At 72.0% G+C, this 56,776-nt stretch carries 52 protein-coding genes, 3 tRNA genes and 1 pseudogene (2 of these 56 cut by a window edge); 33 read left to right on the plus strand and 23 right to left on the minus strand.

All coding sequences use genetic code 11. The features are described from left to right. From OG520_RS25840 to OG520_RS25855, 4 genes are all read left to right on the plus strand, one after another. Nucleotides 1-962: the 3' portion of a sodium:solute symporter gene (locus OG520_RS25840; RefSeq protein ID WP_266418776.1), read on the plus strand. 574 nt of this gene lie to the left of the window's left edge; the window shows 962 of its 1,536 coding nt (coding positions 575-1,536); its start codon lies off the left edge, out of view; the stop codon is at nucleotides 960-962. A 150-nt stretch (nucleotides 963-1,112) separates the two neighbouring features. Then, entirely contained in the window at nucleotides 1,113-1,445 is a 333-nt protein-coding gene (locus OG520_RS25845; RefSeq protein ID WP_266418778.1) for a DUF6412 domain-containing protein, read from the plus strand. Nucleotides 1,446-1,569: 124 nt separating this feature from the next. Continuing rightward, nucleotides 1,570-2,340: a YidC/Oxa1 family membrane protein insertase gene (locus tag OG520_RS25850; protein WP_406014771.1), complete on the plus strand. Its 771-nt coding sequence runs from the start codon at nucleotides 1,570-1,572 to the stop codon at nucleotides 2,338-2,340. A 136-nt stretch (nucleotides 2,341-2,476) separates the two neighbouring features. After that, nucleotides 2,477-3,337: a fumarylacetoacetate hydrolase family protein gene (locus tag OG520_RS25855; RefSeq protein WP_406014772.1), complete on the plus strand. Its 861-nt coding sequence runs from the start codon at nucleotides 2,477-2,479 to the stop codon at nucleotides 3,335-3,337. Nucleotides 3,338-3,419: 82 nt separating this feature from the next. Here the strand turns inward: OG520_RS25855 and OG520_RS25860 are convergent, their stop codons facing one another. Together OG520_RS25860 and OG520_RS25865 are read right to left on the minus strand one after the other, a co-directional pair. Further along, the gene (locus OG520_RS25860) at nucleotides 3,420-3,899 is read right to left on the minus strand and encodes a heme-degrading domain-containing protein (protein WP_406014773.1); all 480 of its coding nucleotides are present in this window, start codon (nucleotides 3,897-3,899) and stop codon (nucleotides 3,420-3,422) included. Further along, on the minus strand, nucleotides 3,896-5,071 hold the full coding sequence (locus OG520_RS25865; protein ID WP_406014774.1) for a Gfo/Idh/MocA family oxidoreductase: 1,176 nt from the start codon (nucleotides 5,069-5,071) through the stop codon (nucleotides 3,896-3,898). The genes OG520_RS25860 and OG520_RS25865 overlap by 4 nt, the downstream gene beginning before the upstream one ends. A 56-nt stretch (nucleotides 5,072-5,127) precedes the next feature. Between OG520_RS25865 and OG520_RS25870 the strand changes: the two genes are divergently transcribed. From OG520_RS25870 to OG520_RS25930, 13 genes are all read left to right on the plus strand, one after another. Further along, nucleotides 5,128-6,243 carry an ROK family protein gene (locus tag OG520_RS25870; RefSeq protein WP_406014775.1) on the plus strand — a complete coding sequence of 372 codons (1,116 nt, stop codon included), beginning with the start codon at nucleotides 5,128-5,130 and terminating at the stop codon, nucleotides 6,241-6,243. A 213-nt stretch (nucleotides 6,244-6,456) separates the two neighbouring features. Next, complete coding sequence (locus OG520_RS25875) at nucleotides 6,457-7,875, plus strand: hypothetical protein (protein WP_406014776.1); 1,419 nt, start codon at nucleotides 6,457-6,459, stop codon at nucleotides 7,873-7,875. A gap of 72 nt (nucleotides 7,876-7,947) precedes the next feature. Then, a complete protein-coding gene (locus tag OG520_RS25880; RefSeq protein WP_399329604.1) occupies nucleotides 7,948-8,718 on the plus strand; it encodes a GntR family transcriptional regulator in 771 nt (256 codons plus the stop codon). Nucleotides 8,719-8,862: 144 nt separating this feature from the next. Then, nucleotides 8,863-9,987 carry a TIGR03364 family FAD-dependent oxidoreductase gene (locus OG520_RS25885; protein WP_406014777.1) on the plus strand — a complete coding sequence of 375 codons (1,125 nt, stop codon included), beginning with the start codon at nucleotides 8,863-8,865 and terminating at the stop codon, nucleotides 9,985-9,987. Continuing rightward, nucleotides 9,984-10,691 (plus strand): phosphonatase-like hydrolase, encoded by a 708-nt coding sequence (locus OG520_RS25890; RefSeq protein ID WP_406014778.1) that lies wholly within the window; start codon nucleotides 9,984-9,986, stop codon nucleotides 10,689-10,691. The genes OG520_RS25885 and OG520_RS25890 overlap by 4 nt, the downstream gene beginning before the upstream one ends. Next, a complete protein-coding gene (locus OG520_RS25895; protein ID WP_406014779.1) occupies nucleotides 10,688-11,788 on the plus strand; it encodes an ABC transporter ATP-binding protein in 1,101 nt (366 codons plus the stop codon). Before OG520_RS25890 ends, OG520_RS25895 begins: the two co-directional genes overlap by 4 nt. Continuing rightward, on the plus strand, nucleotides 11,781-12,740 hold the full coding sequence (locus tag OG520_RS25900) for a 2-aminoethylphosphonate ABC transporter permease subunit (protein WP_406014780.1): 960 nt from the start codon (nucleotides 11,781-11,783) through the stop codon (nucleotides 12,738-12,740). Before OG520_RS25895 ends, OG520_RS25900 begins: the two co-directional genes overlap by 8 nt. Next, nucleotides 12,727-13,524, plus strand: coding sequence for an ABC transporter permease (locus OG520_RS25905; RefSeq protein WP_399329599.1), 798 nt, complete (start codon nucleotides 12,727-12,729; stop codon nucleotides 13,522-13,524). The genes OG520_RS25900 and OG520_RS25905 overlap by 14 nt, the downstream gene beginning before the upstream one ends. 64 nt (nucleotides 13,525-13,588) lie before the next feature. Beyond that, the gene (locus tag OG520_RS25910; protein ID WP_406014781.1) at nucleotides 13,589-14,650 is read left to right on the plus strand and encodes a 2-aminoethylphosphonate ABC transporter substrate-binding protein; all 1,062 of its coding nucleotides are present in this window, start codon (nucleotides 13,589-13,591) and stop codon (nucleotides 14,648-14,650) included. A 143-nt stretch (nucleotides 14,651-14,793) separates the two neighbouring features. Next, nucleotides 14,794-15,081 (plus strand): hypothetical protein, encoded by a 288-nt coding sequence (locus tag OG520_RS25915; RefSeq protein WP_406014782.1) that lies wholly within the window; start codon nucleotides 14,794-14,796, stop codon nucleotides 15,079-15,081. Between the two features lie 110 nt (nucleotides 15,082-15,191). After that, a complete protein-coding gene (locus tag OG520_RS25920; RefSeq protein WP_266418810.1) occupies nucleotides 15,192-15,980 on the plus strand; it encodes an HAD-IIA family hydrolase in 789 nt (262 codons plus the stop codon). Nucleotides 15,981-16,107: 127 nt separating this feature from the next. After that, nucleotides 16,108-16,668, plus strand: coding sequence for a hypothetical protein (locus tag OG520_RS25925; protein ID WP_406014783.1), 561 nt, complete (start codon nucleotides 16,108-16,110; stop codon nucleotides 16,666-16,668). A 1-nt stretch (nucleotide 16,669) separates the two neighbouring features. Further along, nucleotides 16,670-17,350, plus strand: coding sequence for a class F sortase (locus tag OG520_RS25930; protein ID WP_399329595.1), 681 nt, complete (start codon nucleotides 16,670-16,672; stop codon nucleotides 17,348-17,350). A gap of 463 nt (nucleotides 17,351-17,813) precedes the next feature. Here OG520_RS25930 and OG520_RS25935 read toward each other — a convergent pair. Both OG520_RS25935 and OG520_RS25940 read right to left on the minus strand, forming a co-directional pair. Next, nucleotides 17,814-18,185: pseudogene (locus tag OG520_RS25935) on the minus strand (galactose oxidase early set domain-containing protein); the annotation flags it as partial. A 361-nt stretch (nucleotides 18,186-18,546) separates the two neighbouring features. Further along, nucleotides 18,547-18,620: transfer RNA gene (locus OG520_RS25940), tRNA-Lys, on the minus strand. A 183-nt stretch (nucleotides 18,621-18,803) separates the two neighbouring features. Here OG520_RS25940 and OG520_RS25945 point away from each other — a divergent pair. The 4 genes from OG520_RS25945 (at nucleotide 18,804) to OG520_RS25960 (ending at nucleotide 24,272) form a co-directional block, all read left to right on the plus strand. Beyond that, complete coding sequence (locus OG520_RS25945) at nucleotides 18,804-20,147, plus strand: peptidoglycan-binding protein (RefSeq protein WP_406014784.1); 1,344 nt, start codon at nucleotides 18,804-18,806, stop codon at nucleotides 20,145-20,147. 23 nt (nucleotides 20,148-20,170) lie between these two features. Then, entirely contained in the window at nucleotides 20,171-21,745 is a 1,575-nt protein-coding gene (locus tag OG520_RS25950) for an SPFH domain-containing protein (protein ID WP_406014785.1), read from the plus strand. Nucleotides 21,746-21,903: 158 nt separating this feature from the next. Beyond that, complete coding sequence (locus tag OG520_RS25955; protein WP_406014786.1) at nucleotides 21,904-22,494, plus strand: lytic polysaccharide monooxygenase; 591 nt, start codon at nucleotides 21,904-21,906, stop codon at nucleotides 22,492-22,494. A gap of 26 nt (nucleotides 22,495-22,520) precedes the next feature. Continuing rightward, nucleotides 22,521-24,272 carry an AMP-binding protein gene (locus tag OG520_RS25960; protein WP_406014787.1) on the plus strand — a complete coding sequence of 584 codons (1,752 nt, stop codon included), beginning with the start codon at nucleotides 22,521-22,523 and terminating at the stop codon, nucleotides 24,270-24,272. Here OG520_RS25960 and OG520_RS25965 read toward each other — a convergent pair. The 8 genes from OG520_RS25965 to OG520_RS26000 all read right to left on the minus strand — a co-directional run bounded on the left by OG520_RS25965 (nucleotide 24,269) and on the right by OG520_RS26000 (nucleotide 31,352). Beyond that, on the minus strand, nucleotides 24,269-25,792 hold the full coding sequence (locus OG520_RS25965) for an MFS transporter (RefSeq protein ID WP_406014788.1): 1,524 nt from the start codon (nucleotides 25,790-25,792) through the stop codon (nucleotides 24,269-24,271). The genes OG520_RS25960 and OG520_RS25965 overlap by 4 nt on opposite strands. Nucleotides 25,793-25,923: 131 nt before the next feature. After that, a tRNA-Lys gene (locus OG520_RS25970) sits at nucleotides 25,924-25,997 on the minus strand. Between the two features lie 63 nt (nucleotides 25,998-26,060). Continuing rightward, complete coding sequence (locus OG520_RS25975; RefSeq protein WP_406014789.1) at nucleotides 26,061-26,819, minus strand: IclR family transcriptional regulator C-terminal domain-containing protein; 759 nt, start codon at nucleotides 26,817-26,819, stop codon at nucleotides 26,061-26,063. A gap of 166 nt (nucleotides 26,820-26,985) precedes the next feature. Beyond that, nucleotides 26,986-27,846, minus strand: coding sequence for an ectoine/hydroxyectoine ABC transporter ATP-binding protein EhuA (ehuA, locus tag OG520_RS25980; RefSeq protein ID WP_406014790.1), 861 nt, complete (start codon nucleotides 27,844-27,846; stop codon nucleotides 26,986-26,988). Further along, nucleotides 27,836-28,477, minus strand: coding sequence for an ectoine/hydroxyectoine ABC transporter permease subunit EhuD (gene ehuD / locus OG520_RS25985; protein WP_406014791.1), 642 nt, complete (start codon nucleotides 28,475-28,477; stop codon nucleotides 27,836-27,838). Before ehuD ends, ehuA begins: the two co-directional genes overlap by 11 nt. Then, a complete protein-coding gene (ehuC, locus tag OG520_RS25990) occupies nucleotides 28,474-29,214 on the minus strand; it encodes an ectoine/hydroxyectoine ABC transporter permease subunit EhuC (RefSeq protein WP_406014792.1) in 741 nt (246 codons plus the stop codon). Before ehuC ends, ehuD begins: the two co-directional genes overlap by 4 nt. A 19-nt stretch (nucleotides 29,215-29,233) precedes the next feature. Then, nucleotides 29,234-30,136 (minus strand): ectoine/hydroxyectoine ABC transporter substrate-binding protein EhuB, encoded by a 903-nt coding sequence (gene ehuB, locus OG520_RS25995; protein ID WP_399329585.1) that lies wholly within the window; start codon nucleotides 30,134-30,136, stop codon nucleotides 29,234-29,236. 256 nt (nucleotides 30,137-30,392) lie between these two features. Then, a complete protein-coding gene (locus OG520_RS26000; RefSeq protein WP_406014793.1) occupies nucleotides 30,393-31,352 on the minus strand; it encodes a D-2-hydroxyacid dehydrogenase in 960 nt (319 codons plus the stop codon). Between the two features lie 185 nt (nucleotides 31,353-31,537). Between OG520_RS26000 and OG520_RS26005 the strand changes: the two genes are divergently transcribed. Together OG520_RS26005 and OG520_RS26010 are read left to right on the plus strand one after the other, a co-directional pair. Continuing rightward, a complete protein-coding gene (locus OG520_RS26005; RefSeq protein WP_399329583.1) occupies nucleotides 31,538-32,332 on the plus strand; it encodes a decarboxylase in 795 nt (264 codons plus the stop codon). A gap of 118 nt (nucleotides 32,333-32,450) precedes the next feature. Further along, entirely contained in the window at nucleotides 32,451-33,548 is a 1,098-nt protein-coding gene (locus OG520_RS26010) for an LLM class flavin-dependent oxidoreductase (RefSeq protein ID WP_406014794.1), read from the plus strand. Between the two features lie 28 nt (nucleotides 33,549-33,576). Here OG520_RS26010 and OG520_RS26015 read toward each other — a convergent pair whose 3' ends face one another. Then, nucleotides 33,577-35,445: a putative bifunctional diguanylate cyclase/phosphodiesterase gene (locus tag OG520_RS26015; protein ID WP_406014795.1), complete on the minus strand. Its 1,869-nt coding sequence runs from the start codon at nucleotides 35,443-35,445 to the stop codon at nucleotides 33,577-33,579. Between the two features lie 409 nt (nucleotides 35,446-35,854). Here OG520_RS26015 and OG520_RS26020 point away from each other — a divergent pair, with 409 nt between their 5' ends. After that, a complete protein-coding gene (locus OG520_RS26020; protein ID WP_406014796.1) occupies nucleotides 35,855-37,069 on the plus strand; it encodes a M6 family metalloprotease domain-containing protein in 1,215 nt (404 codons plus the stop codon). Nucleotides 37,070-37,138: 69 nt separating this feature from the next. Here the strand turns inward: OG520_RS26020 and OG520_RS26025 are convergent. The 7 genes from OG520_RS26025 to OG520_RS26055 all read right to left on the minus strand — a co-directional run bounded on the left by OG520_RS26025 (nucleotide 37,139) and on the right by OG520_RS26055 (nucleotide 43,590). Next, nucleotides 37,139-37,212: transfer RNA gene (locus OG520_RS26025), tRNA-Lys, on the minus strand. Then, a complete protein-coding gene (locus tag OG520_RS26030) occupies nucleotides 37,203-37,910 on the minus strand; it encodes a hypothetical protein (RefSeq protein WP_406014797.1) in 708 nt (235 codons plus the stop codon). The genes OG520_RS26025 and OG520_RS26030 overlap by 10 nt, the downstream gene beginning before the upstream one ends. Before the next feature lie 244 nt (nucleotides 37,911-38,154). After that, entirely contained in the window at nucleotides 38,155-38,496 is a 342-nt protein-coding gene (locus OG520_RS26035) for a hypothetical protein (protein ID WP_406014798.1), read from the minus strand. 100 nt (nucleotides 38,497-38,596) lie between these two features. Then, nucleotides 38,597-39,931 (minus strand): AAA domain-containing protein, encoded by a 1,335-nt coding sequence (locus OG520_RS26040; RefSeq protein WP_406014799.1) that lies wholly within the window; start codon nucleotides 39,929-39,931, stop codon nucleotides 38,597-38,599. Next, nucleotides 39,928-41,535, minus strand: coding sequence for a hypothetical protein (locus OG520_RS26045; RefSeq protein ID WP_406014800.1), 1,608 nt, complete (start codon nucleotides 41,533-41,535; stop codon nucleotides 39,928-39,930). Before OG520_RS26045 ends, OG520_RS26040 begins: the two co-directional genes overlap by 4 nt. After that, nucleotides 41,526-42,713, minus strand: coding sequence for a hypothetical protein (locus OG520_RS26050; RefSeq protein WP_406014801.1), 1,188 nt, complete (start codon nucleotides 42,711-42,713; stop codon nucleotides 41,526-41,528). The genes OG520_RS26045 and OG520_RS26050 overlap by 10 nt, the downstream gene beginning before the upstream one ends. Beyond that, complete coding sequence (locus tag OG520_RS26055) at nucleotides 42,598-43,590, minus strand: phosphatase PAP2 family protein (RefSeq protein ID WP_399329573.1); 993 nt, start codon at nucleotides 43,588-43,590, stop codon at nucleotides 42,598-42,600. Before OG520_RS26055 ends, OG520_RS26050 begins: the two co-directional genes overlap by 116 nt. 244 nt (nucleotides 43,591-43,834) lie before the next feature. Between OG520_RS26055 and OG520_RS26060 the strand changes: the two genes are divergently transcribed. Further along, nucleotides 43,835-44,431, plus strand: a complete 597-nt coding sequence (locus OG520_RS26060) for a histidine phosphatase family protein (RefSeq protein ID WP_385324097.1) — start codon at nucleotides 43,835-43,837, stop codon at nucleotides 44,429-44,431. 58 nt (nucleotides 44,432-44,489) lie between these two features. Here the strand turns inward: OG520_RS26060 and OG520_RS26065 are convergent, their stop codons facing one another. Beyond that, a complete protein-coding gene (locus OG520_RS26065; protein WP_406014802.1) occupies nucleotides 44,490-45,848 on the minus strand; it encodes a tetratricopeptide repeat protein in 1,359 nt (452 codons plus the stop codon). 242 nt (nucleotides 45,849-46,090) lie between these two features. Here OG520_RS26065 and OG520_RS26070 point away from each other — a divergent pair, with 242 nt between their 5' ends. Next, on the plus strand, nucleotides 46,091-46,537 hold the full coding sequence (locus OG520_RS26070; RefSeq protein ID WP_406014803.1) for a hypothetical protein: 447 nt from the start codon (nucleotides 46,091-46,093) through the stop codon (nucleotides 46,535-46,537). 109 nt (nucleotides 46,538-46,646) lie between these two features. Further along, entirely contained in the window at nucleotides 46,647-47,606 is a 960-nt protein-coding gene (locus OG520_RS26075) for a spermidine synthase (RefSeq protein WP_406014804.1), read from the plus strand. Nucleotides 47,607-47,620: 14 nt separating this feature from the next. Here the strand turns inward: OG520_RS26075 and OG520_RS26080 are convergent, their stop codons facing one another. Both OG520_RS26080 and leuA read right to left on the minus strand, forming a co-directional pair. Next, nucleotides 47,621-47,803: a hypothetical protein gene (locus OG520_RS26080; RefSeq protein ID WP_406014805.1), complete on the minus strand. Its 183-nt coding sequence runs from the start codon at nucleotides 47,801-47,803 to the stop codon at nucleotides 47,621-47,623. Nucleotides 47,804-48,097: 294 nt separating this feature from the next. Beyond that, entirely contained in the window at nucleotides 48,098-49,906 is a 1,809-nt protein-coding gene (gene leuA / locus OG520_RS26085; RefSeq protein ID WP_406014806.1) for a 2-isopropylmalate synthase, read from the minus strand. A gap of 145 nt (nucleotides 49,907-50,051) precedes the next feature. Between leuA and OG520_RS26090 the strand changes: the two genes are divergently transcribed. The 6 genes from OG520_RS26090 to OG520_RS26115 form a co-directional block, all read left to right on the plus strand. Further along, nucleotides 50,052-50,753: a FadR/GntR family transcriptional regulator gene (locus tag OG520_RS26090; RefSeq protein ID WP_406014807.1), complete on the plus strand. Its 702-nt coding sequence runs from the start codon at nucleotides 50,052-50,054 to the stop codon at nucleotides 50,751-50,753. Between the two features lie 601 nt (nucleotides 50,754-51,354). Further along, nucleotides 51,355-52,686, plus strand: a complete 1,332-nt coding sequence (locus OG520_RS26095; protein ID WP_406014808.1) for an extracellular solute-binding protein — start codon at nucleotides 51,355-51,357, stop codon at nucleotides 52,684-52,686. Between the two features lie 168 nt (nucleotides 52,687-52,854). Beyond that, nucleotides 52,855-53,853 (plus strand): carbohydrate ABC transporter permease, encoded by a 999-nt coding sequence (locus OG520_RS26100; RefSeq protein WP_399329567.1) that lies wholly within the window; start codon nucleotides 52,855-52,857, stop codon nucleotides 53,851-53,853. Between the two features lie 15 nt (nucleotides 53,854-53,868). Further along, nucleotides 53,869-54,786 (plus strand): carbohydrate ABC transporter permease, encoded by a 918-nt coding sequence (locus tag OG520_RS26105; RefSeq protein WP_406014809.1) that lies wholly within the window; start codon nucleotides 53,869-53,871, stop codon nucleotides 54,784-54,786. An 85-nt stretch (nucleotides 54,787-54,871) separates the two neighbouring features. Continuing rightward, complete coding sequence (locus OG520_RS26110) at nucleotides 54,872-56,347, plus strand: GH1 family beta-glucosidase (RefSeq protein ID WP_406014810.1); 1,476 nt, start codon at nucleotides 54,872-54,874, stop codon at nucleotides 56,345-56,347. 112 nt (nucleotides 56,348-56,459) lie between these two features. After that, a protein-coding gene (locus OG520_RS26115) for a LacI family DNA-binding transcriptional regulator (protein ID WP_399329564.1) crosses the window boundary here: on the plus strand, nucleotides 56,460-56,776 show its start. The gene runs 715 nt beyond the window's last position; 317 of the gene's 1,032 nt are visible here — the first part of the coding sequence; the start codon lies at nucleotides 56,460-56,462; its stop codon lies beyond the right edge, outside the window.

Below are 56,776 nucleotides of genomic sequence, written 5' to 3' on the forward strand. Positions count from 1 at the left end.
TGCTCAAGGACGTCCTGGTGATCGCCACGCTCGGCTTCCTGGCCTTCTACGTGCCGATGCACTACTTCGACGGATACGGGCCCTTCCTCGACCGGCTCGTCACCGAGAAGAGCGAGTGGCTGACCTTCCCCGGGCACGGGGACAGCGGGCTCGGACAGGCCTGGTTCATCACCACCTCGTTCCTCAACTCGCTCACCGTGGTGATCTTCCCGACGACCGTCGCGGGCTACCTCGGCGCGAAGAACGCCGACGTGCTGCGCCGCAACGCGATGCTGCTGCCCGCCTACAACGTGCTGCTCTTCGTGCCGATGCTGCTCGGCATGGCGGCCCTCTTCGTCGTGCCGGGACTCGTCGGTGCCGAGTCCAACCTGGCGCTCTTCCAGCTCGTCGTGGACTCGCTGCCCGCCTGGGCGGTCGGCGTCATCGGTGTGGCGGCGGCGCTGTCCTCGATCGTGCCGATGGCCGTCTTCATGCTGGTCATCGGCACGATGTGGGGGCGCAGCGTGCTCTCGCTCGTACCGCGTCTGGAGCGGCGGCAGAAGGGCGCGGCGCAGGTGGTCGTCGTGATCGCGGGGAGCCTGGCGCTGCTGCTCACGTACACCGCTCCCAACACCCTGGTGCGGCTCTCCCTCATTTCGTACGAGGGAATGGCGCAGCTGCTCCCCATGGTGCTGCTGGGGCTGATGTGGCGGCGGCTGACCCTGCTCGGGGCGATGAGCGGTCTCGTCGTCGGCGTGGGCGTGGTGTGCGGGTTCGTGTTCACGGAGAACGATCCGGTGTGGGGGGTGAACGCGGGCATCGTGGCGCTCGGCGCCAACCTCCTCGTCGCGCTCGCCGTGACGTACGCGGGGCCGCGCGAGCGCGACGACCGGCCGGACGACGAGGTGCTCGCGCGGGACGAGATCCGGCCCCCGGAACAGCAGGCGGAACCCGACGGCGTTCCCTCGGGAACGGGCCACTGACCGACGCCGGGCGGGCCGGCGCGCCGGACCCATCGTGTATAACGGCTGGAGAGCATCAGGCGCGCGCGTGTGCGAACGAACACGGGCGTACGAGCCCGGCCGACCGGCCGGACGGCCGACTGGCCGCGAAGGGGAAGAGGGGAGGGGCCGATGAACGGCGACACGAGCCGTCTGCGCAATGGCCTCGCCCGGCTGCTCCGCCCCGCCGGACTGCTGCTCTTCCTCATCACCGAAGTCCTCCTCGCCGAGGGCGGCAGCCTGTCCGCCGCGGTCGCGCTCGCCGCGACCGCCGCCGCGGGCTCCGCACTCGCCGTCGCCTCGCTCATCAGCGCCCGCTGCGCCGCCCCGGTGCCCCGCACCCGGGTCCGCACCGCCATCCGCGACCGGGAGAAACGCACCGCGTTCCTGCCGCAGCGGGACCCTGACGCCAAGGGGCGCAGACGCCCCCGAGCCCCCGGCCGCGCCCTTCCGACGGCCGCGTAGGGGCTCGCAGCAGCAACCACCCCAGCAGGTGCCCCCGTAGGCGCGCCATGGGCGCCCCGCGCGGTTCGTCATGCCGAGTCCGTTCTTCCTCCCGGCACGACGAGACCCCTCGGAGGGCTCACCCATGTCCGTCTTCATGTCCGCATTCGCCGGCCTGGTAGGCGCGCTGGCAGACGCGCTGCACCCGCTCTTCCAGACCGCGTCCACCGCCGCCGCCATCGTGCTGTTCACCGCACTCGTACGGCTCGCCGTGCACCCCCTGTCGCGGGCCGCGGCGCGGGGGCAGAAGGCCCGCACCCGGCTCCAGCCGCAGATCGCCGAACTGCGCAAGAAGCACGGCAAGAACCCCGAGCGCATGCAGAAGGCGCTCATGGAACTGCACAAGGAGGAGAAGGTCTCGCCGCTCTCCGGCTGCCTGCCAAGCCTGTTGCAGATGCCCGCCTTCTTCCTGCTCTACCACCTCTTCTCCAGCCAGAAGATCGGCGGCGACCCCAACGAGCTGCTCGGCCACCAGCTCTTCGGCGCCCCGCTCGGCGAGCGCTGGCAGGACGCGCTCGCGCACGGCGGGCTGTTCGGCGCGCAGGGCATGGTCTATCTCGGCCTGTTCGCGATCGTCGCCGTCGTGGCCACGTTCAACTTCCGGCGTACGAAGCGGCAGATGGCCGCCAACCCCGTCACCCCGGCCGCCGGCCCCGACGGACAGCCGGTGCCCGGCATGGGCGCGATGACGAAGCTGATGCCGCTGATGTCCTTCGCCACCCTCTTCACCGTGTCCGTCGTACCGCTCGCAGCCGCGCTGTACGTCGTCACGAGCACCACCTGGACCGCGATCGAGCGGGCCGCCCTCTACCGCGACATGCCGGCCGCCGGAACCGCCATGGCCACCGCGGCGTGACCGGGGCGGCGAGTGCGCCGGTCCAGTGTGTGAACAGGGTCTTGCGGAGTGATCGGACGTCTTGGACGATCGGACAAGCCTGCGATGGCCGCCACCCATCCGACGGGCCCGATCTCGACCAAGGGGAGACAGACCGTTGAAGCTGCTTCGTGTGGGTACGGCAGGCGCGGAACGACCGGCGCTGCTGGATGAGGACGGAACCCTGCGCGAACTGTCGGGAGTCGTCACCGACATCGACAGCGCCCTGCTCGCCGACGAGCCGGCGCTCGCCCGGGTACGGGCCGCCGCGGCCGCGCCCGGCGAGCTGCCCGAGCTCGACGCCGAGGGGCTGCGGGTCGGGCCGCCGCTCGCCCGGATCGGCAAGATCGTGTGCATCGGGCTGAACTACCACGACCACGCCACCGAGACCGGTGCGGCGATCCCCACCGAGCCGATCCTGTTCTTCAAGGCGCCGGACACCGTCGTCGGGCCCGACGACACGGTGCTGGTGCCGCGCGGCAGCGTCAAGACCGACTGGGAGGTCGAGCTCGCGGTCGTCATCGGGCGCACCGCCCGCTACCTGGAATCCGCCGAGGAGGGGCTGGCGCACGTCGCCGGATACGCGACCGCGCACGACGTCTCCGAGCGCGAGTTCCAGATCGAGCGCGGGGGCACCTGGGACAAGGGCAAGAACTGCGAGACGTTCAACCCGCTGGGGCCGTGGCTGGTGACGGCGGACGAGATCGCCGACCCGCAGGCGCTGCCGCTGAAGCTCTGGGTCAACGGTGAGCTGAAGCAGGACGGCACGACGGCCGACCAGATCTTCCCGGTGGGCGAGGTGGTCCGGTACCTGAGCCACTTCATGACGCTGTACCCGGGCGATGTGATCAACACCGGGACGCCGGCCGGGGTCGCCCTCGGCCAACCCGAGCCCAAGCCGTATCTGCGGGCCGGGGACGTCGTGGAGCTGGAGATCGCCGGGCTGGGGCGGCAGCGGCAGGAGCTCAAGGACGCGTAGCGCGGTGGGCGGGGGCGGGGGCGGGGCGGTCGCCGGGTGGGTCCGGCAGCCGCGCCGCCCCCGTCCCTCGACGCGTCCTTTCCTACGCGTCGAGCGTCGTCGCGAACTGCTCCAGCGCCTCGACCACCATGGCGTGGTCCTCCGCCTGGGGCAGGCCCGAGACCGTGACCGAGCCGATCACGCCCGCGCCCTCGACCGCGATGGGGAACGAGCCGCCGTGCGCGGCATAGACGCTCGGGTTCAGCCGGGAGGAGTCGTCGAAGGTCGTCCCCTTCGCCCGGAACCGCGTTCCGACCAGGTACGAACTCTCGCCGTACCGTTCCACGACCTTGCGCTTGCGGTCGATCCAGGCGTCGTTGTCCGCGCTCGACCCCGGCAGCGCGGCATGGAACATCTGCTGTGCGCCGCGGCGGATGTCGATCGCGACCGGGGCGTGCCGTCTCCGGGCCATCGAGACGAGCAGGTCGCCGAGCGCGTACGCGTCGGCGTAGCTGAAATGCGGCAGCGTCAGTCGGCGCTCCTGGGCGATGAGCTCGGAGATGGTCGGAGCGTCGGGGCTCATACGGGCTGCTCCTCTGTATCGGCGGAGGCGGAAGCTGCACTGGTGGAAGCCGCGCCGACGGAGGCGGAGAGCTTCACGGTGACGCCCTCGCGGGCCGACCGGCGGGCCGCTTCCAGAACATCCAGCGCCGCCGCGGCCTGCAGGGCGTTCACCGGATTCTCGCCCTTTCCGCGCAGCGCGTCGGTGACCGCCGCGTAGTACGCGGGATAGTCGCCCGGCAGCGTGCGGACCGGGGTGCCGCCGCCGGTCAGCGGGGACTCGCCCGAACCGATCCGGCCCCACAGCTCCTCGGGCTCCTCGCCCCACGGCCGGTCCGCCGTCGGACGCACGCCCGCGCGCAGCTCGGCCTCCTGCGGATCGAGCCCGTACTTCACATAGCCGGCCCTCCGGCCGAGCACCCGGAACCGCGGGCCGAGCTGGGCCGTCGTGGCGCTGACGTACAGATGCGAGCGGACCCCGTTCACATGGGTGATCGCGAGGAACGTGTCGTCGTCGGCGGCGGCGCCGGGGCGGCGTACGTCGGACTCCGCGTACACCAGCGCCGCCGGCCCGAACAGGGTGAGCGCCTGGTCGACGACATGGCTGCCCAGGTCGTACAGCAGCCCGCCGATCTCCTGCGGGTCGCCCGACTCGCGCCAGCCGCCCTTCGGCTGCGGGCGCCACCGCTCGAAGCGGGACTCGAAGCGCTGTACCTCGCCCAGTTCGCCGTCCGCGACCAGACGGGCCAGGGTGCGGAAGTCGTTGTCCCAGCGGCGGTTCTGGAAGACCGAGAGCAGCAGCCCGCGCTCCTCGGCCAGGGCCGCGAGCCCACGCGCCTCGGCCGCCGTACCGGCGATCGGCTTGTCCACGACGACCGGCAGACCGGCCTCCAGCGCGGCGGTCGCGATCGGGACATGGGTCTTGTTCGGCGAGGCGATCACGATCAGATCGAGTGCGTCCGCGCGCTCCCACAGCTCCTGCGGCGACGCGGCGAACCGTACGCCGGGGAACTCGGCGCGCGCCTGCGCCCGCCGCTCCTCGTCCGAGGTGACGACCGTGTCGAGGACGAGGCCCTCGGTCGCGGCGATCAGCGGGGCGTGGAAGACGGAACCCGCCAGGCCGTAGCCGACGAGTCCGACGCGCAGGGGGGTGTCGGACGGTCCGGGCGTCTCGTGAGTCGCGTTGCCAGTCATGCCTGCCACTTAAGCAACGCTGTTGCCATAGTGCAAGCGACAGGGACAATGGGGTGGTGAACAGGAGCAATAGCGGCGCGAACCTGCCGACGCTGCGCAGCCACAACGCCGCGCTGGTGCTGGATCTGCTGCGGGTGGCGGGCGCGCGCGGCATCAGCAGGCTCGAACTCGCCGAGCGCACGGGGCTCACGCCCCAGGCCGTCAGCAAGATCACCGCCCGGCTGCGGGCCGGGGGCCTGGCCGCCGAGGCGGGTCACCGGGCGTCCACCGGAGGCAAGCCGCGCACCGTGCTGCGGCTGGTGCCGGACGCCGGGTACGCGATCGGCCTGCACCTGGACCGCGACGAACTGACGGCGGTGCTCGCCGACCTGTCCGGCACGGTCGCCGCGAGCCGCACCGCCCCGCTGGACCTCGGCGCCCCGGCGGACCAGGTGCTCGCGGCGGCGACGGACGCGGTGACGGCGGTACGGGGCGGGGGCACGGGACCGGGGGACCGGCAGGTGCTCGGGGTCGGCGTCGCGGTGCCGGGCCCGCTCGACCACCGGGGCGGGGTGCTGCACCGCGTCACCGGGTTTCCGCAGTGGGACGGCTATCCGTTGCGGGACGCGCTCGCCGTACGGACCGGGCTGCCCGCCGTCGTCGACAAGGACACCAACGCCGCCGCCCTCGGGCTCGCCCTGCGGGCGCCGGGCGGCGGCGACTTCGCGTATCTGCACCTCGGGACCGGGCTCGGCGCCGGGCTGGTCCTCGGCGGGGCGCTGCATCGCGGGGCCCGTACCGCGGCCGGTGAGTTCGGGCACCAGACCGTCCAGCTGGACGGGCCGGTCTGCGGCTGCGGCGGGCGCGGCTGCATCGAGGCGCTCTGCCTGGCCGCGGTCGCCCGGGGCGATGTGGCGGAGGCCGCCCGGGTGCTGGGGACCGGCGCCGCCAACCTCGTAGGGCTGCTCGACATCGACCGGGTGGTGCTCGGCGGACGTACGGTGGCCGCCGATCCCGACGCCTACGTACGGGGCGTCCGCGCCGTGATCGACGCGCGCGCCGGGCTGGGCGGTATCGACGCGCCGGTGCCGGTCGTCGCCGCCGGGGGAGGGGACCGGCCGGTCGCGGAGGGAGCCGCCCAGCTGGTCCTGGCCCCCCTGTTCGGGCGGGCCGGCGGCGCGGACGGGGCGTGAGCGGCGGGCGGGGCCGACCGGCGAGACGAGCGGCGGCGCGGGCGCGGGCGGCTGGGCCGATCGGGCGGATTCCGGTGGCCGGCCGGGCGGCCCGTCGGCATGTCGGCGCCGGCCGCCTCGCGCGTGCGTGGCAGCGTCGCGGCCCAGAACCGGTGAACTCCGGCGCTCGGGGTGAGCCGACCGTTTCGCGAGCAGCGAAGGATGATCCCCCCGATGTCCCCCGCCCCCACCCCCGCCCCGACCCCCGCCCCGTCCGGCACGCCTTCCGGGCCCGCCGCACCGGACGGCTCCGCGACCGGCTCCGCGACCGGTTCCGCGACCGGTTCCGCGACCGGTTCCGCGGACGGCTCCGCGCCGGGCCGAGTACTCGGTTCGATGCCCGGCCGCGTCGCCGATCCCGTCCCCACCGCATTGCCCGGCCGCGCCACCGCCCCCGGGCCCACCGCAATGCCCAGGACCGCGTCGGCCCTGGCGTCCTTCCCCACCGCCAGCCCCACGTCCGTCCCCGTGACCACGGCCGCGTCCATCCCCGTGTTCGCCGCCCCGGCGTGTCCGCCCTCGCCCTCGCCCTCGCCCCCGCCGCCCCCCGGGCGGACCCGGCACGGATTCGCGCTCGGGCTGGTCGCGGCGAGCGTCGTCCTCGGCGGCACGGCCGTCGCGCCCGCCTCCGCCGCGTCCTCGGCCACCCCGGTCTCGTCGCCCGACTCCACCACCGCCGACCAGCAGCCCACCTGCGGTGATCCGGCGGCGAAGGACTTCCCCATCAGCACCCGCATCCACGGCGGCCCGGACACGTACGCGTCCGGCGGCGGCTACGGAACCTGGTACCTGGACCTGACCAACACCACCACCGAGTCGTGCCGGGCCATCCACCCGGTGCTCGTCCTCACCGACGAGGACCGGAAGCTGACCTCCGACCAGATCCAGCTGAAGTTCTCCGAGCAGGCCCGCCCCGGCACGGAGCACCGCGTCACCTGGGAGACCACCGACCGGGACGAGCACATCGGCGTCTTCGGCGGCGTGGGCGGCGACTCCTTCGGCGGTTTCACCGTCCCGGCGGGCCGCACCATCACCATCCAGGTCAGGATGGCGTTCACCTCCGACACCCGTCCGGGCCGGATCACCGTCAACGCCGCCGTCGTCCAGCGGCAGCGCGTGGTGAGCGGCACGGCCGGCAAGGCGGGCAAGGACGACGGGGCTTGGGTCGGCGAGTCCGAGGACTACCCCTTCACCGTCGTCGACGACAGCGACGGAGGCGAGACCACCGAGACCGGTGAGACCTCCGAGCCCTCCGAGACCGGTGAGACGGCCGAGACCGGTGAGACGGCCGAGACCGGTGAGACGGCCGAGACCGGTGAGGTCGGCGGCACCGGGGACACCCCGCGCGAGGGCCTGCCGGACGGAACCCGGCCCAGCACCGGCACCACCGACGGCACCGGCACCACCGGCACCACCGACGGCACCCGGCGGTCGGCCGAGCCCGGCCGGACCCCGGCGGAGAGCGGTCGCCCGGAACTGGCCGCGACCGGCGCGGGCATCATCCCGGCGCCCGGCCTCACCGTCACCGGGCTCCTGATCGGCGGCGGGGCGATGGTGGTCCGGGCCCGACGGCTGCGCCGAGCCCAACCCTGAACCGGACCCCGAACCGCCTGTTCCGCGCCTGGACGTTCACAGATGTTCATGTCCGTCTGCCACCATCGGGCCGTGGACTACCCGCACGACCAGGCACCTGGCGCACCCATCCGTTCCGGCATCCCGGAGCACGGCCGTATTCCCAAGTACTACGCCGTCAAGGCTCATGTCTCCGTCCTCATAGCGGAGTTGGGCGAGGGCGGCATGCTGCCCACCGAACGCGATCTCGCCGAACGCTACGAGGTCTCGCGCGAGACGGTGCGCCAGGCGCTGCGTGAACTCCTGCTGGAGGGAAGGCTCGCCCGCCAGGGGCGCGGCACCGTCGTGGCGGGCCCCAAGCTGGAACAGCCGCTCTCGCTGGCGAGTTACACGGAAGGCGTACGCCGCCAGGGCCGTACGCCGGGCCGCCACCTCATCGGCCTGGAGCGCTTCCCCTGCCCCGACGCGCTCGCCGTCGACATCGGGGTGGAGCGCGGCGAGCCGGTATGGCACCTGGAGCGGGTGCTGCTCGCCGACGACGACCGGGTCGGCCTGGAGAGCACCTACGTCTCCGTCGCCCGGGTACCGGATCTGGACACGGAGTTCGACCCCGACTCGTCCTTCTACGCCTACCTCCGCGACCGGCTCGGGATCCCCTTCGGTGATGCCGACGAGCGGATCGAGACGGTGCTCGCGACGCCGCGCGAGGCGCTGCTCATCGGTACGCCGCCCGCGCTGCCCATGCTGCTGATCCACCGCATCTCGCGCGACACGGCCGGGAAGCCGCTGGAGCGCGTACGGACCCTCTACCGCGGCGACCGGTTCTCCTTCACCGCGCACCTGGGCCCGCAGGACGGCCACTGAACGACCACCCCGGGGCCGCCTCCGGAGATCGACTCATCATGATAACGAGAACGTAACGGGTCTAGGCCAAACTTGGGGCCCAGTTCACCCTCCCGTTGCCGTAGGGATCCGTACGGGCCACCCGCTCCGAGGAGCGTAGCCGTCGTGAGAGTCATCGTCGTAGGAGCCGGCGTGGTGGGAACCATGCACGCCTGGCACGCAGTGAACCGCGGCCACGAGGTCGTACAGATCGAGCGCGAGAGCGAGGCGCGCGGGGCATCGCTCCGCAATTTCGGACAGATATGGGTCAGCGGCCGGGCCGGTGGTGAGGAGCTGGAGACCGCGCTGCGCGCCCGTGAGCTGTGGGAGGGCATCGGGGCGCAGGTCCCCGGCCTCGGCTTCCGGGCCTGCGGCTCGCTCACCCCGCTCCGTACCGGGCGGGAGATCGCCGTCGTCGAAGCGGCCGTCGCCCGCCCCGACGCGGCGGCCCGCGGCTACAAGCTGCTCACGGCCGACGAGGCCCGCGCGATCAACCCCGCGCTGCGCGGGGACTTCGCCGCCGCCCTGTGGTGCGAGCGGGACGCCGCGGTCGAGCCGCGCACCGCGCAACTCGCCCTGAAGCGGGAGCTGTTGAAGTCCGGCCGGTACACCTTCCTCGGTGGGCGCGAGGTCCGCGAAGTGGTGGGCGCCGCCTCCGTCCGCGACGACCACGGCGACGTGCACACCGGCGACGCCGTGATCCTGGCCACCGGCGCCTGGCTCGGCGGCCTCGTCCGCGAACTGGCCGGCCCCGATCTGCCGGTGCGCCGCGTCCGCCTCCAGATGATGCAGACCGACCCGCTCGGCGAGCCGCTCACCACCTCCGTCGCCGACGCGGACAGCTTCCGTTACTACCCGGCGTACCGGAGCGAGGCGCTGGACGCCCTCAACGCCGAGCAGGCCCAGGCGCCCACCGCCGCGGCGCACAAGATGCAGCTGCTGATGGTGCAGCGCCGTGACGGCGGACTGACCATCGGCGACACCCACGAGTACGAACACCCCTTCTCCTTCGACACCGTCGAGGAGCCGTACGAGCACCTCACCGAGGTCGTCGAGTCCTTCCTCGGCCGCCCGCTGCCGAGGATCCGCCACCGGTGGGCCGGGGTCTACGCCCAGTGCACCGACACCAGCCGGGTCGTCCACCGCCAGCAGGTACGGGACGGCGTCTGGCTGGTCACCGGACCGGGCGGCCGGGGCATGACCTGCTCGCCCGCCATTGCCGAAACGACCGCCGACGAACTGGGCTGGTGAAGAAGTTGACCACGCAGAACCCCCACAACCTGATCGTCCTCGACATGGCCGGCACCACCGTCGCCGACGGCGGCCTCGTCGAGCAGGCCTTCTCCGCCGCCGCCGGACGCCTCGGCGTCGAGCCCGGCTCCGCCGACCACGCCGAAAAGCTCGACTACGTGCGCGCCACCATGGGCGAGTCCAAGATCTCCGTCTTCCGGCACCTCTTCGGCGACGAGGACCGGGCCCAGCAGGCCAACACCGCCTTCGAGGAGGCGTACGGGGAACTGGTCGACGGCGGTCGCATCGCGCCGATCCCCGGCGCCCGCGAAGCCATCGAGCGGCTCAAGGGCGAGGGCCGGAGCGTGGTCCTGTCCACCGGCTTCGCCCGCACCACCCAGGACGCCATCCTGGCCGCGCTCGGCTGGCAGGACCTGGTCGCCCTGACCCTCTGCCCGGCCGACGCGGGCGGGCGCGGCCGCCCCTACCCGGACATGGTCCTCGCCGCGTTCCTGCGCACCGGCGCCGTCGACGGCGTCCAGCAGATCGTGGTCGCGGGCGACACCTCGTACGACATGCTCAGCGGCGTGCGCTCCGGGGCCGGGATCGTCGCAGGGGTGCTCACCGGAGCCCACGGCAAGGACCAGCTGACCCGCAACGGCGCCACGCACGTGCTCGGCTCGGTCGCCGAGCTCCCGGACCTGATCGCGCGGGCCGAGGCATGACGGGCGGAGAGCGGTCCGTCCGCAGCGGAATCAGGTTCGACCAGGTCAGCGTCGAATACGGCGGCAAAACCGTCCTCGACCGGCTCGATCTGACCGTCGAACCCGGCGAGGTCATGGCCCTGCTCGGCCCCTCCGGGTCCGGCAAGACCACCGCCCTGCGCGCCGTCGCCGGATTCGTCCGGCCCGCCTCGGGCCGGGTGTACCTCGGCGACCGCGACGTCACCGGGCTGCCGCCGCACAAGCGCGGCATCGGCATGGTCGTCCAGCAGTACGCCCTCTTCCCGCACATGCGGGTCCAGGACAACGTCGCCTTCGGGCTCAAGGCCCGCAAGGTCGCGAAGGACGGGATCCCGGAGCGGGTCGCCGAGGCCCTCGAAATGGTCGGCATGGCCGCCTACGCCAAGCGCTACCCGCGCGAACTCTCCGGCGGCCAGCAGCAGCGCGTCGCCATCGCCCGCGCGCTCGCCATCCGGCCCGGCGTCCTGCTGCTCGACGAACCGCTCTCCGCCCTCGACGCCCAGCTGCGCTCCGGAATGCTCGCCGAACTGGCGCGGCTGCACCGCGAGTTGCCGGACGTCTCCATCCTGTACGTCACCCACGACCAGGTCGAGGCACTCACCCTCGCCGACCGGATCGCGGTCATGGACCGGGCAAGGCTCCAGGACTGCGGCACCCCGCAGGACCTGTACCGCCGCCCGCGTACCGAGTTCACCGCCTCGTTCGTCGGCAACGCGAACCTGCTGCCGGTCACCGTCGCCGACGGTGCCGACACCGTCGACTTCGCCGGACGCGCGCTCGACGTACCGACCGGCGAGGTGTCCCGCGGGGTCACCGCCACCCTGTGCGTCCGGCCCCACCTGGTCGGGCTCGGCGACGGGCCCAACGCGCTGAGCGGCACGATCGCCGAGGTGCAGTGGCGGGGCTCCACGCACCGGCTGTACGTCGACGTCGCCGGCCACCGGGTCAAGGCGGACCTGCGGGAGCTGCGCGAGACGCCGACGCTCGGCGACCGGGTCACGCTGCACTTCGCGGCCGAGGACGCGGTGCTGCTGCCCGCGGGCGCGGCGCCGGGAGCCGGGGGAGGGGCCGATGGCTAGCGCCGCACACCCCGCCACGCCCGGCATCACGGCGACGAAGACGCCCCGCCGGCGCAGCGGCGACAGTGCAACCGGCCCGTCCGGGGCGACGCCCCCGGCGACCGGTCCGCAGGCCCCGGCCCGCGAGGCCCGCCGCGTGCCCCGCTTCGTCTGGGCGCTGCCGCCCGTCGCCGTCCTCGCGCTCGTCTTCCTCTACCCGCTGGCCCTCGTCGTCCAGCAGTCCGTCAGCCCGGACGAGGGCGGCACCTCGATCGCCCCGTACGGCGACGTGTTCGCCTCCGAGTCGTTCCGCTCGGCCCTGACCACCACCATCTGGCTGGCGGTCGGCTCCACGGTCGGATGTCTGGTGCTGGGCTTCGTCCTGGCCATGATCATCGCGTTCGTGCCGTTCCCGGGCGGCCGGGCGGTCGCCAAGTTCATCGACGTCTTCCTCTCCTTCCCGTCGTTCCTGATCACGCTCGCCCTGCTGTTCATCTACGGCAACGTCGGCATGGCCAACGGCGTCTGGACGGACCTGACCGGGGCGGCCAACGGCCCGTTCGACTTCCTCACCACCCCGTGGGGCGTGCTGCTCGCCGAGATCACCTACTTCACCCCGTTCGTGATGCGCCCGCTGCTCGCCGCGTTCTCGCAGCTCGACAGCGCGCAGCTGGAGGTGGCGTCCTCGCTGGGCGCGAAGCCGGCCCGGATCGTGCGGCAGGTGATCCTCCCCGAGGCGCTTCCCGCGCTCGCCGCGGGCGGCAGCCTCGTCCTGGTGATGTGTCTCAACGAGTTCGGCATCGTGCTCTTCACCGGCGCGAAGGGCGTCACGACCCTGCCGATGCTCGTCTACAGCAAGGCGATCCTGGAGTCCGACTACCCGGCGGCCTGTGTCGTCGCCGTCGTCAACATCGCGATCTCCGTCGGTCTCTACAGCCTGTATCGGATGGTGAGCCGCCGTGTTGGTGCATAGCCGTACCGGGAAATGGGCCACCTGGGCCGTGTTCTTCGTGCTCTTCGTCCCGCTGTTCGCGGTGCCGCTGCTGGTCATCCTCGCCGCGTCGTTCACCACCAACTGGTCCGGCGCCTTCCCCTCCGGACCGACCACCAAGCACTACGTGGCGGCGACCGGCGGCGACTCCCTCCAGGCGCTGACCACCAGCCTGATCACGGCCGTCAGCGCCAGCCTGCTCGCCCTGACCATCGGCTCCTGGGCCGCGCTCGCCGCCGCCTCGATGCGCAGGCGCGGCAGGAGGTTCCTCGACGCGCTGTTCATGCTGCCGGTCGCCGTGCCGTCCGTCGTCGTCGGCCTCGCCGTGCTCGTCGCGTTCAGCAAACCGCCGATGCTGCTGAACGGGACCCGCTGGATCGTGATCCTGGCGCACACCATTCTTGTCACGGCGTTCGCCTATTCGTCGGTTTCGGCGGCAATAGTGCGTCTCGACCCGATGTACGAGCAGGCGGCGGCCAGTCTGGGCGCCCGCCCCGGTTACGTCCTGTGGCGCATCAAGCTGCCGCTCCTGCTGCCGTCCCTCACGGCGGCCGCAGGGCTCTGCTTCGCGCTGTCCATGGGCGAGTTGAGCGCCACGATGATGCTCTACCCGCCGGACTGGACTCCGCTCCCGGTGCAGATCTTCGCGGCCACCGACCGTGGCTCGCTCTTCACCGGAGCGGCCGTCGCCGTGGTCCTGATGGGAACGACGCTGCTCGTACTGCTCGGCGTCTCCCGGATCCGCACCAGGGCCTCGTACCGCTGATCCGCCGACACCCCCGTACCGACTCCGGCCGGCTTCCGGCCGACATCCAGGAGATACGACTGCCATGCGCAAGAACCACCTCAAGCCCATAGCCGCCGTCACCGGCTGCCTCGCCCTCGCCGCCACCCTCTCCGCCTGCGGCGGCTCCTCGGCCGCCTCCGACGAGAAGGTCGTCACCGTCTACAGCGCCGACGGCCTCAAGGGCGAGAACGGCGACGGCTGGTACGACAAGGTGTTCAAGGACTTCGAGAAGAAGACCGGCATCAAGGTCAAGTACGTGGAGGGCGGCTCCGGCGAGATGGTGCAGCGCGCCGTCCGCGAGAAGTCCAACACCCAGGCGGACGTGATGGTCACCCTGCCGCCGTTCATCCAGCAGGCCGACAGCAAGGGCCTCCTCGCCGCGTACGCGCCGGCCGGCTCCGACCAGGTCGACGGCGCCGACAAGGCGTCCGACTCCAAGTGGACCTCGGTCGTCAACAACTACTTCGGCTTCATCTACAACAAGAAGGAACTGAAGTCGGCGCCCACCACCTGGGAGGAGCTGCTGGACGGGAAGTTCAAGAACAAGATCCAGTACTCCACCCCCGGAGTCGCCGGTGACGGCACGGCCGTGCTCATCAAGGCCATGCACGACTTCGGCGGCAAGGAGCCGGCGATGGCGTACCTGAAGAAGCTCCAGGCCAACAACGTCGGCCCGTCCGCCTCCACCGGCAAGCTGGCCCCCAAGGTCGACAAGGGCGAGCTGCTCGCCGCCAACGGCGACGTCCAGATGAACTTCGCGCAGTCCAAGGACATGCCGAACCTCGGCATCTGGTTCCCCGCGAAGCAGGGCGGCAAGTCCACCACCTTCGCCCTGCCGTACGCGGCCGGCCTGGTGAACAAGGCCCCGCACAGCGACAACGGCAAGAAGCTGCTCGACTTCATGCTCTCCGAGCAGGCCCAGAAGGACGTCAGCGCGGTCGGCGGCGGCTTCTCCGCCCGCAAGGACGTCGAGGCCACCGACGCCAACGCCATCGAGCTCGCCAAGCTGATGGACGGTGTGGAGGTCTTCGAGCCCGACTGGTCGGACATCGGCACCAACCTGGACACCTACGTCGAAGCCTGGAAGTCGGCCACCGGCAGCTGACCGTTGCCGGAGGATTCACGGCAGGGGTATGGACCTCCGGCGGATCATCGCGAAATGATAACGGGTCTAGTCCCGCGTTCAACTCCCCTTCGACTGGTGGGGAGTTGAACGCGTCCCCCCCACCGCTTCGACCGGAGGGCCCCGTGACCACAGGCATGTCCCGCCGCGCTCTCCTCATGAGCGCCGCCGCCCTCGCCGCCGCCGCAGGACCGCTCGCCACCACCACCGCCCGAGCCGCGGCCCGTACCCCGAAGGTCCTGGTCATCGGCCTGGACGGCGCCCTGCTGAACCGGAGCAAGGACGCGGACGCACCCCATCTCGACGCGCCGATGGCCGCCGGACTCACCTCGGTCAGCCCCCTCCGCTTCCGGTACACCGGCGGCAACAACTGGTTCTGGGCGATCGACGGAGTGACACTCACGCCCGCGTGATCCGGCCGTTCCTGCCCGTCGAACGGACGGCCTAAAATCGGGGGCGTCGGCGCTGCACAACGCGGTGCCGCCGGCGTCCCCGCACACGGCGTACGGCAGGAGTCCCACACATGGCAGAGCGCAAGCCGATCTCATCCTGGCTCACCGACATGGACGGAGTCCTGATCCACGAGGGAACGCCGATCCCCGGGGCGGACGCCTTCATCAAGCGGTTGCGGGAATCGGGGCTGCCCTTCCTGGTCCTCACCAACAACTCCATCTACACCGCCCGCGACCTGCACGCCCGGCTGAACCGCATGGGCCTGGACGTGCCCGTGGAGAACATCTGGACCTCCGCCCTGGCCACCGCCCAGTTCCTGGACGACCAGCGGCCCGGCGGCACGGCGTACGTCATCGGCGAGGCCGGCCTCACCACCGCCCTGCACGACATCGGCTACGTCCTCACCGACCACGAACCCGACTACGTGGTCCTCGGTGAGACCCGCACGTACAGCTTCGAGGCGCTCACCAAGGCGATCCGGCTGATCAACGGCGGCGCCCGCTTCATCTGCACCAACCCCGACGAGACCGGCCCGTCCGCCGAGGGCCCGCTGCCCGCCACCGGGTCCGTCGCCGCCCTCATCACCAAGGCCACCGGCAAGGCCCCGTACTTCGCGGGCAAGCCCAACCCGCTGATGATGCGCACCGGGCTCAACGCGATCGGCGCCCACTCCGAGTCCAGCGCCATGATCGGCGACCGGATGGACACCGATGTGCTGGCCGGACTGGAGGCGGGGATGCAGACCTTCCTGGTCCTCACCGGTCTCACCACGGTGGCCGACATCGACAAGTACCCCTTCCGGCCGTCCACGGTCGTCGACTCGATCGCCGATCTGGTCGATCTCGTCGACGCGGGCTGAGCCCGGCGGAACACGGCCACCGGAGAGCGGGGGACGGCTCCGGGCGGGTGCCCGCGGGGCCGTACCCCGCGCTCCTGCGGATGCGAAAACCCTCCGGAGGCGTGAACCTGCACTGAGGAGGTTCACGATGCGTTCCATACACCTCACATTCTGTGCCGTCGCGGTCGTCGCGGCGACCCTGGTGCCGGCTTCCGCCGCACTGGCCGACTCCGGATCCGGCTCCGCCCAGGAGAAGGACCGCGCCTCACTGACGGCCACCCCGTCCTCCACCGTGCCGGGCGGCGAAGTGGATCTGCGGCTGGAGGGCTGCAAGGCCCGCGAGGCCACGGGCCGATCCGATGTCTTCGTCTCCGAGGCGCGCTTCTCGCCCGCCGCGGACGGGGGCCTCTTCGCCGAGGCCCGGATCAGCTCGGACGCCTCCCCGGGCGACCACGACATCCGGGTCGACTGCAAGGACGACAAGGACGCCGGGGCCACCGGCACGGTCACCGTCGTGGACCGCGGCCGGGCCACCCCGCTCGCCCCGGTCGCCGCGGGCGGCGGCGGCACCGCCCTGTTCGCCGGCCGAGACGCCCGGCAGGAAGGCCCCGGCACCGTGCACGCGGTGATCGGACTGGTCCTGGCAGCCGTCGCGGCGGTCGCCGTCGCGTTCCGCAGCGCGCGCCGCCGCCGGCCGGCCACGGACTGACATGTCCGCCCCGGACCGCCCGGCGGATCACGGCAGGCTGCTCGCCGGAGTGGTCTGGGCCGTCCTGCTGCTGGGCCTGTGGCTCTGGGGCCGCGGCATCACCGACGGCTCCGGCGCCAGCTCCGCCCCGACCACCGGCGATGTCGCCGCGGTGGGGCGCCCCCTCGGCGTACCGCTGCCCCCGCCGCACGCCCCGATCGCGGGTGCCGTGCCGGAGCGGGTCGAGATCCCGTCGATCGGTGTCGAGGCACCCGTGGTCGCCCGCGGCCTGGACAAGGACGGGGCGATCGAACCGCCCTCGTTCGACACGCCGCAGACCGTCGGCTGGTACGGCGACGGCACCAAGCCCGGCGCGAAGGGGCCGGCCCTCTTCGTCGGCCATGTCGACACCGAGACCAGACAGGCCGTCTTCTACGGGCTGAGCGCGGCCCGCCCCGGCGCCAAGGTCGAGATCACCCGAGCGGACGGCACCGTCGCCGAATTCACCATCGACGACGTCCAGGTCTTCACCCGGGCGCGCTTCGACGCCGACAAGGCGTACGGCCCGCGCAAGGACGGGCGGGCGGAGCTCCGCCTGATCACCTGCGGCGGCACCTACGACCGACCATCGCATTCGTACGACGCGAATGTGGTCGTCTCCGCCTACCTGACCGGCGAGAAGTCCGCAGGTGACCACGCCTGAGCTGTCAGGACGGAACGGATGCGGCAGCGCACCGACGTCAGCACCGAGGGGAGCGGACGTACGGCACTCACGACGGCCGGCTGAGGGTTCGGACGGTTACGGGGCCGACGGGCGCGGCGCGGACGGGTACAAGGCGGACAGGCACGGGGCGGTCGGTCGTGGTGGCCGCGGCGGGGGCGGTGCTGCTCCTCGCGGGATGCACTTCCGGTCCGAGCTCCGGTCCCGACCCGCGCCCCGGCGGTGGCAAGGACGCGGCCGGCAACCCGTACTGGGCCGACCCGGACGGCAACGCGGCCAGGCAGGTCGCCGCGTACACCCGCGACGGCGACGCGAGGAGCGCCGCCCTGATCCGGAAGATCGCCCGGCAGCCGGTCGGCCAAGGGATCGGCTCGGACACCCCCGAGGCCCAGGTGAGGGGCTTCACGGAGGCGGCCCGGAAAGCGGGCCGGGAAGCGCTGCTGGTGTACCAACCCGACGGCACCAGCGCCCGGTTGCCCGGCACCGTGACCGTGATCCCGCCCGCCGGACAGGCCCTAGCCCGCCGGCCGCTCCAGCCCCAGTGCCACCGATCGCTGGTCGGTGTCCGTGACATGGGTGACCGCACTGGGCCGGATCAGCTTCGCCGAGGTGATCGCCGTCCCCCGCGCCGTCGTGAAACTGCCCGTACCGCCGCGCCGGATGCTCTTCGGCCTCGCCGTCAGCACAGGCTGTGAACTCCGGTACAGATAGGGCGGGGTGTAGATCTCGATGCGCTGCTCGAAGACGCCCGGCCGGGTGTTCGCCCGGTCCGCGCAGAGCGGGTCCGAGCCGAAGATATGACGCGGCCGTCCGGTAACGGCTCCCCAACTGCGCGGCTCATCGGCCTGGTTGGAGCCGATGACCACTGGACAGGTTGTCCGACCCCGGTCCCGACCGGAGGTGAAAAGAGTGGGTTGCCAGTCGTACGTACGATGTGTGGCGACCTTGTGGAGGGGGCGTATGGGGACACCCTTCGTGCCGCTGGGTAACCGCGTGGTGACTGTGTGCCAGTTGTGCGATGGCTGTGCGCCGCCTGCGCGGGTAGTGGTTCAAGGTGGCGCCGTGGAGGGCGTCGGGGCGGGGGCCCGGCGCGAGGCTTCGGTGCGGGGGCTTCTGCGTGGGAGGTTCATGAACGAGCAAAGCCCCCTCACGCGTGGTGAGGGGGCTTTGACTCTGCGTGCGCCGCCAGGGACTCGAACCCCGGACCCGCTGATTAAGAGTCAGCTGCTCTAACCAACTGAGCTAGCGGCGCCTGCTGACCCGGAGAACTCTACCCGAAGGCGGGGGGTGCTCCTGACCATTTACCGTCCATCGCGGCCTGTCGGATGGTCGTTTTTTCTCTTCTGTCCGTCAAAATGCGATATGTCAGGAGAGTTGAGACACTGGCGCCCGTGCAGATGCGTCCAAAATCTTGACGAGTGCGGAGGGGAATCGCATGACTGTGCCGGCTTTCGAGGAGTACGTGCCCGCCATCGACTGCACCTGTGCGGGGTGCGCCGCGCAGCGGCGGGCCGCCGCCAGCGCGCTGCCCATGCGGTACGGAGGTCATCCGGCCGCGCACGGCGCACGCCGCGCCCTGGTGCTGGCCACCGCGGCCGGAGTGGTGCTGAGCTCCGGCGTCGCCGAGGCGGCGAGCGCGACGGGCACGACGGGCACGACGGGCGACCGGGCGGCGGAGGCGGCCGGAGCCGCCCGGACGGACCCGGACGGGGACAGCCCGCAGGGCGGGCCCGGACCGCTGAGCGGCGGCGGCGCCTCGGGACCGCCCTCGTCCACGACGACCACGCCCAAGCTGCGCAAGAGCAGCCGGGCCGACATCATCAACCGCGCGAAGAAGTGGGTGTCCGCGGAAGTTCCGTACAGCATGCTCAAGTACTGGAACGACGGCTACCGGCAGGACTGCTCCGGCTTCGTGTCGATGGCCTGGGACCTGCCCGGCAACGAGTGGACCGGCAGCCTCGCCGCGTTCGGGACGCGGATCGCGCGGGAGGAGCTGCAGCCCGGCGACATCCTGCTCTTCCACAACCCGGCCAACCCCTCGAAGGGCTCGCACGTCACGATCTTCGGCGGCTGGACCGACTACACGCACACCCACTACACGGCGTACGAGCAGACGAAGCCGCACACCCGCAAGAAGACGACGCCCATGGCGTACTGGACCAACTCCGGCAACTACGTCGCGTATCGCTACAAGGGCCTCAGCGGCGGAAGCGCCGGCAGCGGTTCGTCGGTGACGGGGTTCCCGGGGGCCGGGAAGTTCGGTCCCGGTGCCAGCAACAAGTACGTCACCCAGCTCGGCCGGATGCTCGCGGAACGGGGCGGCAAGCGCTTCTACACAGTCGGCCCCGGGCCGGGCTGGGGCGACGCCGACCGGCGCGCGACCCGGGCGTTCCAGCAGGCCCAGGGGTGGCGGGGCAAGGAGGCGGACGGCATCCCCGGCCCCGACACCTGGCGGCTCCTGGCCAACGGAACCGGCCGGGACATCCCCGCCGCCGGAACCGGCAGCGGAACAGGAGCCGGCCACGGCGACTCGAATTCGGATTCGAAGTTCCCCGGGCGGGGCTATTTCCGGCCCGGACAGTCCAACAGCCATGTCGACAGGCTCGGCAGGCAGTTGGTGAAGAAGGGATTCGGCAAGTACTACACGTCGGGCCCCGGACCCCGGTGGACCGAGGCGGACCGGCGCAATGTCGAGGCCTTCCAACGGGCGCAGGGCTGGCGGGGCGGAGCGGCCGACGGCTACCCCGGTCCGGAGACCTGGCGGCGACTCTTCGGGTGACGACGGACATGACGGAGGCGGGTATGCGATCCACGGTGTCGGGCAGCTCCGGAACCCCGGAGGACGGAAGGTCAGGGAAGGGGGCGCGGGAGCCGGAGCCGGTCCGGGTGTGCGGCCCGGACCGGGTGGCGCCGCCCGAGCGGGCGGACGACGGCCCGGACGGGCCCGCCGGAGCGACGGATCCGGCGAGGGCCGCGGGTGCCGGCGGGGGGCCGGGTCCCGTTCCGGGACCGGGGTCCGAGCCGGCCGCCGGTCCGGACTCCGTGGTCGACCTCGTGCTGGATCTGGTCCCGGGCGAGGACACTGACGCGGCGCTCGGCGCGACCTCCGCCTCGGTGTCGGTCCCGGCCGCGGTGCCGGGCATCGCACCCGTCCCGTCCTCGACCCGGATCCGCACGGCCCCCGACACCGTCTTCGACTCCCTGCCCGTCTCCGGCGGCGACGGGGCCGAGCAGTCCGGCGAATCGCTGTGGGGGACCGGGCGGCACCACGCGGTCATCGCCAATGAGCGGACCGCGACCATCCCCGTGCACCTGCTCTTCCGCGAGGACGCCGCCCGTGTCGACGCGGCCGCGCTCCCCGCCGGTGTGGTGCGGCGGGAAGCCGATGGCGAGCAGCCGCAGGCGGGGGTGCGGCGGCCGCCCGTGCCGAGGGGGCCGCAGGTGCGGCCCTCGACGCGCCCGGCGCCGGTCGGCGATCCACGGCTCGCCGAGCGGCCGGGGCCCGCGCTCCCCGGCTGGCTCGCGCTGCTCGCCGGGCTGGCCGGGGCCACCGCCGGTGGCGCCGTGCTCTGGCGGGTCGGCGCGCTGCCCGCCGCCGCGCTCGCCCGGTTCGGGATCGGCTCGCGCCCGTACGACGGGATCGGAATCGGCGCCTGGGCGGCGCTCGCCGCGCTGGTGTCGGTGGTGCTCTTCACGCTCGGCGGCCTGAGCCGCGGACGCGTGGGGTACGCCTGGGTGCTGACGCTGTTCGGCGAGTACCGGGGGAGCGTGCGGCGGACCGGGCTGATGTGGATCAGCCCCCTGCTGCTGCGCCGCCGGGTCGACGTACGCCTGCGGCACTGGCGCAGCGAACCGCTCCCCGCCGTGGACGCCAACGGTACGGCGCTGCGCGTCGTCGTCCTCGTGGTGTGGCGGATCAAGGACACGGTGCGGGCGACGCTCGGGGTCGCCGACCACGAGGCGTATCTGCGCGAGCAGGTCGAGGCGGCGATGGCCCGGGTCCTCTCGCAGCTGCCCGCCGACGCCTTCCACGAGGACGCGCACACCCTGCGCAACGCCGAGGCGGTCGGCGACGCCCTGACCCGGATGCTGAAGGCGGACTGCGAGCCCGTCGGCATCGAGGTGTACTCGGCGCAGCCGACCGGAATCGAGTACGCGCCGGAGGTCGCCGCGGCGATGCAGCGCCGCCGGATCGCGGCCATCGACGCCAAGCACCGCGACAGCGTCTTGACTTCGGTGGTCGACGCGGTCGACGACACGGTCAACCGGCTGACCGCCCGGGGCATCGTGGAGCTGGACGACTACGAACGGAAGTCCCTGGTCAAGGACTTGACGGTGGCCTTCTACACCGGACGCAGCGGCGGGGAGGGTGCCTGAGGGCCCTACGGGACCGCTGAGCGGCTAAGCGGAATCGGACTCCCATTGGTCTGGACATGTTCATATCCCGTCAATAATCTAAGTCTTGGTCTAGACCGCAGGACACGCGCGCAGCACAACTCATGGAACCTCCCCCACGTTCTTGAGGAGCGACAGTAATGCGTAAAAGGGCAAGCGCGGCCGTGGTCGGCCTGGCAATCGCGGGCGTCTCGATGTTCGCGACGAGCAGTGCCAGCAGCCACGGCTACACCGACAACCCCATCAGCCGTCAGAAGCTCTGTGCCAACGGCACGGTGACGGGCTGCGGCAACATCCAGTGGGAGCCGCAGAGCGTCGAGGGCCCGAAGGGCTTCCCGGCGGCAGGTCCGGCCGACGGCAAGATCTGCTCCGGCGGCCACGGGGAGTTCGCCCAGCTCGACGACCCGCGCGGCGGCAACTGGCCCGCCACCCAGGTCACCGGGGGCCAGGGCTTCAACTTCCGCTGGCAGTTCACCGCGCGCCACGCCACGACGGACTTCCGCTACTACATCACCAAGGACGGCTGGGACCCCACCAAGCCGCTCACCAGGGCGGACCTGGAGCCGCAGCCCTTCATGACGGTGCCGTACGGCGGCAAGCAGCCCCCGGCGACCCTGACCCAGCAGGGCACCATCCCCACCCAGAAGAGCGGGAAGCACATCATCCTGAGCGTCTGGAACATCGCTGACACGGCGAACGCGTTCTACGCCTGCTCCGATGTTCAGTTCTGACGCATAGTCAGTTACCGTGCGGCGCCATGAGGAGCGCAGGCACCGTAGCGGAGCTCGTACAGCGGCAATGGGGCGACCACCGGCCCGGACTGAGACATCGGGACACCGTCCTCACTCATCACCAGGTCGCCTCGGGCGCTGCCGCACGGGCCGCGCTCCTGGCGGATCTGCTGTCGGCGGACGGCGAACCGCACCTCGGGGTGCTGCTGGACAACACCCCCGAATTCCCCCTCTGGTTGAGCGCGGCGGCCCTGGCCGGGGCCGCCGTGGCCGGTATCAACCCCACCCGGCGCGGCGCCGAACTGGCCCGGGACATCCTGCACACCGACTGCCGGGTCCTGGTCACCGAGCGCGCCCACCTGCCGCTGCTCGACGGCCTGGACCTCCCGGGTGTCCGGATGCTGGTCACCGACACCGACGCGTACACCGAACTCCTCGCCCCGTACGCCGGAGCCGAGCCGGCCGACACGGTCCGGCCGGACATCGGCCCCGGCACCCGGATGCTGCTCTACTTCACCTCCGGATCGACGGGCGCGCCCAAGGCCGCGATCTGCACCCAGGGACGGCTGGCGGCGGCCGGACGGTCGCTCGTCGACCACTTCGGCGTCCGGCGCGAGGACGTCCACTACATCTGCATGCCGATGTTCCACGGCAACGCGGTGATCGCCGACTGGGCGCCCGCACTGGCCGGCGGGGCCGCCGTCGCACTGCGCCGCCGCTTCTCGGCCTCCGGATTCCTCGACGACGTGCGGGCGCACGGGGCGACGTACTTCACCTATGTCGGCCGTGCCGTGCAGTACCTGCTGGCCACCCCCGAGCGCCCGGACGACCGCGAGCACCCGCTCCGGCTGGGCTTCGGCACCGAGGCCGGTGCGGTGGACGCGGCCCGGTTCCGGGAGCGGTTCGGGGTGCGGCTGGTGGAGGGCTACGGCTCCTCCGAGGGCGGTGCGGCGATCCAGCGGACCCGGGACACCCCGGAGCGGGCGATCGGCAAGGCGTCGGCCCGCGACGATCTCGCGGTCGTGGACCCGGAGACCGGCGAGGAGCGGGCCACGGCCGTCTTCGACGGGGCGGGCCGGCTGACCAACGGGGACGAATCGATCGGGGAGCTGGTCAACCGGGGGCGTACGCCCTTCGAGGGCTACTGGCGCAACGCGGCGGCGGACGCCGAGCGGGTGCGCGGCGGCTGGTACTGGACCGGGGACCTCTTCTTCCGCGACGCCGACGGCTTCCTCTACTTCGCGGGCCGCACCGACGACCGGCTGCGGGTGGACAGCGAGAACCTGGCCGCCGCGGTGATCGAGAACATCCTGGCCCGCTGGGAGGAGGCGGCGGCCGTGGCGGTGTACGCGGTGCCGGACCCGGTTGCAGGGGACCAGGTGATGGCGGCGCTCGCCATGCGGGCGGGGGCCGCCTTCGACCCGACCGCCTTCGCCGCGTTCCTCGCGGCGCAGACGGACCTGGGCACGAAGATGGCCCCCGCCTTCGTACGGATCGTCCCGTCGATGCCGGTGACGGCGACGAACAAGGTGCACCGCGTGGGGCTGCGCCGGGAGGGGTTCTGGTGCGGTGATCCCGTGTGGTGGAACGGGACCGGCATCGGGTACGAGCCGTTCGGCGACGAGCAACTGGGCGCTCTGCTGCGCGAGTACGAGGCACACGGGCGTGCCGCATTCCGTCCTAGATCGCCGGACGGGCCGAATGCGCCGGACGGGCGTGGAATTCAAGCCCGTCCGGCGATCGAGGACACAGCGGCGGCGCGGGTGGACCCGCACTAGTTCGTCAGGGCCGGCTCCCCCTGCGCGTCCGCCCCCGCGGCCCCCGCCCTCCGCAGCAGCGTCGCGGCCAGCACCGCGCCCGCCAGCAGCAGCGCGGCCCCGGCCACCGAGGCGTACTGCATGCTGTGCACGAAGGCCTCCCGCCCGATCGAGATCAGCGAACCGTCCCCCGTGGCCACCGCACCGGCGAGGGTCTTGCGGGCGACCTCCGGAGCCGAGCCCGGCATGTCCGCGGTGTAGATCGCGGTGGCCACCGCGCCCAGCAGGGCCATCCCCATCGCACCGCCGAACTCCTGGCCGGTCTCCAGCAGCGAGGCCGCCGAACTCGCCTTCTCCGGCGGGGCCGTGGACAGCGCCAGGTCCGATACGAGCGCCATCACGGTGACGATGCCGCAGCTCATCACGGCACAGCCGCCGAGCAGCAGCCACAGCGAATCCGTACCGGTCAGGGCGAGGACGGCGAAGCCGGCGGCGGCGATGACGAAACCGGCGCAGATGACCCGCGCACGGTCGGTCCGCTGGGCGACGGCCGTGGCCGTCGGGGCCGCGGCGCCCACCGCGAGCGACGGTGCCAGGCTCCACAGCGCGGCCTCCATCGTGCCCATGCCGAGCACCGACTGCAGATACTGCGTGGTGAAGAACGAGGAACCCATCATCGCGAACGCGGCCAGCGCGTTCAGCCCGATGCCCACCGAGAAGCCGCGGTCGCGGAACAGTTCCCGGCTGATCATCGCGTCACCGCGGACGCGCTGGCGGCGGACGAAGAACCAGCCGACGAGCAGCCCGGCAGCGATGATCAGCCCGTTCCGCACATCGAGCCCATGGGCGGCGCTCTCCTTGATGCCGTAGATGACCGGCAGCACGGACCCCATCGACAGCGGCACGCTCAGGAAGTCGAACCGTCCGGGGTTCGGGTCCTTGAACTCCGGGACCAGCACCGGGACCAGGACCAGCAGCAGCACCATCGCCGGCACATTGATCAAAAAGACCGAGCCCCACCAGAAGTGCTCCAGCATGACCCCGCTGAGCACCGAGCCGAGCGCGATTCCGCCCGCCATGGCCCCTGACCAGATCCCCACGGCCCGGCCGCGCTGGCGCTCGTCGCGGAACATGTTCCGCACCAGCCCCATGGTCGACGGCATCAGCGTCGCCCCGCCGACCCCGAGCAGGGCGCGGGCCGCGATCAGCATCTCGGCGCTGTTGGCGTACGCGGCGGCGACGGACGCGGCACTGAACGCGAACGCGCCCAGGAGCAGCAGCTTGCGACGGCCGATCCGGTCGCCGAGCGAGCCCATGGTGATGAGCAGGCCGGCCAGGGCGAAGGCGTACACATCGAAGATCCAGAGCTGCTGGGTGGCGCTGGGGGCGAGGTCCCGGTCGATGGACGGGATCGCGAAGAAGAGGACGGAGATGTCCATCGAGACGAGGAGGAGGGGAAGCAGGAGGACCACGAAGGCGGTCCATTCCCGGCGACCGGCGAGGTGGCCGCGCTCGGCGGTGGTGCTCGTAGCGTTCGTCATGCCAGGAAATGTACGAGCGTTTAAAACGCTTGTCTAGTACGAGTGTGTAAAACGCTCGTACATCTCGCCGGGCAGCAAAAAACGCACTGGGCGGTTCACGTGTGTACGTGAACCGCCCAGTGCGTTGTCTGTGCGCCGCCAGGGACTCGAACCCCGGACCCGCTGATTAAGAGTCAGCTGCTCTAACCAACTGAGCTAGCGGCGCCTGCTGACTCGAAAATAATACCTGCTCCCGAGGGGTGCTGATGACACCCCTGCCGGGCGGATCCTAGAGCGCCAGCGAGAGGAGGACCGGCGCCGCCCGCCGGTTCAGCGTGTCCGCCGCCGAGCGCAGCCGGTGCGCGTCCTCGATCGGCAGCGACAGTGCCAGGCAGCCCGCCGCCGACCCGGCCGTCAGCGGCACCGCCGCGCACACCGTGCCGACCGCGTACTCCTGGATGTCGAGCACCGGGACCGTCGCCGGCTGGCTGTCCAGCTTGGAGAAGAGCACCTTCTCGTTGGTGATCGTCCGCGAGGTGAGCCGGGGCGTCTTGTGGCGGGAGATGTGGTCGCGGCGGCCGTTCTGGTCGAGCTGGGACAGCAGGCACTTGCCGACCGCCGAGGCGTGCGCGGCCGACCGGAAGTCCACCCACTCGTTGACCGCGGGGGTGAGCGGGCCGTCGGCGTACTGCGTGACGCGGATCTCGCCGTCGACATACCGGCTGATGTAGACCGCCGCGCCGACCGAATCGCGCAGCTGCGCCAGTGTCCGCTGGAGCTTGGTCTCCAGCGCCTGTCTGCGGGCGGGGCCGGAACCGAGGAGCAGGAGCGAGGAGCCGGTGACGTACGCGCCGTCGGTGACCTGCTCCACGTAGCCCTCGCGGCGCAGTGTCAGCAGCAGGGAGCGGAGATGCCCGATGGGCAGTCCCGTCTCCCGGGAGATCTGGGTGCCTGTCACGCCGTTGCCATGCTTGGAGACCGTTTCGAGAACACGAAGGGCGTACTGCACCGAATGGAACGGTGCGGTCGGTTCGGGCTTCAACGTCACGGTTTCCCCCTACCAGGTTGTGACCGCAAGCTCTGCCCTCACGATAGCCGCCAAGGCCCCTGTCCGGGGCGGCTGTTGGCGACTCGTCGGAGCGCCCCGGCTCCGTGAGCTGGGGCGCATCCGTACGGCATATGCCAGCGTCATTGTCGGGAGAAGGGCGGCGAGGTCACAGCACTGCGTCGAGGAATTCGCGGGTGCGTTCGTGCTCCGGATCGGTGAAGATTTTCTCCGGTGATCCGGATTCGATCACCCGTCCCGCATCGAACATCAGTACCGTCTCCGAGACGTCCCGGGCGAAGTTCATCTCGTGGGTCACACAGAGCATGGTGATGTCGGTGTTCCTGGCGATGTCGCCCAGCAGGTCCAGCACGCCCGCCACCAGCTCCGGGTCGAGCGCCGACGTCACCTCGTCCAGCAGCAGGATCTCCGGCCGCATCGCCAGCGCGCGGGCGATGGCCACCCGCTGCTGCTGACCGCCGGACAGCTGGGACGGGTGCGCGTCGATCTTCCCCGAGAGCCCCACCAGGTCGAGCAGCTCCCGGGCCCGGCTCTCCGCCTCGTCGCGGTCCATGCCCAGCACATTGACCGGGGCCTCGGTGATGTTCTGCAGCACCTTCATGTTCGGGAAGAGGTTGAACTGCTGGAAGACCATGCCGATCTTCTTCCGGGCCTCGCGCAGATGCTTCTCGCTCGCGGGCTTCAGCGATCCGTCGGGCGCCGCGATGTGGGACAGCGGGTTGCCGTCCACCCAGATCACGCCGTCGCTCACCTTCTCCAGCGTCATCAGCAGCCGCAGGATCGTGGTCTTGCCCGAACCGCTGGGGCCGATCAGGGTGATGTGCTCGCCGCGCCGCACCGAGAAGTTCAGCCGGTCGAGGACGACATGGTCGCCGTACCGCTTCACGACGTCGTCGAAACGGACCAGCGGTTGGCCGGTCTCCGGCGCGGCTTCGGGCACGGCGGCCGGCACGGCGCCCCGGGGGGCCGCGGGCGCCGGCTTGTGCAGGGGGAGGGGTTCAGTGGCCAAGACGCTTCTCCAGCTTTCTCATCAGGAGCGAGGTGGGGTAGCTCGCGACCAGGAAGATCAGGCCGGCGAGCGTGAAGACCTCGGTGTACGCGAAGTGGTCGGCGCCGTACTTGCGGGCCTCGAAGACCATTTCCTGCACCGTGATCACGGCGAGGAACGGGGTCTCCTTGAACATCGAGATCGCGTAGTTGCCGAGGGCGGGCAGCACACTGCGCACCGCCTGCGGCAGGATCACGGCCTGCCAGGTCCGCCGCGGGGTGAGCGAGAGCGCCCGGCAGGCCTCCCACTGGCCCTTCGGCACACCGTCGATCCCGGCGCGGTACACCTCGGAGGTGTACGTGGCGTAGTGGACGCCGAGCACCACGATGCCGATCGTCAGCGGCTCCACCGAGGTGAACAGGGCGGCGGCGCCGACCAGTTGGACGAGCAGCGGGGTGGACCGGATGAACTCCATCACGACCCGCACCGGCACCGTCACGAACCTGCTCGGGGCCCGTCCGGCGACCGCGATGGCCAGCCCCAGGACGGCGGCGACGAGCGTGCCGAGGACGGTCGCCAGCAGTGTGACCTCGAAACCCTGGAGCAGCAGGGGCAGGGCGTCCCCGACGGCGTCCCAGTCGAAACCGTTCACCGGGCACCTCCCGTCGTCGTGGCGACGGCTTCGGTGGCGCTGCGGCTGCGCAGCAGCGAACCCGCGCCGGTGTGCAGCCCGAGCCGCCGCTTGGCGCTCCGCTCCAGCAGATTCATCAGCAGGGTCAGCGCGTAGGCCAGCACGAAGTAGACGGCCAGCAGGGTCAGGTACGCGGTGAGCGTCTCACCGGTGCGGTCGCGCAGCTGCTGGACCACGGTCATCAGGTCGGACGCGGAGATCAGCCACAGCAGCGGGGTGCACTTCAGCAGCTGGATCAGCAGATTGGTGAAGGACGGGATCATCTGCACCCAGGCCTGCGGGAGGATCACCTTCCGCATCCGGTGCAGCGGCGACATGTTCAGCGCGACGGCCGCCTCGTACTGGCCGCGCGGCACGGAGCCGATCGCCCCGCGCACCACCTCGGCGCCGTACGCGCCGTAGTTGAGACCGAAGGCGACGACACCGCAGAGCAGCGGGTCCAGCTGGTACCCCGTCAGCGTCGGCATCGCGTAGTAGAGCCAGAACAGCTGGATGTAGAGCGAGGTGCCGCGGAAGAACTCCACGACCACGCGGGACACACCGCGCAGCACCAGCAGCCGGCTGATCGACATCAGGCCGAGGACGAACGACAGGAGCAGGGCGGCCAGTGCGCCCAGGACGGTGGCCTCCAGGGTCACCCACAACCCGGAGCGCAACTGTGGCAGATCGTCGAGGAAGGCGGAGAAGAAATCACTCATGCGGCGCGGTCCGTCCCCGTCAGCCCTTGCACAGATCGGCCGTCTTCAAAGTGGCCGGCGGAAGCTCGGTGGCCCCGAAACCGTACTCCTGGAGCAGGCCCACGTAGCGCGACTTGTCCGCGACGATCTTCTTCAGCTCGCGGTTGAAGGAGTCCCGCAGGTCCTCGTTGCCCTTGCGGAAGACGGCGCCGCCGGGGCTGTACTGCTTCTTGCCGTCGAGCTCCGGCAGGAAGGCCTCGGTGACCTCGGTGTCCGGGTTCGTCTTCGCCAGCCAGCGCAGCGAGATCCCGGTGAGCAGGAACGCGTCGATCCGGCCGCCCTTGAGCGCGTCGGCGCCGTCCTGCGGCTTCTGCAGTGTCTTGATCCGGTCCGCGGAGATGCCGGCCCCCTCGGCGTACTTGGCCTCGACGGCGCCCGACATCACCCCGACGGTGATCCCGGCGGCCTTCGCGGAGGCCAGGTCGGTGACCTTTTTCGGGTTGCCCTTCTTCACCATCAGAGCGGTGGGGGAGATGAACTCGGGCTCGGAGAAGAGGGCGTTGGAGCAGCGCTCGGGCGTGATCGCCATCCCGGCGCTGACCACGTCGTACTTGCCCGCCTGGAGTCCGGGGACCAGACCGTCCCACTCGGAGAGCGTGGGCTTGAGCTCGTCGACGCCGAGCGCCTTGAAGATCTCCCGGTGCAGGGTGGGCGCCTCGCCCTTGAGCTCCTTGCCCTCCAGATAGCCGTACGGGGCCTCATTGGCGTACGCGACCCGGACGAAGCCCTGCTTGCGGAGCTTGTCGAGCGCTCCCGCGCCGTCCGCGGAACCGGCGTCGGTCTTGCTGCACGCGGAGAGCAGACCGGGAACGACGAGCAGGCCCCCCACGGCTGCCGATCGGTTCAAAAAGCCCCGGCGGGACAGGTTCGGGAAGTCAGCCATGGTTCGCAATCTCCTGGAGGGGTCGAACAGTCCGGACAGGGTGAGCGCCTGCCCGATCCCGTACGTCTATGCAGGAAGGGGCCGCATGTAATCGAACGGTGTCCGGACGGTGACCTTCCCGTGTCCCGTGCAGGCGTGGGGGCGATGTCCGGTCACGGCGCGTACACCCCTATGCGGAACGGTCCATGACGGTCGGTCATGGACAGGGGCCGGTGGCGGGAGGGCCGGGTCGGCCATCGGTCCCGACCGGCCCCGGTCACTCGCCCGGCTCCCGGACGGGGACGTAACCGCGCCGCTTGTCCACCACGTTCGGCAGGGGCTCCCCGGCCGCCCAGAGTTCGTACATCGCCACGAACTGCTCGCTCAGCCGGTCCCGCCAGCCGACGGTGTCGCCGCTCATGTGCGGTGACACGATCAGATCCGGTACGTCCCAGAGCGGGCTCTGCGGCCCCAGTGGTTCCTGCTCGAACACGTCGAGTGCCGCGCCCGCGATCCAGCGCCTGCGCAGTGCCTCGGCCAGATCCTCCTCGACGACCATCGGCCCGCGCCCCACGTTGATGAAGCGGGCCGACGGCTGCATCAGCCCGAAGAACCGGGCGTCGAACATGGCGCGGGTCGACTCGGTCAGCGGAGCCGCGCAGATCACCCAGTCGGCCAGGGCGGTCAGCCGGTCCAGATCCTCGGCGCCGTGGATGGTGCGCCGCGCCCTGCGCCCCACGAGGGCCACCTGGACCCCCAGCGCGATCAGCAGCCTGGTGATCTCCCGCCCGATCGGGCCCGCGCCGACGACCACCGCGCGGCTGCCCGCGAGCCGGGTGCTCTCGCGGTGGCGCCACTGCCGCCGCCGCTGGAGCTCCAGCGTGCCTGGAAGGTCCTTGGCGAACGCCAGCACCAGGCCGGTCACGTACTCGGCGATCGGCCGCTCGAAGATGCCCCGGGCGTTGGTCAGCACCGTGTCGGAGGCCGTCAGTTCCGGGCAGAGCAGCCGGTCCACGCCCGCGCTCGCCGTGTGCACCCAGGCCGGGCGCGGGCCGTCGCCGGGCCAGGCGGCCCGTACCGCGTCGGAGGCGAAGTCCCACACCAGCAGCACATCGGCCGACGGGAGCCGCGCGGCGAGACCGGCCTCGTCGGTGTACCGGATCCGGGCCCGGCCGGTCAGCCGGCCGAGACGCGGCGACGGATCGGTGTCCAGGACGAGCAGGGTGGGCTCTGTCATGAGAGGCGGTCGCTCCGCTACGTCTGGGAGGTGCGGATTGACCACGCTCGCACCCGGGCCCGTACCCGTCAACAAGGCGCCGTGGGAGTCACGACATATGGGGGAATACTTGGAGGGAACGGGGCATGCGGGAGCGGGTGACGCTCCCCGCCCCGGACCGGAACAGAAAGGGCGGACCTGTGGACATGACGACCGTCGGATTTCTCTACCCGGGCCACTTCGCGGAGGACGACTTCCCGAGGATGGAGGTCCTGCTCGACGCCGTCAGGCTGGTGGTGAGCCGCACCGACGTCGAGGAGGACGCCTACGGGATCGACGCGCTGATCCGGACCGGCGCGCCCGAGCGCCTGGCCGCCGGGGTGGAGGAGCTCCAGCGCGCCGGTGCCGAGTCCGTCGTGTGGGCGAGCTGCGGCGGCAGCTTCCTGTACGGGTGGGAGGGCGCCCATGAACAGACCGCCGCCCTGGCCCGAGCGGCCGGCGTGCCCGCCTCCAGCACCTCCTTCGGCTTCGCCCACGCGGTACGGGAGCTGGGCGCCGAACGGGTCGCCGTCGCCTCCACCTACTCCGAACGCGTCACCGGCCTGTTCGCCGACTTCCTGCACGCCGCGGGCATCGATGTCGCCGTCACCCGTGCCGCCTCGCTCGGATCGGCCACCGAGGCCGCCGCCTGGGACCTGGACCGGGTGAAGGAACTCGCCGCGGCCGCCGACCGGCCGGAGGCGGACGCGGTGCTGCTGCCCGACACGGCGCTGCACACCGCCGGGCACGAGGCGGAACTGGAGGAACTCCTCGGCAAACCGGTCCTCACCGGCAACCAGGTCACCGTCCGGGAGGGGCTGCGGCTGGCCGGCCGCCGCGCGTGGTCCCCGAGGCTGGGCAGGCTCTTCGCCGCCCGGGAGGCACCGCCGGCCCCGGTGGCCGCCTGGGGTGAGGGCCGGGAACGCGCGCACAGCGGCAGGCGCGGGTGGCCCGGAAAGTAGCCAGGCCTTTGCCCGAGACGTACGGGGAGCTGCCGGGGAATAAAACGGAGACAACCTCCTGTTATGCGCTTCCGGACATACGAGCCGGACGCAGGCGCATCACCGGAGAGGCCAGGACGTGGACGAGATTCGAGGCGACGAGATCCGTGGCAAGGCGGAGGGAACGGCTGCCGTTCCGCTCTCCGTGCTGGACCTGGTGACCGTGGGGCAGGGCCGCACCGCCACCCAGGCGCTGCGCACGAGCGTGGACATCGCACAGCTCGCCGAGCGCCGCGGATTCCACCGCTACTGGGTCGCCGAGCACCACTCCATGCCGGGCGTCGCGTCCTCCTCACCGGCCGTGATCCTGGCCCACCTCGCCGCACACACCGAGCGCATCAGGCTCGGCTCCGGCGGCGTGATGCTGCCCAACCACGCACCGCTCGTCATCGCGGAACAGTTCGGCACCCTGGAGGCCATGGCCCCCGGCCGCATCGACCTCGGCCTCGGCCGCGCCCCCGGCACCGACGGCCCGACGGCGGCCGCCCTGCGCCGCACCGACCGGCTGAACGAGGGGGCCGACGACTTTCCGCAGCAGCTCGCCGAGCTGACCCGGTTCCTGGACGACGACTTCCCCGACGGCCACCCCTACGCCCGTATCCACGCGGTCCCCGGCCCGGTCCAGGCCACGGCCGACGGCGGCGTCCAGTCGCCGGCCCGCCCGCCGGTCTGGCTGCTCGGTTCCTCCGGCTTCAGCGCCCGGCTGGCCGGTGTGCTCGGCCTGCCCTTCGCCTTCGCCCACCACTTCTCGGCCCAGAACACGGTTCCGGCGCTCGACCTGTACCGGGAGTCGTTCCGGCCGTCCGCGGTGCTCGACGCCCCGTACGCGCTGATCGGCGTCTCCGCCCTGGCCGCCGACGACGAACGCGAGGCCCGCCGCCAGGTGCTCTCCGGGGCCCTGTCCATGGTCCGGCTGCGCACCGGCCGCCCCGGTCTGGTCCCGACGCCCGAGGAGGCGGAGGCGTACGCCTTCAGCCCGATGGAGCGCGAGTTCGTCGACAGCTGGCTCGTCAACATCGTCCACGGCACGGCGGACCAGGTCCGTACCGGCCTCGAGGACCTGGCCAAGCGCACCGGCGCCGACGAACTCATGATCACCGCCAACGCCCACGGTGGCGAGGCGAGGCTGCGCAGTTACGAGCTGATCGCGGACGCGTACGGGCTGCCCACGGCCTGACCCCGGCTTCCTCGGCGGCCGGACCGCGTCAGCCCTGCATCGGGCGGGTGCCGATCAGCTCGGCGATCCGCTCCGGGGCCACCGCGCGGGAGTACAGCCAGCCCTGTCCGGTGTCGCAGCCGATCCTGCGCAGCCGCTCGGCCTGGCCGGCCGTCTCCACGCACTCCGCGGTGACGGTCAGGCCCAGCCGGTGCGCCAGCTGCACCATCGCCTCGACGATCGTCTCGTCGGCCGGGCTCGGGTGGGCGCCGCCTTCGTAGCGGAAGCCGCGCACGAAGGAGCCGTCCAGCTTCAGCACCGAGACCGGCAGCCGGCTCAGATAGGCGAGGTTGGAGTAGCCGGTGCCGAAGTCGTCGATGGCGATCCGCACGCCCATGTTGCTGAGCGACTGGAGTGCCTGGATGGGCCGGCCGGCCGAGCCCATCACCGCGGACTCGGTCAGCTCCAGCTGGAGCAGCGAGGGATCGAGGCCGGTCTCGGCGAGGATCTCCGCGACATCGGTGACCAGGTCGGAGTCCCAGACCTGGCGCACGGCGACATTGACGCTGATGAACAGCGGCGGATCGGTGGGGTGTTCCAGCTGCCAGCGCCGGGCCTGGCGGCAGGCGGACTGCAGTACCCACCGGCCGAGCTGGACGATCGAGCCGTCCTCCTCGGCAATCGCGACGAACCGATTCGGCGACAGCATGCCGAATTGGGGGTGGTTCCAGCGGACCAGGGCCTCCACCCCGCGCACGACTCCGTCGGCCATGCCGACCAGCGGCTGGTACTCGATGGTGAACTCGCCGCGCTCCACGGCGGGCCGGAGATTGGACGAGAGCGTCTGCCGGGTCATCCGGTGGGCGTTGCGCTCCGGGTCGAAGACCGTCCAGCGGTCCTTGCCGTCCGCCTTCGCCCAGTACAGCGTGGTGTCGGCGGCCTGCATCAGACCGGTGGCCGAGGTGCCGGTCACGGCCCGTTCCACCACCCCGATCGAGGCGGACACGGAGATCCGCTGCCCGGCCAGGTCGAAGGGCTGCTGCAGTGCGGCGAGGACCGTGCGGGCCAGGTCGGTGAGCTGCTTCGTACCGGCCGAGTCCTCGACCAGGATCGCGAACTCGTCGCCGCCGAGGCGCGCCACGAGATGGGCGCCGGAGCGGTGCGGGCCGTCCTGGGCCGCGCAGTCGGTGAGCCGCGCGGCGACGGCGGCGAGCAGCCGGTCGCCGATCCGGTGCCCCATCGTGTCGTTGACGGCCTTGAAGCCGTCCAGGTCCAGGTAGCAGAGCCCGACCCGGCCGTGCCCGGAGGTGCTGTCGTCGTACGCCGGGCTCTCCAGGACGGCCGAGAGCCGTTCGAAGAACAGCGTCCGGTTGGGCAGCCGGGTCACCGGGTCGTGCATCTGGAGGTGGCGCAGCCGCTTCTGCAGCTCCCGCCGGTCGCTGATGTCCGAGACGGAGAGCAGCACCCGGCCGGGCCCGGAGCCGTCGCCCGCGCCGGCCTTCTGCTCGGGCATCGGTACGACGGTGACCTCGGCCCACAGCGCGCGTCCGTCGGGGTGCTTGAGCCGGTGGGTGCAGCGGAACCGTGAGCGCCGCCCGTGCAGCACCTCGCGGTACGCGTGCCAGGTACGGCCGTCCGCCGCGAGGTCGAGCAGATCGGCGGCGGACTGGTTGGTCAGCCCCGCGGCGGGGAGGCCGAGGAGGCCGCCGAGGGCCTCGTTGGCGGTGACGACCAGGCCCTCGCGATCGACGACGGCCATCGGGAGCGTGGCGGCCAGGAACGCGGCCCGGTAGCCGTGCGGCTCGGAGCACTCGGCTCCGGCAGGCGGCCACGGAGTGTGACGATCCGTGGCCGCCGGTCCTGCGGAATACCGGGGTGTGCCCGCCGCGGGCCCGGGGCCTTCGGAGGTTCCGCTCACCGTTCGCTCCCGCCGTGCAGTTCTGTCCTGAACAGGTGTGGCCGGACTGGCCCGCCGCGTGGAGCGCCTGGGTCGAAGGCGGAAACCACGCGGGAAAGCCTGGTGAAGCATAGAGGTTGGTGCGTCGGCCGTTCCAGCGCCCGACGCTTCCACGCCCCGCGTTCGCCCCACATGGGCCATTCGTACGCGGCTCCGTTTTGCCCGTAACCGATCACTTCTGAGTAATTATGTTCTCCTGCAATGCCTCGATGATCGATTGTGACTGTCTGTGAGGGTCAGGGCCTCGGCCGACCGCTGACTCGACTGGGGCAGCTCAACAGGACGAAAGCCTTGAATCATCACAGGGTGGGTGGGTGACCGCATCTCGTACCCGGAGGTAGATGTGCCGCGTCAGCACAGATCCGGGGGAGTGGAGAGGCCGACCCTGCGCGCTGTGGGTGCCGCCGTGACCTCTCTTCTGGCGCTCGCTGCCACCTCCCTCGTCGCCGGGCCCGCCGTGGCCGCCACCGGTGAGGCGGGCCCCTGCGCCCTGCCCCGGACCGAGGCACACCACTCGCTCGGCGTCAGCGACTGGAACGGCTCCTACCCCCGCCCCGACCATCCCCTCGACGCGGTCATGATCTTCCTTTCCTTCCCGGACCACACCCCCGTCATGACCCCCGGAGAGCTCGCCGCCGACCACTTCCCCGCCACCACCCGGTTCTTCCAGCGCGCCTCGTACGGGAAGTTCACCCTGCGCCCGCACCCGATGCGGCAGTGGATCCGGATGCCCAGGACGTCCGACCAGTACGGCATACGGCGCGACTGGGACAACGACCGGCGCAGCAGCTATCTGCGCGACGCCGTCGCCGCGGCCGATCCGAAGGTGGACTTCTCCCGGTACGACATCGTCTATCTGGTCGCCGACCCGGACGCCCCGGGCGTCGACTCCGACGCCACCAAGGTCGTCAACTTCGAACAGCCGCTGCACGCCGACGGCGCGGCCATCCGCCGCGTCGTCACCGTCTTCGAACAGCACCCGCCGGACCGCAATGTGCTGGCCCACGAGACCGGGCACGTCTTCGACCTGCCGGACCTCTACCACCGGCCGTCCGACGGCAAGGGCGACTGGGACACCTACGTCGGCGACTGGGACGTGATGGGCAGCCAGTTCGGACTCGCGCCGGACTTCTTCGGCTGGCACAAGTGGAAGCTGGGCTGGCTGGACCGCAAACAGGTGATCTGCGTCCAGAGCAGCCGGGACATCACCCTGGAGCCGATGGCCGCCGTGCCCGAGCCCGGGGCCTCCATCGGCACCCGGCTCGCGGTGATCCGGACCGGCGAGGACAGTGCCGTGGTCATCGAGGCCCGCAGCGCCACCGGCAACGACAGCACGACCTGCACCGAAGGCGTCCTGCTCTACCGGGTGCGCAGCAAGACCCCGTCCGGCGGCGGTCCGGTCGAGGTCATCGACACCCACCCCCGCACCGACGCCTGCTGGGACCGCTCGGTCTACGCGCCGCTCGCGGACGCCCCGCTGCGGGTCGGCGAGACGTACAGCATCCCCGGCGGGCACACGAAGGTCGAGGTCGCCGACCGGACGCCGTCGGGTGCCTGGACGGTCCGGGTCACCACCGGAACGTAAGGGGTGGTTCTCCGGGCTTCCTCGCACGAAGAAGCCCCCTCGCTTCCGCGAGAGGGCTTCTTCCGTCTGTGCGCCGCCAGGGACTCGAACCCCGGACCCGCTGATTAAGAGTCAGCTGCTCTAACCAACTGAGCTAGCGGCGCCTGCTGACGTCGTAGACATTAGCATCCGGATCGGCGGGAGGAAAAATCGAATTCCTGGCCACCGACGAGGGCGCCGACCTGGTCACCCGCACACAGGCCCAGAGCAGCACATCGGGGCCAGGCAGCCAGGGGCTGCGGGTGTCGGGGGCGACCAGCCAGCGGGGGCCGGGGGTGGTGGAGGTGCAGATCAGGGGCGGTACGGTCACCGCGTCCCCGGTGCCGTGGCAGAGCAGCGGCGGGACCTTGCCGTCGCCGCCGTCCCGCCCTCCCGGGCCCATGGCGGCCCGCGGTTCGGGTCCGCCGCCCCACTCCTCCCAGTCGAGCAGCGAGGGGAGCCGCTGGGCGGTGCCGGGCGAGGCGAACAGCAGCATCCGGCCGCGGTGCGTGGCCACCGGCCCGGAGCCGGGACCGTCGGACCACAGGTGTTCCAGCATCCGGCGCCCGAAGAGGGTGGGCACGTTCACCACGTCGAAGGCCGACCCGCACGGCAGCACCCCGGGCGAGGAGGGGTGGGCCTCCCACTGGGACAGCGTGCTGCGCGGATACGCGGCGGCGCCGGCGAGCCAGGCGGCACCGGCCGCCGTGACGTGCGCCGTCTGGTTCGCGCCCTGATTCCGCAGAACGGCGAAGACATCGGCGCCGTGGTGGAGGGCGTCGCCGTGGTGCAGGGTCGAGTTGTCTGGCAGCCATGCGGTCATGCCGACATATCTACCTGGAGTGATCGAGTGGATTCCGAGAGTTGCCGGAAACCGGGACAGGCCGGGGTGGGGAGGAGTATCTTGCGCTCGGGCATATGCCAGTGGTGCTACCCGGAGTCAGAACCGGGCGGGACGGGCGGTCCGCCCGGGGTGCCGGCCGGGGCCGGTCACCTGCCCAGCGGCGGGGCGTCACCGGTCCGATGGCCGTGCTCCGGCCGCCCGCGACGGCCGGCCCGGTACGGCCTCAGGGCGTGGCACCGCCCAGCAGGCTCCGGCCGAACTCGACCATCTTCTTGGCATAGTCCTCGGTCCACTGCGCGCGCTGCGCGATGTCCGCGGTCGTGAGCCGGTCGAACCGGCGCGGATCGGCGAGCTGGGCGGCGGCGACGGCCTGGAACTCGACCGCGCGGTCGGCCGCGGCACGGAACGCCAGGGTCAGCTCGGTGGCGCGGGACAGCAACTCCTTCGGATCGTCCATCGACTCCAGGTCGAAGAAGTGCTCAGGATCGGCGGCCGCCGCCGACGGCTCGAAGAGCAGGGGCGCGGGGCGCAGCCGCTGCTGCCCGTTCCGCTCGGGTTGTGCCATGTGGTGTTGCCTCCTCGGGTCGGGCCGATGGCCACCTTCCATTCTCCAACGTCCCGCAAGAGGGCCCGGCGCACGGCGAGGCCCCGGGCCCTCGCCGCCGTCACCCCGCCCACCGCACCCGGTGCTCCGCCAGATGCGCCAGCACCGCGTGGTTCGCCTCCCAGCCGTCCGGGAACTTCACCGTGACGCCCAGCTGCACCGGCTCCGTCGACGGATGTTCGTCCAGCAGCTCGGCGACGCCCGCCCGGCACACCACGATGCAGGCGTGCCGGTGGCGCGAGGCCAGCACGCAGAGGCGGCCCGTCTCCAGATGGAAGGCCGTGGCGTCGGGCCGGCCGGACAGCGGGTGCAGGACCACCGTCACATCGAACTCGCGGCCCTGGAGCCGGTTCGCCGTGTCCACCGCGACGCCCGTCACCCCCAGCTCCGCGAGCGCCGCCCGGACCGCCGCGGCCTGGTCGCGATGGGCGGTGCCGACCGCGACCCGGTCCGCCGTCACCGGCACCGGGTCCGGGGAGCGCTCGCTGGTCGCCGCGCCGCCCCGGTCCAGCAGTCGGCGGACGACCAGGGCCACCGCGCGCACCGCCTCCGGGTCGGTGCGCGGGGTGTGCCTGGCCGGGAGTTCGAGCAGGCCCCAGCCGGACTCCGCGGCCTCGTCCAGCACCCGGTCCGGGGCCGAGCCGTCGGACGCGACGCCGAACGACAGCCGCCGGTCGCCGTGGTCCGTACCGCTGCGGAACGGGGTGTACGGGTAGAACGCGTCCGAGACCAGCGGTGCCGCGGACGCGGGCAGCCGCCACGACACCGGCAGCCGGTGCTGCGGCAGATGGGGATTGTGCGCGAGCAGCGTGGAGACCGCACTCGCGGACGGGTCGTACGAAAGCCCCGCCCACTGGTCCGCGCCGACGATCGAGAACGGGTCCAACTGGCCCGGATCGCCGACGAACAGTGCCCGCTCGAAGAGCCCCGCGACGGCCAGCAGCGCGTCCGAACGCATCTGGTACGCCTCGTCGACGATCGCGTGGCCCCACGGCTCGACGTTCTTCACATGCGCCCACTTGGCGGCCGTCGAGATGACGACGTCGAGCCCGGCGAGATCGGACGCCTTCGCCGACTTCCGTACGTTGGCCAGCCCGTCCAGGACCTTGTCGTACGGGTCGGTGTCATTGCTGTGCAGCCGGCCGACCGGCAGCCCCGGATCCTTCTCGGCCAGCCGCACCACCAGGTCGTCGACCTGGGCGTTCGTCTGCGCGACCACCATCAGCGGATGGCCGGCCGAAGCGAGTTCGAGTGCGGCGCGCACCACGAGCGTCGACTTGCCGGCGCCCGGCGGGGAGTCCACCACGATGCCGCGCGACGTTCCGCCCAGGGTGTCGGCGAGGATCGCGTCGGTCGCCCGCGCGGCCTGGGCGCCCGGGTCGAATACGGCCGTCACAGGAGGTCCTCCGCGGTCACGGGGTCGGGGCTCTCGGCATGCCCGGCCGCACCCGGCGGGCCGCCGTGCGTCCAGGGAGTCTGCTCCGGGTCCGGCAGCTTCGGGCCGCCGCGCTGATCGTGCTCGAAGAGCGTCCAGGCGATCCGGTCACCCTGCTCGGGCACCGAACCCGGGGCCGGCTCCTTGCTCCGGCCCATCCGGTCGAGGATCCGCAGCACCAGCAGGGCCGCTCCCCCGCCTTCCGGCTCGGCGTACCGCACGAACTCGGCGGTCTGCGGCCTGCCCTCCAGCGAGCGGTACACCTTGGTGCGCTCGCCGAGGTGCGGGTGCTCGTCCGTGCGGACCGTGACCAGCGGGCGCGGCGACGGGCGCTTGGACTCGCTGTACGCCATCACCACCTCCGTCACCTCGGCGAGGAAGGCCTCGCCGGCCAGCCGCCGCCCGGCCAGCACCAGCGGATCGTCCAGCGCCTCCTGGGCCTCCAGCTGGGCCTGGGCCGTCTCCCGCGAGGCCAGCTTCTGCGCCGCCGTCACCGCGTCGTCCCGGCGCGGCTGCGGCGGCTCACCCGAGCGCACCCGGTCCCGGTGACCGGTGAACGACCAGCGGTCCCTGGTCCAGCGGTCCTCGGCCCTGGCCCCCTCGGGGAGCTCCCTCAGCAGGTCGAGCCCCCGCCACACCGCGTCCCACGTCGGCCGCGTCACCCCGGCCAGCCTTGCCCTGATCTCCCGCTCGGCGGCGGTCAGTTCGGCGAGCCGGGCATCGGCCGCCGGACCGTCCTCGGCCGCCGCGAGCGAGGTGCGCGCCCGGTCGTACTTCTCGATGGCGGGCGCCAGCAGCCGGTTGTCGAACGCCGGGTCCGTCGCCGGACCGGCCGGCGGGCACAGCAGCTGTCCCTCGCCGTCCCGCGCCAGCTCCGCACGGAGCGCCGCCGAGGCGCCCGACTCGCCCGCCGGGGCGTCGATCCAGGCCAGCAGCGCACCCAGGTGCTGATCCTCCAGGCTGCTCTGCCCGGTCGCCCAGTGCCGGTTCAGCAGATCGGTCGCGGCGAGCAGCAGCGAGGAGCCGGGCACCCTGGCCCGCTCCCCGTAGTGCGTCAGCCAGCGGCCCAGCAGCGGGACCCGGGCGGGCGCGGGGTACGGGGTGTCGGGATCGTCCTCGGCGGTACGCCGGAACCGCATGGAGCGGCCCAGCAGCCGTACGAACTCGATGCCCGCCCGGCTCGGCACGATCAGCTGCGGCGCGTCCGCGCACAGCTCGACCTCGACCTTGACCTTCTTCCCGGTCTCCGGATCGGTCTCGTTGCGCTCGGCCGGCTCGACGACGTCCTCGTACGCCTCGATGTGCGGCAGCACCGCCTCGGCCAGCTCGGCGAGGAACGCGAACCGCAGGTCCCGGTCGCGCGGCTGCGAGACCGTCAGCAGCCGGGGCGCCGCCCGGTCGGTCCCGACGAGCGCGCCCAGCGGGGCACCCGCCTCACCGGCCGTGGTCAGCGGAACCAGGACGAGGGGCCGGTCGGTGAGATGGCGGTGCAGGACCGTCGCCATCGGCCGGGCCCGGCCGCTCTCCACGGCCTCCAGCCGGGCCAGGGTGCTGATCAGCGACATGCCGGACCGCCCGCCAGCGCCTCGGCGCGCAGGGCCGCCGCGCGCCGCAGGGCCGCGACCGTCGGATCCGCCGGGTCGCCCTCCTTGCCCGCGGCGGCGGCCAGCACCTCGCCCACCGTGGTCAGCCCGCCGAGCTCACCGCGCACACTCCGCCCCAGCGCCTCCACGGCACCGGCCTCGCGCGCCTTCGCCCGGCAGTGGAAGGCCAGCTCGCAGGCGGCCAGGCACTCCGGGGCGTAGGCCGCGCCGACCGATTCGACCGCGGCGTCGAGCTGCTGCCGGGGGCACTCCGGGTCGAAGGTGGTGCCCTCGGGCAGGGCCGCCGCGATGTCCTCGATCCGGGTCAGCCTGGTCAGCTGGCGGCGGGTGACCGCGCGCTGTTTGCGTACGTCGACGACCGAGGCGGTGGGCAGGTTGGAGAAGTCCTTCGGACAGACCAGCAGCACCCGGTGGCCGACCTCGGCGCCCTCGGTCAGCTCCGCGATCCGCTCCAGCGCCAGCACATAGACGGCGGACTGCCGGGCCGCCGCGCCGACCTTGGCCGCGTCGGCCGAGCCGTCGACCATGGGGAAGGACTTGATCTCGACGACCGTCCAGGTGCCGTCGGGGTGCACCGCCACCGCGTCCGGCTCCAGATAGGCGGGCGAGCCCGCCACCTCCAGGGCCAGCATCGGGTGGTCCAGCAGCGCCCAGCCGCCCGCCTCGGTCGCCTCCCGCAGCGCCAGCGCCGTACGCGCGGTGCGGCCCTCGGGCCCGGCCGCGGTCAGATCGGGCACCGCGACCTCGTGCGGCGCCCCGCCACCGCCGCCGAGGCGCTCGTGCAGCAGCCGCATCAGCTCCGTGCCCCCGTCGGCCTTGACCTTGGCCTCGAAGGCGTTGCCCCGGATGAAGGCGAACTGCGACTGGCCGAAGGGGGCCGGCGAACCGAGCGCCGTGGCCAGCGCGGCCTTGTCCACCCCGGCGCCGTCCAGCAGGGCGCGCCGCCGGCAGCCCGGATTGGCGGCGAGGGCGGCCAGCGCGCGGGCGTCCAGCGGACGGGGCGGGACGGCCGGTCCCCGCAGCTCAGCGAGCCGTTGCCGGAGTGTCGTCCCCCGCCGCTCCCGCTCCTGCGGGGGCGCCGGTGTCGGCCCGGGGTGCGCGACCGGCCGAGGCGTCTGCGTCGGCCGATGCCGCGGCATCGGTGGAGTCTGCGGAGGTGGTCCGCTGGCCAGGGATTCGCTCACCCGCGGAAGTCTTGCATCCGGCACTGACAATCGGGGACTTCGCGACCGGGGCGACCCGCGGGAAGCGGGCTTCGACCCGGTCCCTGATCCGGTCCGCGAGGCGCATCACGGGCCGGGCCAGCAGGGCTCCGACGCCCATCACGGCGGCGCCCGCGACCGCGTCGAGGAGGTAGTGGTTGGCCGTGCCCATCACCACGAACGTGGTGATCAGGGGGTAGGCGACACCCGCGGCCCGGACGTACGGGTTCTTGCTGTGGCGCCACAGCAGGATTCCGCACCAGAGCGCCCAGCCGACGTGCAGGCTCGGCATCGCCGCGTACTGATTGGTCATTCCGCCCATGCCGCGCGGGGCGCTGGCCTCCGTGCCCCACCAGCCGTACGAGCTGTACTGCGCCATCGTGTCGACGAAGCCGTGTTGGGCCTCCAGCAGCCGGGGCGGGCAGGTCGGCATCAGCGTGAAGCCGATCAGGCCGAGCAGGGTGGAGGTCATCAGCCAGGTGCGGGCCTTGCGGTAGACCTCCTGGCGGCGGCGGAAGAGCCAGATCAGGACGGCCGGGGTGACGAGATAGTGCAGGGACGCGTACGCGAAGTCGGAGGGTATGCCTATCGAGGGGTGCGCGGTGAGCAGCCGGTTGAGCGGATGTTCGAGGTTGATGTGGAGCGTCTTCTCCAGGCGCAGGATGCTCAGGCCGTGGTCGACGGCGGTGGACACGTCGCCGCGCGCCACCAGCCGGCCCGCCGAGTAGGCCCCGTACACCAGGGCCAGCAGTGGCAGCTCGGTCCACCAACGGGGCCGCGGGCGCGGCACGGGCGCGGTGCTGGCATGCTGCATCCGGAAGTTCTCCATCATGTGTTCATGCGACCGACGGCGGGCGTTCAACCGTACGGTGCGGCTCGGTCGCGATTCCCCCGGGGGCCTTTCGGAGCCCCGTGCGCGCGCAGATTTCTCTGCGCAGAGTGGGACGTCGGTCCGGCCCGGGAGGTTGCCTCGCGATCACGTGCGCGATGATGGGAAAACCGGATGATCCGTATCGTCTCGATCGCCGGCCTCAGATCTCAGTTCAGGGAGAGCCGTCATGGCACCGCGTATCCTGCTCGCCCGGCACGGCCAGACGGAATGGTCGGTCAAGGGCAATCACACCGGCAGGACGGACATCCCGCTGCTCGACACCGGCCGTGCGGGCGCGAAGCTCCTAGGCGAGCGGCTGCGGCACGGGCCGTGGGCGGACCTGCCGGGCCTCGAAGTGCGCACCAGCCCGTTGCTGCGGGCCAGGGAGACCTGCGACCTCGCGGGATTCGCGGACCGGGCCGAGCCGTGGGACGCGCTCATGGAGTGGGACTACGGGGCGTACGAGGGGATGACCCCGGCCGAGATCAAGGCGATCCGCCCGGACTGGTTCATCTGGCGCGACGGGGTGCCGGAGGGGGAGACCCTGGCCGAGCTGTCCGCCCGCGCCGACGAGATCGTGGCGTGGGCCCGCTCGGCCGACCGCGATGTGCTGGTCTTCGCCCACGGTCACATCCTGCGGGCGCTGGGCGCGCGGTGGCTCGGCGAGGACGTGTCGTTCGCGGCGCGGATCCGGCTCGATCCGACGTCGCTGTCGGTGCTGGGATGGGCGTACGGAGCCCCCGCGATCGAACGCTGGAACGACACGGGCCACCTGGACCGCTGAGAGCCTGTCGGGTGACCTCCGACCGGGCGGACGAAGGTCACCCGACAGGCTCTGAGGCCTACGCGGACGTGGCGGCCTCCGCCATCTCCGCGTACCGCTCCAGGAACTCCCGTACCTCCGCCACGCCCCGCTGCGGCATCAGCACTCCTACCGCCTCCGCCAGCATCGCCCGGATGCGGGTCGACTGGACGCGGTCCAGCAGGTCCAGCACCTGGTGGCCCGCCGTCGCCGCCTCCGTGGCCCGGCCCGCGCGGGCCAGGTCCCAGGTCAGCTCGGCCCGGTACAGCGCCAGGTTCCGGGTGAAGTGCGGGTCCTGGAGCCGGGTGGCCCGCCGCGCGTGCCGGGCCGCCCGCGACCAGTCGCCCAGCGCCGACCAGCACTGCGCCTCCAGCATCTCCAGCTCCGCCTCCCGGAAGAAGGTCATCCACTCCGGATCGGCGTCGCAGGGACCGCGCCCGAACGCGGTGTGCGCCCGGCCGAGGGCCCGTTCGCAGCCGGTACGGTCCCCGAGCCCCGCCCGGCCCCCGGCCTCCCGCAGCGCGAGCAGTGCCAGCAGCCGGGGCGAGCCCAGCGGCTGGGCCGCCCGTTGTCCGGCCTCCGCCGCGCGCACGGACTCGCGGGGCCGCCCGGTGTCCCGGGCCAGGAACGACGTATTGCAGAACGCGTGTGCCTCCAGCGCCGGATCACCGGCCACCCGCGCCGTGGCGAGCGCCTCCGCGTAGTGCGAGCGGGCGTCCTCGAACCGGCCCGAGTCATGGGCCAGCCAGCCCACCGAGATGGCCAGTTCGCCCGCTCCGGCACGCAGTCTGTCGGCGGTGGAGCGCTTGGTGGCCGCCCCGGAGTCGAGCAGCGCGTACGCCGCCCGCAGCGGCCGGGACGCCCTGCGGTACAGGCCGTCACCGCCGTGCCGGTCGTCGAGCAGCCGGATCTGCCGCACCGCCTTCTCGACGGCGCTCACCTCGCTCTCGCCGACCCGGTACGGGTCGGGCGGGGCGGCAGAGGCGGATGTGGAGCCGAGGCACGGGCCCAGGGTCGCGGTCGCCATCGTGGTGGTGCCGCTCGTCATGAATACGCGACGCAGCACGTCGCTCTCCTCGTCGGGGTCGCTGTGGAGCGTAGGGGGCGGTGGACTTTCGGCAGTGGTCCGCGCCCCCCGGCCGCGTACGGTCTCGCGCGGTGAGAAGCCCAGGTCCGCCAGGGTCGTTCCGGGGAACATGTGCAGGAAGACCCGTTCGTACGCGTAGTTGGGGCAGCGGATCTCCCCGGACTCCACGCGTCCGATGTACCGGGCGTCGCACGCGACCTGCTCGCCGATCTCGCGGGCCGATCTGCGTACCGCGGCAGCGAACTCCCCGGCGGAGCGCCGGCCGCGCAGCCGCCGGAAGGTGAGGTTGGGAACTGCCCCTGTCGACACCATGGGCGGGGACCTCTCTTCTGCAGCCGGGCCTCCTGCTTCCGGTGTCCCGGCGGAGCAAGAACGTACCCGCTGTGACGAGTCACACACGGAGCGATTGCCAACAAAGCGGGCATCTCGCCCGCAATCCGCCATGAACTGCCACCCTTTGCGGCGGCGTGGCACCGTAGCCCTTGACGCCGTCGGCGCGTTGGTCCATGCGGAGACGGAATCCGGCTCCGCCCGGCGATGAGAGGAGAGGTCCCTTGTTGCATCTCGGCACGGAGACCGACTCGCGGACGACTGCGACGACCCCGGCCGTATCGGGCGCTCCGGCGCCCACCACGGCCACGGAGGACCACGGTGCCGAACCCTGCGACCTGGTGACCGTCCCGGCCCGCCAGGGCCTGGAGGCCGTGGACATCCTGCGCCGGGACGCCGAGCAGGACATCGGCCCGGTCCTGCACGACGGCGCCTGCGACACCCTCGGCTTCCTCGTGCCGCCGGGGACCGCCGAGGCATGGGACGTACCGGGCAGCGCCTGTACGCAGACCGCCGGCCGCGGGCTGCGCATCCCTGCCGAGCCGCCGGTCACCGGCAGCGGCTGGCTGCTGCCGCCGGAGGACGACGCCCCGGTCACCGACCCGGCCGTGCTGCGGGCCGCGCTCGACCAGGCGGCCCGGCTGATCGAAGCCGCCGACAACTGCCGCTGACGTCCGGTCCTCGCCCGCGTGCCCATAATGGGCAGGTGGGCGGGTTTCCCCGGCACGGCCGGTCCTGTACCGGTCCGGAGCGAAGAGCAGTGAGCGGGCACGAGCAGCGGTGGCACGTCGAGGAGCGTCGAGCGGGGGTGCGGGCGCCCGCAAGCGGTCCGACCGCAAGGCCGGGAGCAGAGCCGGGAGCACGGCCGAGGAGAAGAGCGGGGGCAGGGCCGAGCGCGGCGGACGCGGGGCGGAGCCCCTCGCCGAACCGGTGGACGGCTCCCTCGCCGAGCTGGTCCCCGACCGGGAGCGGGCACGCGCCTGGACGCTGACGCTGGACGGCGCACCGCAGTCCCATGTGGATCTCGACGACCCCACGTTCCTGTCCTTCGAGTACCAGCGCAGGATCGGCCACATCGCCGATCTCGTCGCACCTCCCGGACAGCCCCTGCACGTGGTGCACCTGGGCGGCGGGGCCTTCACGCTCGCCCGCTACATCGCCGCGACCCGGCCCCGTTCCACCCAGCAGATCGTCGAGGTGGACGCCGCGCTCGTCCAACTGGTCCGCCGGGAGCTGCCGTTGGACCCGCAGGCCAGGATCCGGGTCAGGGCCACCGACGCCCGCGCCGGGCTCGGGAAGATCCAGGACGGCTGGGCGGATCTCGTCATCGCCGATGTCTTCAGCGGGGCCCGTACCCCCGCACACCTCACCAGCACCGAGTTCCTCGCCGAGGTCCGCCGGGTCCTGAAGCCCGGCGGGAGCTATGTGGCCAACCTGGCGGACGGGCCGCCGCTGACCCATCTGCGCGGCCAGATCGCCACCGCGGCCACGGTCTTCCCCGAGCTGGCGCTCGCCGCCGACCCGACCGTGTGGCGAGGCCGCCGCTTCGGCAACGCCGTGCTGCTCGCCTCGGACCTGCCGCTGAAGGTCGCGGAGCTGACCCGCCGGGTCGCGACCGATCCGCATCCCGGACGCGTCGAACACGGGCGGGCCCTCGCCGACTTCACCGGCGGTGCGGCGCCGGTGAGTGACGCGGACGCCAAGCCGTCCCCGGCGCCGCCCCCCTCGGCCTTCGGATAGGCGCTGATGACCGGTCAGGCGATCTCGACCTGTGGCGGATGGTCGTTCCAGGTGCAGAAGACCGACACCGTCGTACCGCCGTCCCGGCCGAAACCCACCCGGATCCAGGTCGAGTTCGTCCAGATCCGCACCGACCAGTCCGGTGCCGGGGTCGCCGAGACCAGCTTCGCCGAGTGCCCGCCGAGCTCGAAGACCACCCGGCCGCCCTCCGTCGTACAACTCCTCACCGTGCCCGCGCCCGTGGCGGAACGGGCGGGCGAGGGGCGGCCCGTGCGGGCGCGGGACGGCCGCCGGAGCGGGGCGGCGGAAGGCTTCGGGGCGGCGCGGGCGGCGGCCTCGCCGACCCGGTGGCGGCCGTCACCCGCGGCGGCAGCGGGCGGGGCGGGGCGGGGCGAGGGGCACGAAGGGCGCGGTGGGGTCGACCGGGCTCGGTCTCGACATCGTCCGCGCATCCCGGCCGCCCCCCCCACAACCGGCCGGGATGCGCGCCCCTATGCGGTGCGGCCGTGCGTCCCCTCCGCCCGGTTCACCGCCGACAGCACCGCCAGGATCGAGGCCGTGAGGACGGAGGTGTCCTGGCCCGCTCCCCAGCACACCTCTCCGCCCACCCGGCACTCCGCGTACGCCATCGCCGGGCTGCCCTGCCCCGGACCCGTCGCGTGCTCCGTGAAGTCGAGGATGTCCACCTCGATGCCGGCGGCGGCCAGCGCACGGGTGAACGCCGACACCGGACCATTGCCCGTGCCCTCGTAGTCGCCCTCCCGTTCGTTCACCCGCAGCGTGCAGACGAACCGGTGCTCACCGGCCGGGTTCCGGTCCGTGGACCAGGAGGTCAGGGCCACGCTCCCGTCCCGTCCGGGCGTCAGGTACGCCGTGTCGAACAGCTCCCACAGATCCTTCGGCGTGGCCTCCAGACCGCTGTCGTCGGTCGCGGCCTGCACCGTGCGGGAGAAGTCCGCGCGCAGCCGGGCCGGCAGATCCATCCCGTAGTTGCTCCGCAGCAGATGGGCGATGCCCCCCTTCCCGGACTGGCTGTTGACCCGGATGACCGCCTCGTACGTACGTCCCACGTCCGCCGGGTCGATCGGCAGATACGGCACCGACCACAGCTCGGAGCCACTGCTCGCGTGGTGGGCGAAGCCCTTGCTGATGGCGTCCTGGTGGGTGCCGGAGAACGCCGTGTACACGAGATCGCCGCCGTAGGGGTGGCGGGGCGGCACCGGCAGCCGGTTGCAGTACTCGACCGTGCGGCGGATCTCGTCGATGTCGGAGAAGTCGATCATCGGGTCGACGCCCTGGGCATGCAGATTGAGGGCCAGATTGACCAGGTCGACGTTGCCGGTGCGCTCCCCGTTGCCGAACAGGCAGCCCTCCACCCGCTGCGCGCCCGCCAGGACGGCGAGTTCGGCGCACGCGGTGCCGGTGCCGCGGTCGTTGTGCGGATGGACGGAGAGGATCACCGAGTCCCGCCGCTCCAGATGACGGTGCATGTACTCGATCTGGTCCGCGTACACGTTCGGCGTCGCGATCTCCACCGTGGCGGGCAGGTTGTGGATGACCGGCCGGTCCGGGGAGGCGTCCCACAGCTCGGTGAGGCTGTTGCAGATCTCCAGGATGAAGTCCGGCTCGGTGAGGACGAACACCTCGGGGGAGAACTCGAACCGGATGTCCGTCCCGGGCCGCGCCCGCGCCAGCCGCTCCATCTGCCGCGCGGACTCCAGCACCGTGCCGTGCACCTCGGCCCGGCTGCGGCCGAGCACCACGTCGCGCCAGACGGGGGCGGTCGGGATGTACAGATGGACGACCGCGCGGTCCATCCCCTCGATGGACTCGAAGGTCCGCTCGATCAGATCCTGCTTGGCCGGGGTGAAGACGACCACGGTCACGTCGTCCGGTACGGCGCCGCTTCCGGCCAGGTGCCGGACGAAGTCGAAGTCGGTGCGGCTCGCGGAGGGATAGCCGATCTCGATCTCCTTGAATCCCATCGCGACGAGCAGATCGAACATCCGGCGCTTGCGCGGCGTGTCCATGGGCTCGGCCAGCGCCTGGTTGCCGTCGCGCAGATCCACCGGCACCCAGAGCGGGGCATGCTGGATACGGGCCTGCGGCCAGGTACGGCCGGTCAGCGGGACCTCGACGCGGTCGAACGCGGAGCGATAGCGGTGGGAGGGCATGGAACTCGCCCGCTGCGGATTCCAGCGGGGGGCGTCGGCGGGCACGGGCCCGCGCGGGGCGCAGATGGTGGGGAAGCCGTGCATCGGTGACTGACGGTCGGACATGAGGACGGTCTCTTCTCGCATCGCCGGACGCGACCGGCGCAGCACGGCACCCCGCGGCGGGGTGCCGGTCGCTTCAGGCCCCGCCGCGGCAGCCGAGAAGAAGGAGACCGCTGTGCGTCATGGCCGGTAGAGTAGCCACACAACAAGTCCTCAGACAACCTGACAGGTGAACCCCGTGTCCTCGCTCGGTCCGCTCCGCCCCAGCCCCCTGGTCGAACAGGCCACGAACCATCTGCGCGAGCAGATCACCGAGGGGCACTGGCCGGTCGGCACGAAGATCCCCGGCGAGACGACCCTGGCCAAGGCGCTCGGCGTGGGCCGCTCCACGGTCCGTGAGGCGGTACGCACCCTGGCCACGCTCGGACTGCTCCAGTCCCGCCAGGGCGCGGGCGTCTTCGTCATCGCCGACCGGGTGACGGAGGACTGGCCGACCCGGCTGCGCCGGGCCGCGGTCACCGATGTGTACGAGGTGCGCATGCTGATCGAGGTCCAGGCCGCCCGGCTGGCCGCCCGGCGCCGTACGGACGAGGACCTGATCGCCCTCGACGCGGCGCTCGCCGCACGGCGGGCGGCGGGGGCCGGGGGAGACGCGGAGTTCGTGGACGCGGACATCGCACTGCACCGGGCCGTGGTGGCCGCGGCCCACAATCCCGTACTCACCGATCTCTTCGGCGAGTTCGCACCGGCACTGCGGCAGGGGCTCATCGACCTCGTGGAGCTGTTCGGCCTGCGCCGCGAGGATCCGGACCACGGCGACGCCACCCATGACGCGCTGGTACGGGCCGTGGTCGCCGGGGACGCGGAGTCGGCGGGGCAGGCCGCACAGGCCGAACTCGAATCCACGCTGGCCCGGCTGCGGGCGGCTTAGAGCCTGTCCGGCGGATCGGGGTCGGACGGGCCCCGAGGCGAATCGACTCCAAGAGGGCGGGGCGACTCCAAGGGGACGCGGGAGACCGGCTTCGGAGGGAAAAGGCGGGCCCGCCCCCGACCGCCCCGCCGTACGGCACCCCGTTCACCTTCCGGCGGGCGGGCCGGTGTGAACCGGGGGTGACGAGGGCCGCTCCCGGCGGCGGGCGGAAATGCGGCGCGGCGGGTGCGGTCCCGGGCGACCGGTGTGGTGGACCTTCCCCGCCGGGCCTCTGGCCTGCGTGCTCTCCGGGCGGTGCGAAATCCCGGGCGGCGTATGCGGGTTGTGGCAAGACCGCGGCCGGACACGGTCCCGTGACTTGCCGGACACGCTCGGGCAACGGAAGCGTCTTCAACTCTTGACACCCACCCCTTCAAGGCAGGAACCTTCCGACATCGACGCATGGGAGCGCTCCCACATCGGACGGTCCTCCCGCCCGAACGGCACTGCCCGTGCCCTCCCCCTTGAACCGCGCGGCACCCGCACTCACCGGCGACCCCGCCGCGCAGTCAGAACGCCAGCCCCACCCCGGAACGTCCCACCCGGAACAAGGAGTAGTGGAATGCGCATCACCCACACCGTCGCCGGCCGGAGCCGCAGAGCCGCGGTTCTGGCCACCACGGGCCTGACGGTCCCGGCCCTGCTGCTGACCGGCTGCAGCAGCGACTCGGACTCGTCGGGCAGCACGGGCCCCGACGCGAACGGGAACATCACGCTGACCGTCGCCGACTTCGGGCAGTTCGGCTACAAGGAGGCCGGACTCTTCGCCAAGTACCACGAACTGCACCCGAACATCACGATCAAGGAAGACGTCACCGCCGACGAGAAGATCTACTACCCCAAGCTGCTCCAGCAGCTGAACTCGGGCAGCGGTCTCGCCGACATCCAGGGCATCGAGGTCGGCCGGATCAAGGAGATCGCCGACACCAAGGCGGACTCCTTCGTCGACCTCGGCAAGGTGATCGACGTCGACGACTGGGTCTCCTGGAAGGCCAAGCAGGCCACCGCGCCCAGTGGCGCGGTGATCGGCGCGGGCACCGACATCGGTCCGATGTCCCTCTGCTACAACACCGACCTGTTCAGGAAGGCCGGTCTGCCGACCGACCGCGCGGAGATCGCCAAGAAGGTCGGGGGCGGCTGGGAGGACTACATCAAGCTCGGTGAGGAGTACAAGAAGAAGGCCCCGGCGGGGACGTACTTCATGGACTCCGCGAGTGCCATGTTCAACGCGGTCGTGAGCTCGAACGCCGAGCAGTACTACGACGAGAGCGGCAAGCCGATCTACAAGGAGAGCCCCAGCGTCCAGCAGGGCTGGGACCTGGCCGCCGAGGTCGCGTCCAAGAAGCTCTCCCAGGGCCTTGCCCAGTTCGACACCAACACCTGGGTCCCCGCGCTGCGCAAGGGCACCATCGCCACCGTCGCCTGCCCCGCCTGGATGGCCGGTCAGATCTCTGCCAACGCCGGTGAGGGCAACAAGGGCAAGTGGGACATCACCACCGCGCCGGGTGCGACCGCCGCCAACTGGGGCGGCTCCTTCCTCACCGTGCCCAAGTCGGGCAAGAACGTCGAGGAGGCCGGCAAGCTCGTGAAGTGGCTGACCGCGCCCGAGCAGCAGGCGGCCGTGTTCAAGGCGATCGGTGTCTTCCCGTCCAACAAGGGCGCGTACGAACTGCCGGACGTGAAGAACGCGAAGCTCCCGTACTTCAACGACGCCCCGATCGGACAGATCTACGCCGACGAGGCCAAGTCCATCCCCGAGGCGGTACTCGGCCCGAAGGACGGTGTCATCAAGGACACCATCTCGACCCAGATCACCAACATGGAGCAGCGCGGCACCAGCCCCGACAAGGCATGGAAGGCAGCGACCGACGCGATCGACAAGGCGATCGGCTGACCGCCGCCGGTGCGGGCGGCCCTCGGAGCCGCCCGCACCGGCCCGCCCGCCCCGCCCCGTACCCGCGCGAACCACCCAGCCCCAGCACCAGCCCCAGCACCACTCCAGCACCAGCCCCGGCCCACGCCCCGCCAGGGCGCCCCGTCACCCAGGGAAGGACTCCCGCCCGTGGCCACCTCGACTCCCACCCGGGACGCATACGCCCCGCCACCCGGCGGATCCCCGCCCGCGTCGGCCCGATCCGGCCGGCAGACCTGGCGGAGCCGGCTGTGGCGGTTCGACGACAAGGCATCGCCGTACGCCTACATAGCCCCGTTCTTCCTCGTCTTCGGCGCGTTCGGCCTCTATCCGCTGCTCTACACCGGATGGATCGCGCTGCACCGGGTGGAGATGACCGGTCTGAATCAGATGGAGTGGGTCGGCTGGGACAACTTCGACAAGATCCTGCACGACGCGGAGTTCTGGACGGCCGTCACCAACACCTTCCTGATCGGCGTCATGTCGACGGTCCCGCAGCTGCTCGTCGCACTGGGCCTGGCCCACCTGCTGAACTACCGGCTCCGCGCCAGCACCTTCTGGCGGACGGTCGTCCTCACCCCGTACGCCACCTCGGTGGCCTCCGCGGCCCTCGTCTTCGCCCTGGTCTTCCGGGCCGACGGCGGACTGCTGAACTGGGTACTGCACTTCGCCGGGCTCGGCGACACCAACTGGGCCAACGGCCACTGGACTTCGAAGATCGCGATCTCCGTCATCGTCATCTGGCGCTGGACCGGCTACAACGCCCTGATCTATCTGGCCGCCATGCAGGCCGTGCCGGCCGATCTGTACGAGGCGGCGTCGCTGGACGGCGCATCGCGCTGGCAGCAGTTCCGCAAGGTGACCATCCCCTCGCTGCGGCCCACGATCCTCTTCACGATCGTCATCTCGACCATCGGCTCCATGCAGCTGTTCGGCGAGCCGCTGCTGCTGGAGGGCGGCAGGCTCGGAGCCACCGGCGGCAATGAGAATCAGTACGAGACGCTCAGCGTCTACCTCTACAACTACGGCTGGAATCTCGGGCACCTCGGTCCGGCCGCCGCAGTGGCCTGGGCGATGCTCGCCCTCCTGCTGATCATCGCCGCGGTCAACCGGCTCATCGGCCGCTTCGTACGCACATCCGCGGTCTGACCGGGAGCGAATTCCATGACCATGACCAGTACCGTCAAAGCCCCGGAACCCGCGGTCCCGCCCGCCCGCCGACGGGACACGCGGCGCCCGAGCCGGTTCAGGCCGGGCGCGGGCAAGCAGTTGCAGGGCGGCCCGTTCGCCTACATCGCCCTGGCCGTCGTCGGTATCGGCTCGCTGCTGCCGCTCTACTGGACGCTGGTGGCCGCGTCCCACACCCAGGACGAGGTGCTCGCCACCACACCGCCGTTCCTGCCGGGCGGGCGGCTGCTGCACAACCTGGACGCGGCCTGGAACCAGGCACACCTCGGCAAGGCGATCGTCAACAGCTTCCTCGTCGCCGGCTGCATCACGGCGGCGACGCTCTTCTTCTGCACCCTGGCCGGCTACGCCTTCGCCAAGATGCGCTTCCGGGGCCGCGGCGCGCTGATGACCGGCGTCATCGCCACGCTCACGATCCCGCCGCAGCTCAGTGTCGTCCCGCTGTTCATGATGATGTCCGACATCGGCTGGGGCGGGCAGCTGGAGTCGGTGATCTTCCCGACCCTGGTGAGCGCCTTCGGGGTGTTCTTCATGCGGCAGTACCTGAGCGAGGCGCTGCCCTACGAACTCGTCGAGGCCGCCAAGATCGACGGCGCGAGCAACTTCCGCATCGTGCGCAGCGTGGTCCTGCCGGTGGCCCGCCCCGCCATGATGGTGCTGGGGATGCTCACCTTCGTGCAGGCGTGGAACGACTTCTTCTGGCCCTATCTCGCCCTCAACCAGCAGAACCCCACGCTCCAGGTGGCCCTCGGCCAGCTGAGCGCCTCGTACACCCCGGACCAGAGCATCGTGATGGCCGGTGCGCTGATCAGCACGCTGCCGCTGCTCGTGGTGTTCGTGATCTTCGGCAAGCGGATCGTCGGCGGGATCATGTCCGGCGCCGTGAAGGGCTGACACCGCGTCATCCGCTTTCTCCTGCCTGTCCCTGCCCGTCCCCCTGCCCGTCCCCCTGCCCGTCCACCCCTGGGAGCGCTCCCGCATGACTGCCGTCCGACCCGACACCGCCCCGAAGGCCGCACCCGAGGCAGCGGAATTCCCGACCGGTTTCGTCTGGGGGGCGGCCACCGCCGCCTACCAGGTCGAGGGCGCCGCGGCCGAGGACGGCCGCACCCCTTCCATCTGGGACACCTTCAGCCGCACGCCGGGCAAGGTCCGCAACGGCGACACCGGAGACATCGCCGCCGACCACTACCACCGCTACCGCGACGACGTGGCGCTGATGAAGCGGCTCGGCCTGACGGCCTACCGCTTCTCCGTCTCCTGGTCCCGGGTGCAGCCCACCGGCCGCGGTCCCGCCGTCGAACGCGGCCTGGACTTCTACCGCAGGCTCGTCGACGAGCTCCTCGAAGCGGGCATCGCGCCCGTCGCCACCCTCTACCACTGGGACCTGCCCCAGGAACTGGAGGACGCGGGCGGCTGGCCCCAGCGGGTGACCGCCGAACGCTTCGCCGACTACGCCGACATCATGGCCGGAGCCCTCGGCGACCGCGTCAGCACCTGGACCACCCTCAACGAACCGTGGTGCTCGGCCTTCCTCGGCTACGGCTCCGGCGTGCACGCCCCCGGCCGCACCGAGCCCGCCGCCGCGCTGCGCGCCGCCCACCATCTCAACCTCGCCCATGGCCGGGCGACCGGGGTCCTGCGCGACCGCCTCCCCGCCACCGCGCAGATCTCGGTCACCCTCAACCTCCACCACGTCCGCCCGCTGACCGGCAGCGCGGCCGACGCGGACGCCGCCCGCCGGATCGACGCGGTGGGCAACCGGATCTTCACCGGTCCGATGCTGCGCGGCGCGTACCCGGAGGACCTGCTCGCCGACACCGGGCACCTGGTGGACTGGCCGGAGCTGGTCCGGGACGGCGACCTGGCCACCATCTCCGGCCCGGTCGACGTCCTGGGCGTCAACTACTACACGCCGACGCTGGTCTCCACGCCCGCCGACGGCTCCGGCGACTCGCGCGACGACGGGCACGGCGACAGCGACCACTCCCCGTGGCCCGGCTCCGAGCACGTCGCCTTCCACCTCGCCGAGGGCAGGAAACGCACCGCGATGAACTGGGCGATCGACCCGGACGGGCTGTACGAGCTGCTCGCCGACGTCTCCCGGGACCACCCCGGCCTGCCGCTGATGGTCACCGAGAACGGCGCCGCCTTCGACGACGACCTCTCGCCCGAGGGGCTGGTGGAGGACCCCGAGCGGATCGAGTACCTGCACGGCCACCTCGACGCCGTGCGGCGGGCCGCGGCCGACGGGGTGGACGTCCGGGGCTACTTCCTCTGGTCCCTGATGGACAACTTCGAGTGGGCGTACGGGTACTCCAAGCGCTTCGGTGCCGTCTACGTCGACTACGACACCCAGCGCCGCATCCCCAAGGCGAGCGCCCACTGGTACGCCGACGTCATCCGCCGCCACGCGCTGCCCCCGGCCGCGTCCCCGGCCACCGGCCTCGGCTGACCGAGCACCTCCCCGCCCGGACCCGGCCGCCCGCGGCCGGGTCCCCGGCGTTCCCCCACGCTTGGGTTTGCCCATCCGGCTGTGAGAAATTGACCGCGAACGGGAGGCAGCCATGACGGCAGCGCGAGTACGGAGCGGTGGCCGGCCCACGCTCGAAGAGGTCGCGGCACGGGCAGGGGTGGGGCGCGGCACGGCCTCGCGGGTCATCAACGGCTCACCACGGGTCAGCGCGCACACCCGCGAGGCGGTGGAGGCGGCCGTCGCCGAGCTGGGCTACGTACCGAATCGCGCGGCCCGCGCGCTCGCCGGGAACCGCACGGACGCCATCGCCCTGGTGGTGCCCGAGCCGGAGACCCGCTTCTTCGCCGAGCCGTACTTCTCCGACATCGTCCGCGGTGTCGGCGCGGCGCTCGCCGACACCGACATGCA

Origin of the sequence: Streptomyces sp. NBC_00984, from assembly GCF_045162475.1 — a bacterium.
Taxonomy (GTDB): Bacteria; Actinomycetota; Actinomycetes; order Streptomycetales; family Streptomycetaceae; genus Streptomyces.

What these genes read in the sequence shown, in the direction of transcription:
- OG520_RS26005 (WP_399329583.1), top strand. Translation starts at nt 31,538, where the DNA reads ATGACGACCGTCGGATTTCTCTACCCGGGCCACTTCGCGGAGGACGAC.
- OG520_RS26035 (WP_406014798.1), bottom strand. Translation starts at nt 38,496, where the DNA reads ATGGCACAACCCGAGCGGAACGGGCAGCAGCGGCTGCGCCCCGCGCCC.
- OG520_RS25895 (WP_406014779.1), top strand. Translation starts at nt 10,688, where the DNA reads ATGACGGGCGGAGAGCGGTCCGTCCGCAGCGGAATCAGGTTCGACCAG.
- ehuB (WP_399329585.1), bottom strand. Translation starts at nt 30,136, where the DNA reads ATGGCTGACTTCCCGAACCTGTCCCGCCGGGGCTTTTTGAACCGATCG.
- OG520_RS26095 (WP_406014808.1), top strand. Translation starts at nt 51,355, where the DNA reads ATGCGCATCACCCACACCGTCGCCGGCCGGAGCCGCAGAGCCGCGGTT.
- ehuC (WP_406014792.1), bottom strand. Translation starts at nt 29,214, where the DNA reads ATGAGTGATTTCTTCTCCGCCTTCCTCGACGATCTGCCACAGTTGCGC.
- OG520_RS25930 (WP_399329595.1), top strand. Translation starts at nt 16,670, where the DNA reads ATGTCCGCCCCGGACCGCCCGGCGGATCACGGCAGGCTGCTCGCCGGA.
- OG520_RS26030 (WP_406014797.1), bottom strand. Translation starts at nt 37,910, where the DNA reads ATGACCGCATGGCTGCCAGACAACTCGACCCTGCACCACGGCGACGCC.
- OG520_RS26055 (WP_399329573.1), bottom strand. Translation starts at nt 43,590, where the DNA reads ATGCAGCATGCCAGCACCGCGCCCGTGCCGCGCCCGCGGCCCCGTTGG.
- OG520_RS25965 (WP_406014788.1), bottom strand. Translation starts at nt 25,792, where the DNA reads ATGACGAACGCTACGAGCACCACCGCCGAGCGCGGCCACCTCGCCGGT.
- OG520_RS25865 (WP_406014774.1), bottom strand. Translation starts at nt 5,071, where the DNA reads ATGACTGGCAACGCGACTCACGAGACGCCCGGACCGTCCGACACCCCC.
- OG520_RS26105 (WP_406014809.1), top strand. Translation starts at nt 53,869, where the DNA reads ATGACCATGACCAGTACCGTCAAAGCCCCGGAACCCGCGGTCCCGCCC.
- OG520_RS25955 (WP_406014786.1), top strand. Translation starts at nt 21,904, where the DNA reads ATGCGTAAAAGGGCAAGCGCGGCCGTGGTCGGCCTGGCAATCGCGGGC.
- OG520_RS25950 (WP_406014785.1), top strand. Translation starts at nt 20,171, where the DNA reads ATGCGATCCACGGTGTCGGGCAGCTCCGGAACCCCGGAGGACGGAAGG.
- OG520_RS25945 (WP_406014784.1), top strand. Translation starts at nt 18,804, where the DNA reads ATGACTGTGCCGGCTTTCGAGGAGTACGTGCCCGCCATCGACTGCACC.
- OG520_RS25860 (WP_406014773.1), bottom strand. Translation starts at nt 3,899, where the DNA reads ATGAGCCCCGACGCTCCGACCATCTCCGAGCTCATCGCCCAGGAGCGC.
- OG520_RS26060 (WP_385324097.1), top strand. Translation starts at nt 43,835, where the DNA reads ATGGCACCGCGTATCCTGCTCGCCCGGCACGGCCAGACGGAATGGTCG.
- OG520_RS26050 (WP_406014801.1), bottom strand. Translation starts at nt 42,713, where the DNA reads ATGCCGCGGCATCGGCCGACGCAGACGCCTCGGCCGGTCGCGCACCCC.
- OG520_RS25920 (WP_266418810.1), top strand. Translation starts at nt 15,192, where the DNA reads ATGGCAGAGCGCAAGCCGATCTCATCCTGGCTCACCGACATGGACGGA.
- OG520_RS26065 (WP_406014802.1), bottom strand. Translation starts at nt 45,848, where the DNA reads ATGGTGTCGACAGGGGCAGTTCCCAACCTCACCTTCCGGCGGCTGCGC.
- OG520_RS26110 (WP_406014810.1), top strand. Translation starts at nt 54,872, where the DNA reads ATGACTGCCGTCCGACCCGACACCGCCCCGAAGGCCGCACCCGAGGCA.
- OG520_RS25845 (WP_266418778.1), top strand. Translation starts at nt 1,113, where the DNA reads ATGAACGGCGACACGAGCCGTCTGCGCAATGGCCTCGCCCGGCTGCTC.
- OG520_RS25925 (WP_406014783.1), top strand. Translation starts at nt 16,108, where the DNA reads ATGCGTTCCATACACCTCACATTCTGTGCCGTCGCGGTCGTCGCGGCG.
- OG520_RS26045 (WP_406014800.1), bottom strand. Translation starts at nt 41,535, where the DNA reads ATGTCGCTGATCAGCACCCTGGCCCGGCTGGAGGCCGTGGAGAGCGGC.
- OG520_RS26000 (WP_406014793.1), bottom strand. Translation starts at nt 31,352, where the DNA reads ATGACAGAGCCCACCCTGCTCGTCCTGGACACCGATCCGTCGCCGCGT.
- OG520_RS25875 (WP_406014776.1), top strand. Translation starts at nt 6,457, where the DNA reads ATGTCCCCCGCCCCCACCCCCGCCCCGACCCCCGCCCCGTCCGGCACG.
- OG520_RS25900 (WP_406014780.1), top strand. Translation starts at nt 11,781, where the DNA reads ATGGCTAGCGCCGCACACCCCGCCACGCCCGGCATCACGGCGACGAAG.
- OG520_RS25910 (WP_406014781.1), top strand. Translation starts at nt 13,589, where the DNA reads ATGCGCAAGAACCACCTCAAGCCCATAGCCGCCGTCACCGGCTGCCTC.
- leuA (WP_406014806.1), bottom strand. Translation starts at nt 49,906, where the DNA reads ATGCGAGAAGAGACCGTCCTCATGTCCGACCGTCAGTCACCGATGCAC.
- OG520_RS25850 (WP_406014771.1), top strand. Translation starts at nt 1,570, where the DNA reads ATGTCCGTCTTCATGTCCGCATTCGCCGGCCTGGTAGGCGCGCTGGCA.
- OG520_RS25960 (WP_406014787.1), top strand. Translation starts at nt 22,521, where the DNA reads ATGAGGAGCGCAGGCACCGTAGCGGAGCTCGTACAGCGGCAATGGGGC.